Raw genomic sequence first — 57,671 nt, 5'->3', positions numbered from 1 at the left:
ACTTTTCTTATGTATAGAAAGGCATAAATGAACCTAATAATTCTAAATAAAAAACTTAAATTTATAAATAATGATAAACAAAGTATAGTTTACAAAATAAAGAAAAATGACGATCTTTTTGAGCTAAAAAATATTATAGATAATAAAAAACCTAAGAATATAATTTCAATAGATTTTGCCGTTCAGACAAATGAAGAAATAACTAATAATGAAATAATAGTTGCAAAAGAAACTTTAGTTATTAATTCTAAACCCGTAGACTGGTCAATTCCTCGTGCAGATAGATGGATAGAGACATCCCATGATCTAAATAAATCAATTTGTGATGTCTTGGAATTAGAAAATATCAAGCACAGAATAGGATCAGGATTGGAATTAGAATTCAATAAAGATATTTCAAAAAGAAGAAATGCCAAAAAATGGATAAATGAGAATATAAAAGCTAATTTTATAGATAATAATTCTAATAAAATATCAAAATTAGTTAATCCTGAAAATCACAATTTTTCTATCATAAGAATTATAAATAACGGATTCCCATTGGAAAATTCTCATAAATTAGAAGGTATTGAAAAAGTTAAGGAGTTTTTCAAGCTTTTTTTATTCTATAGATTGCATATCAGAAAATTTTTAGGAGAGCTTCAACAAAAAAAAATTTTATCTAAAATATCAAAACTATAGTCAAATGAATAATTTACTTTTCCCAATAAAAAAAGAAAGAGTTTCGTATAGTGAATCATTAAAAATTTGCCATAAAATTGCTAAAGATAACTATGAAAACTTTCCTGTTCTAATGTTTTTTATAGGTAAAGAAAAAATGAATGATTTTTTGAGTTTGTATGCATTTTCCAGAGGTGTTGATTTTATCGGTGATGATTCAAATGGAAACAAAGAACTAGAGCTAAACATTTGGGAAAAAGAATTAAAAAAAGCATTTGAAAATAAAGCAACTTTGCCAACCTTCATAGCATTACAAAAAACAATTAAAAAACATAATTTAGAGATCAATCCTTTTCTGAGATTAATTAAAGCCAATAAAATTGATCAAGAAAAAAAAGAATATAAAAACATTAAGGAATTATTAGAGTATTGTGAATTTTCTGCAAATCCAGTAGGTGAAATTGTTTTAGCTATTTTAGGCTATAAAGATAAAAAACTAGTCAAGCTTTCAAACTACATTTGTAGTGGACTACAAATAACAAATTTTTTACAAGATATTATTAAGGATAAAAAAATTGGAAGAGTATATATGCCAATTGAAATAATGACCAAAAATAATATTTCTAAGGATATATTTGAAAATAAATTTGAATTTGATGAAATATCAAAAAGAAAGTTTAACAGATTTTTAGATGAGATGATAAATATAAATAAAAATCTTTATAATTCTGGAAAGTGTTTACCTAGATTATTAAGAAAAAAAGATGCAATATTAATACAAATTTTCCTAGATTCTGGTGAAAAAGTTCTCAAAAAAATAAAAACCTATTCATATAAATCTTTACATAATAAACCAAAAACAAATAGATTAGATAAAATTTATATAATTATAAATTCAATTATCAAGACATTTTTACTAAAATGAAGAACCAAAAAGAAAAGATTTCAATAATCGGTTGCGGAATTTCAACTATTTACTGTGCTATTAAGCTAATTGAAAAAGGCTACGAGGTGCAGATTTTTGAACAAAAAAAAAATCTAGGTGGTAGAGCTGGCTATATATCAAATAAATATGGTGAAATTGATATTGGACAACATATTTTTTTAGAAACATACCAAAATTTCTATAAAATTATTAAGAAATTTAAATTAGAAAATCATTTTGAAAATAAGAGAAATTTAGAAATTCCAGTCATTGATAATAATAAAAAATTTTATATTAAATCAAAAATTAGTATATATCCCCTATCTTTAATATCAAGTGTTTTAAGTTATAAAAGTTTAAGCTTCAAAAATAGACTTTCTGTCTTATATGGACTAATAAAACTGAAATCACTCAATACCAAAAATGAAAAAAAAATTCCATTTTCATTTTGGTTAAAACAAAATAAACAGAATGAAGAAACTATAAAAAAATTTTGGGAAATAATTTGTAAACCAGCATTCAATATTAGTTTAGAAAAATTTGATAATCATGATGCTTATAACTTATTCAAGTATATGATTTTTGATCCAAAAAAAAATATTTCTATTAGATATTCAAAAAAACCAATTTTAAAAATTATTGAAAAGCCTTTTAAGGAATTTATTTCAAAAAATAATTCGAAAATAATTTTTGAAAAAGTAGAAAAAATCAATAAAAAAAATGAAAATATAATAATTGAAACTAAAAAGAATAAATTTAAATCAAAGAAAGTAATAATAGGAACAAATCTTGAAAGCACAATTAATCTTATGGAGATTCGAAAAGAAAATATAAAAATTATTAACTCTTCCATAATTAATATTGTTTATTGGTTCAATAAAAAAGTTATGGATGAGGATTATGTTGCTTTTTCAAACTCAGATTTAGAGTGGGTATTTTCACAAGATAGTAACGAATTTAATACTTTTTCACAAAAAATAATCATATCTCTAAGTGATACAGATGATCTTTTGAAAGTTAAAAACTCTGATCTTACAAGAAATTTTGAAAAAAAAATAAGAGAACAACTATGTATAAATAATGATGTTAGAACTATCTCAAGTTTAGTAATAAGATCTCCAAAAGCTACTCAAAGAACAAATGACGCTAAAAAACTATTAAGAATAAAAAACATTCATTTTGTTGGAGATTGGATCATTGATAAATTACCTAATACTATGGAATCAGCTTGCTTATCTTCGGACATATTGGTGCGGAACGAATTTTAGGTAACTATAATTCCTATTATCTTATCATTTGAAATATTTCCATTTTTCAAAGAATCACAATTTAAACCCACATAATAAGAGTTATCAGATATACAAAAAAATGAGTTTTTTGATACTAAATTATTAAGACTAAAATTATAAATGTCATCAGAAATTTTTTTATTATCAACATAAATATTTCTATTGATTATCTGAACTCTTTCACCAGGAAATGCCACTAGTCGTTTGAGGTGATATAAATTGTGTATATCACAAAAAAAAACAATAGGTTGATATCTATTTAATTTTGAAACCCTAAAATTCTTATCAACAATATAGGTTTGATTTTCTACAAACTTAGGAGCCATACTAGACCCTTTAATTTTTATTTTTATGTATCTATTTCTAAAAATTATTTTATTTATAGATTTTTTAAGCATAGACAACATGAAATTAAAAAAAATTAGCATATTATATTTTATAAATATAGAAATAATAATAACAAGGAGAAAAAATGTTAGCTAATCTACTAGATAAAATTTTACCTATAACCGAAGTTACCTGTCATTGTGATATTCCATGTGGAATATATGATCCTAAGGATGCCATTCAAGCTGCACAGACAGTAGTAAGAATGACAGAATTACTTGAAGAATTAGATTTTTCAAGCGGACCTTCCGCTTCACTAGGCAACTCAATGGCCAGATATGTAGCTGCAAAAGAAGAACATGCAAAAAAAGCTAAAGATGATATTTTAGTTATATGGACAGACTATTTTAAACCTGAGCATTTAGAAAAATATCCTGATCTTCATGAAAAAGTTTGGAATGCATGTAAGCTAGGATCTTATGTAAAAGTCAATGTTGATCTTGATAAAGCAAAAGAGTTTAAGGCTGCTTTAGAAGAGATTGGGGATATTTTTTGGGAAACTAAAAAATAAATTACTCAGATTTCTATAGATGGTAACAGAAATCCATCTATAGAAGTCTTAAAGTCATAAATAAAGATAATAAAATCAAAATTACTCCCAATAATATTCTAAGCTGTTCCTGGTTAGCAATTTGTACAAACTTAGATCCGAAATACATCCCTATAATAGTTGGACAAACCACACAAAATACTAATATATAATCAAATTTCCCAGAAAAAGAATGTCCTAAATAGGCAGAAACTCCAACTAAAACTGATAAAAAAAGGTTTATTCCACCTGCTGTCTTAATATTCATTCTTAGGAAATATACTAATGCTGGAACTCTCAAGACTCCTAAAGCCAAACCCACAATACCTCCAAAATAAGATACTAATACTCCAACTAATAATTCCTTAAATCTACTCTTTTTATCGTTCGTGATTGCCTTAGCTTCAGCTTTATAAAAAATCATTACTGTACCAGAAATTATCAGACAAATTATTATTATTAATAGTAGAAAAAACTCAGACAAGTTTACAGCAAAGTATCCTCCCAAAAAAGCGGCTATCATAGAAGGGATAGCAATATTAATACTAGATTTTATTGGAACTCTTTTTTGCTTTATTGCAGGGAATAAACCTGCGGTTGAGCCAAAAATAACAGCCAAAAGATTAGTTGATGCGGCAATTATTGGTTCAACTCCAAGAAAAATAATAATAGGTAATCTTACAGCTCCTAAAGCAATTCCCAAAAGCCCACCGAAGAATCCAATTAAGGAACATAAAATAAAAAGAGTTATATAAATATAGATAGATAGTTCCATTAAAGAATCAACTCACTAATTGTGGAACTACGGCTAACAATACACCTGCTACGGTGGCTGTACCAATTACTCCAGCTATATTTGGTCCCATTGCATGCATAAGTAAATAATTATCAGGGTCTTCTCTAGAAGCTTCATTTTGAACAACTCTAGCAGCCATAGGTACTGCAGACACACCTGCTGCTCCTATCATCGGATTGATAGGCTTATTGAGAAATAAATTCATTAATTTTGCTAATAAAATTCCTGAAATAGTAGCAATTATAAAAGATGCTAGTCCTAGAATAAAAATTGAAATAGTTTCAACTCTTAAGAAAACTTTTGCGGGCATAGTTGCTCCAACAGAGAGACCTAATAATATAATTACAACATTCATCAATTCATTTTGAGCAGTTTTAGCTAGTCTATCTACAACTCCTGACTCTCTAAGTAAATTACCAAACATCATTATAGAAATCAAAGGAGATGCATCAGGTACTAAAATACTTACAATAATAATTGTAGTAATTGGAAAAATTATCTTAGTTTTCTTAGTAATATTTTTAGAAGAATATTCCATGCGAATTAGTCTTTCTTTTTTTGTAGTAAAAAGCCTAATTATTGGTGGTTGAATTATTGGAACTAAGGCCATATAGGAATAGGCTGCTACTGCAGTAGCTCCAACAATATCTTTAATATCATAATTTACAATACTTTCGCCTATTTCTCTCATTCTAGTTGATATAAATATGGTAGTAGGACCATCAGCTCCACCAATTATTCCGATTGATGCTGCTTCTAAAAGTCCAAAATCAAAAATGGGAGTCAAACTAATTAATAGCGCCCCCACTAAGGCAATAAAAACTCCAAACTGTGCAGCTGCACCTAACAACAGAGTTTTGGGATTAGATAAAACTGGTTCAAAATCAGTCAAAGCACCCATACCAAGAAAAATAAGTAGAGGGAGTACATCTGTTGACATTCCTATATTTTGAAAAATCCTAATAAATCCTTCGGGCTCTCCATTTCCTCCTGTTCTCAAAAGTTCACCCATAGGTAGGTTTGCTAACAATATTCCAGTTGATATTGGAATTAGTAAAAGAGGTTCCTTCTTTTTATAAATTCCAAAATAATAAAGTAATCCAGAAATTAACCACATTATAACCATTCCAGGATTTGATATTAGATCTTCTATTCCTTCGAGTAATGGTTCAATATATTCAATCATAAAATTTCTTTCGTTAGATTATTATTCAATTTCAATCATGATTTGATCATATTGAACACTGTCATCAATTGATATAAATATATTGCTTACTTTACCTGACATAGTAGAGCTAATCGTATTCTCCATTTTCATTGATTCAACAATCATAAGTGGAGTACCTAATGATACTTCATCACCTATTTCTACTAAAATCTCTAATACTTTTCCTGGCATCATTGCCTTAATTTGACCAGAATTTCTTTTATCATTTGATTGATTGGGAGAAATATTTTCTTTTTCAGTATCTAGTTGTATTTGAGAGTTATTTTCTTGATCTGAGTAATTATTTTTTATTGGTACATCTGAAGATATTGAAGTATCCATTACCTCAACAATAGTACCATTTACATTGACTTTAAATATCCCTTCATACTCACTCAATATTTCAACTAAAAAGCTCTGATTATTTATCTTTAGATTATATTTTCTAGACAAAATTTTATATCCTTCTATTTTTTCTTGATAACATTCTTGATCTGTTAATTGTTACCCATGAAGATTCCACCAAATATGGTTCAACCAATTTAGATTCTGAAAGGTTATCTTTCTTATATAAACTAACTGCTACCGCAGCCGCAACATCATTTAAGTTAGTTTTCTCTTTTTTATATAAACCTACAGCCATGGCCGCAGCAATATTTATCAATCCTTTTGTTTTATTTTGCTTCACAGAATTTTGAGAAATTTCCAATTCATCTAAATTATTTTTATTTTCAAAGAATGTAATAATCTTAATTGAAATCAGTAACAAGATCAGAACTAAAAAAACAACTAAAGTACCTATACCCGACAAGTAAAAGCCATCTATCAAAACATTATCCACAAATCATTCCTTATTAATATTTATTAGTTGTTCATTGGATATGGCTATTATACTACCATTTTCAGAAATTTGAACTGAAACAAAAGAGTCTTTTATTTTGTGAATAGATAAAAAATAATCAGAAAATTTTATCGAATTAAATTCTGAATCCATAGATTTCATAACTTCACTAGATTGATAAATATCAGTCTTTTTGAATTTTATTTTACTAAAAGTTTTACTTTGTACAATTCTCGATATTTCAAAATCAGGAATCCTTCCAAGTTTAGTATATCCTCCAGTTGTTTGAGAATCATTTAGTAAAATAATAGGTTCTCCGTTTGGAGGTAATTGTACAGTTCCTAGGGATACTCCTGAAGAAATCTCATTTCCAATTCTATGAACCAATTTTTCCTTACAATTGAGCTTGATTCCCTGTCTTGATAATTGATCAGAAATAGTAAATTCATTTGAAAGTAATTTATTAACTATTTTTTTATTTTTTTCTTCTATTTTTTTATCAAAAATTATACTTATATCATTTACTGGTTTAAGATATTTTTGATAAAAGGACGGACTTATCATTTTTTGGAATTCAGAATTTGGTTTTTTCATAAGATAATTTTGGCCAGAAGATATCTTGAGTTTGTCAGTAATATTAGAAGGTTGGTGATATGAATATGAACCTATAATTTCTTCAATATCAAAGCCTCCAGCAATAGAAAAATAAAAAACGTTACCATTTTCATTTGAAGGAATCATTAAAACATCATTTTTATTTACCTTAATTGAAGAATTAATAGGTACACACTTATTATTAATTAGATAATAACCAATTGGACCTGAAACTGAAATTGAAACAGAATTCAAAAATTCACATAAAAATCCACCACCAATAATCTCAATTGCTCCTTCATTAATCTTATTTCCACACAAAATATTAGATATCATAAAAGAATATTTGTCTAAGCTACCTGATTGAGAAACTCCCAAAGACTTTTTACCAAATCTACCTAAATCTTGAAAACTTGAAAATAATCCAGAGTTAATAATATTAATCATTGTCTATTGTAAACTTGATATAGCTTCCTGTTGAAATTAAGTTTGGAGGATCATTAGATCTATCAAATAATTTCAATTTAGTTTTACCTATAATATTCCAACCTCCAGGTGACTTAAAAGGGTAAACACCTGTTTGGTCACCTGCAATTCCAACTGAACCACTAGGTACAGATAATCTTGGTTTATTTAGCCTGGGGAATGATATTTTTTTATCCAATCCTCCCAAATATGGAAAACCAGGCATAAACCCTAACATATAAACTCTATAATTTATAGAACTATGAATTTTTATTATTTCATCCTCTGAAATCTTAAGAGATTGGGACATTCTTTTAAGATCAGGTCCATTATCACCTCCATATTTTACTGGAATATTTATAATCTTTGGAGTAATAATTTCATCATTAGATATATCTATTTCTGATAATAATATTTCTATTTCTTTTTTTATATCTTCATAAAATATTTTTTGGGGGTCATAATCAATTACTATAGAATTATAAGTAGGATATATATCAATAACATAAGAACAATTAAGTATTTTACTATTAAGAAAATCAGTACATTTATGTACTTCAATATTCAATTTTTCATCAATAATTTCACCAAAACTAAGTATTAATGTTGAGTCCCCGTGAAAATTAATGCTAATTTTTTTCATGCCAAAATGTTAGACATTGATTTGATGCCTATATTATTCTTTTTAAGAGATTCACTTATTTCTTTGGCAATTTGCACAGACCCTTTAGTGTCACCATGAAGACATATTGAGTCAAATTTTATTGATATTTCATCGCCTTGAAATGAGTCTACATTACCTGTTTTGATAAGTTTCAAAGTTCTTTCAATAATTCTAGTAGTATTTTCAATAACAGAGCCATGAATTGATCTTGGAGTCAAGGATCCATCAGACATAAATTCTCTGTCGGCATATGTTTCTCTGACATACTTAACATTAGCTTCATTTGCTAAATTCTCCCATAATGATCCTGCTAAAACAACGTGTATTAATTCTGTACTTACTGATTTAATTGATTCAATTATTGCTTTTGCAATATCTTTATCTTTGACTGCTTTATTGTATAAAGCTCCATGAGGTTTAACATGCTGTAATTTTTCTATATCTACAAAACCCAACATTGAACCAACCTGATACTTAATAATATTCTTGATTTCGTCAGGATTAAGATTCATATCTCTTCTACCAAATCCAGATAAATCTGGATAGGAAGGATGAGCCCCAATTGATACACCTTCTTTTAGAGACAAATTTATAGTATGATTCATCCAATTTGGATCACCTGCATGAAAGCCTGTAGCTATATTAGCAGAAGAAATATATTTAATTATTTCTTCGTCAAAACCAAGTTTATAACTGCCAAACGATTCTCCAATATCGGCATTTATGTCTATAAATTTTTTCATATAATTTAGATAACTATTTTTTGGCCTGTACTAAAGGAATCATAAATTGCATCTGTGAACTTCATATACTTAACTCCGTCAGTAAAAGATGTATGAGTAATAATTTCTTTACCTCTAATAGCATTTATGAATTCCTCTTCTACTCTCCATTCACCAATTTCATTTTTCGGGATAGAAATTACTTCTAATGATTTTTGACCTTTTTCTGCACCCATAAGTACTAATTTTGGAGCTCCAGCATCTGCTGTAGTTTCTGTTTTCAAAACCAAAGTACCTTTTGTTCCATGAATCCACATTTCAGATTCAGGAGCCATTCCCGAAACCATAGTAAATTGTAGATTAGCTGTTCCACCTGCAATCATTTCACAAATAACATCTAAGTGATCTGGAATATCAGTAAACACATAATTTCCTGATTCGTCTAATCTTGGATTATTAATGGTTTGAGCATTAGCTGAAACAGATTTTGCTGGTCCAAGCCATCTCATAATTGCTTCGTACCAAATTCCCATTTGCATAATATTATTACCAGATAAATCTCTATTATTTCTCCAATGATAATCTTCATTATCTTTTGGAAAATCATTTCCTGCAGTTACTATACCTCTTAAATTTACTAGATCTCCAATATAACCAGAGGAAATTAATCTCTTTATTGTCTTATCTACAGGCAATGTATGAGGAGCTGGTACAATCTGTGAGACAAGATTAGGATACATTTGAGATACATCTAACATTTCTTGAGCTTCTTGTGCATTCATACACATTCTAGCTTCACATAGGACATGTTTACCTGATTCAAGTGCTTCTATTGAAAGTCTTTTGTGGAGGTATGGCCAAGTACCGATAACTATAGCATCTAATGAATTATCATCAACAACATTTATCCAATTGTCAAAATAATTCTTTATTTCAAACTGAGAAGCGACTTCACTTGAAGACTTAATGGATCTATTTGCTACAGAAACAATCTCTACTCCTGGAATCTTTTGTAAAAGAGGGATATGTTTTAATGTTGTATTACCACCTGCTCCAATAACCCCAACTCTAATATTTTCACTCATTTTATCCCCTTTAATTTTTCAAGATTTTTCTGTAAGTTTTAATTACTTACTGGTAATATAATATTCATGCAGTGAATAAGATATCATTAGGATTATATTATTTATGGAACCAAAAAGTGTAAATAGATTAAGTGATGGGTTAGAAATAATTTGGGAAAATGAAGTCTCATGTAAATACCCATATAAATACTTAAGACTTCAATGCGCATGTGCAAATTGTGTTGAAGAGTTAACTGGAAGAAAGCTCATAAGCGTATCTGAAATTCCTGATGACATAATTATTGTTGAATATCTTACAGTTGGTAAATATGCTCTACAATTTTTATGGTCCGATGGACACGAAACAGGAATTTATCCTTATAATAGCCTGCTCAGTTACGCGCTTAATGATGAGGTGGTTTTATGCGCAGATAAAAATAAATTGCTATCAGACTTAAAGATTTAGAATATTCTGTACAGTCTTAACGACATCATTACTGTCTGGCATAAACTCATCCTCTAAACCCTTACTGTAGGGAACTGGAGTATGAGGTGCTGTAACTCTCTTTATAGGTGCATCTAAGTAATCAAAAGCTTTATCTGAAACAATTGCAGCTATTTCACTTGCCATACTTGCCCTAGGATTATCTTCATCTACAATCACAATCCTATTAGTTTTTTTGACTGAATCAATTATTATATCCTCATCTAATGGAGATAAAGACATCAAATCTATAACTTCAGCATCAATTCCTATTTTTTCTAGTTTTTCTGATGCTTCTTTACAAACTACTGATGTATAACTCATACCAACCAGTGTAATATCATCTCCGGATCTAAGATATCGACCATTTCCTAGCTCAATCTGATAATCTTGATCTGGAACAAATCCGGTCATATTAATTAGCTTTTTATCATTCACAACAAAAACAGGATCATCATCTCTAATAGCAGCTGAAAGTAATCCTTTTACAGAATAAGGGTCTGAAGGAGTTACAACCTTCAATCCAGGTATATGAGCTAAAATAGAGTAGAATGCACTTGAATGTTGTGCAGCGTGACCAGTTCCACTTCCCGATCTTGCAAATAGGGTTAGAGGCACTTTTGTTTGACCTCCAAACATATATCTACTTTTTGCTGCATTAGATAATAGTTGATCGAATGCAACAGTTGTAAAATCAAAATACATTAGATCAACAACAGGCCTCAATCCAGTTAGAGCTGCACCTATTGCTGCACCAACAAATCCAGCTTCTGAAATAGGTGCATCCATAATTCTTTCAACACCAAAATCTTGAACCAGACCTTTAGTAGCCGCAAATGGTCCGCCCCATGCATCAAGTGGTTTCTTAGTATCTTTATCAAATCCACCAGATATATCTTCACCTATGATAAAAACATTCTCATCGAATTCTAGTTCTTTTCTTAATGTTTCATTAAAAGCATCTCTATATCTTAATTCTTTTCCTGCAACTTGGAATCCTGGCCCTATATTATTAGCGTTCACTTGCATTTCTTAATCTCCTAAAATTATCTTAGACCTCTGAGATCATTTGAATAGTTTACATATACATCTTCATATAATACTTCTTTAGGTGGAAGTGGGCTTGAAAGTGCAAAGTCAACAGCATTATCTATTTCTTGTTGAATTTGTTTTTTTATCTTATCGAGTTTTGCTTTTGTAAATATTTTTTGTGTAATAACTCTTTTCTCAAAATTCTTAATACAATCTTTCTTATGCCACTCTTTTTCTTCCAAAGAAGTTCTATATTTTTCCGGTTGATCAGCATGAAAATGACCATGATATCGATATGTTTTTAATTCAAGCAAAGTTGGACCATTACCTGACCTAGCTCTAATTACCGCTTCCTCCGCAGCTTCATAAACTTCAAATACATCCATTCCATCTACTACAACACCTGGAATATTATAGGAGCTAGCTCTATCGGCAATATCTTCAACTGAGACTGCATACCAAGACGGAGTAGCTTCAGCATATTGATTATTTTCACAAGCAAAAATTACTGGCAGCTTCCAAATTGAAGCAAGGTTCATTGATTCATGTAGCACTCCTTGAGAAGATGCACCGTCTCCAAAGAAAGCCACACCAATAGAATCTTTTTCCTTTCCCTGATATTTTGCTGTAAGAGCTGCCCCAACAGCTAAAGGTATTGAAGCACCTACAATAGCATTTGCTCCTAGCATCCCTTTAGAAAAGTCCGCTATATGCATTGAGCCACCTTTACCTTTACAATTTCCCGTATGTTTCCCCATTATTTCTGCCATCATTTTATCTGTTTCTAATCCTTTTGCTATGCAATGTCCATGCCCTCTGTGGGTAGAACCAATCCAATCTCTATTAGATAAATGAGCACATATTCCTGTAGGAACAGCTTCTTGTCCATCTGATGGATGAGTTACCCCCATTGAATTACCTTTATAAGTTTGTTCAAGCATAGATTCTTCAAAAAATCTTATACGACACATTGTTTCATATATCCAAATCAATTTATCTTCTTTAATCAAAATTTACTCCAAGACATTTTTTTATAGAATATTCTAATTTTTTATAGTTTAATCTAATTAACTATTTTTTGCTAAATTTTCTAAAAAAGAATAGTTCTTTTAAAGAAAAATTTTATACAATGATTTAAGATTGTATATACATTAATAAATTTTCTTAAAAATCAGGAGGAACTTAGAGATGGATCCGTATGCACCAACAGCAGCTGAGTGGAATTTAATTGGTAACAATATTACATTCTTAACTTTAGCTCTTTTGTCTGCTTTTATTACAGGGCCTAGTTTCTTAATTGCTCATGCTATTATTCCATCAGCAGTAGCAACTAAAACGATTCCAGAAAAATTTAATAAGCTGAGACCTATTTTTTATATAGTAGGTTTCTTGGGACTTGCTTCAATAATTACTTTTTTTACTTTAGCTTATTTCAATTTTTATGAAGTATTACAAAGGATTTATCCCAGTTTTTGGCAATAGAAATATAATTAAAATCAGGAGATAAAAATCTTAAAGAAGATTATAGAAAGAATTAGGGAACTTGATAGGACTACTCCTATTTGGGTTAAGGTTCTAGTGCCTCTTGTAGGAATAGGAGGTCTTACAACCTTAGCAATTGTTTCAATTCTTTTGGCTGGACTATTCAATGCTTGGCTTGGTCAGCCGTTACCTGTATTAGGATTTGAACAAACATTCGATCAACCTATAAATTTTCCTCATACTAAGCATGCAGCTCCAATAGAAGACGGTGGGTTAGGAATGGATTGTACTTACTGTCACAGAACTGTTGCAAAGGCTGCTTCTGCGCATATACCAGCTGTCGAGCTTTGTGCGAGCTGTCATAGAGCTGTAGGTAGTCCTGATAGTGAAGACTTACAAAAATTAAGAATGTATTCAGGTATTTATGAAGATGAACAAACCAGTCAGGTTGTGGTAGATTCAGAAATGGCCTCTCCAATTAATTGGAGAAGAGTTCATAGAATGCCTGATCATGTTAGGTTTGTTCATTCAGCTCATATCAACTACTTAACTAATAATCCGTCTGCAATAGGAAATGTTCCAGATTATTTAGACATTTCAGGAGAAGAAAAAGTTCCAGCTTCTCAAGTATGTTCTACATGTCATGGAGATGTTGCGAATATGGAAAAAGTTTATCAGGTCGAACCCTTAAAAATGGGACAGTGTGTTAATTGTCATAGAAAAAATGGTGGTCCAACTGATTGTGCAGCATGCCATCATTGATATTAGAGGTATTTTATGAAACTAAATAGAAGAGAATTTCTATCCTTGAGTGGAAAATCAGCTGCTGGAGCAGTTATTTTTGCTGCGTGCTCAATTCCTGAACAAGAATTACTTGTTCAAAGTCCAGTTGATATGCCTGAGGATTTAGTTAGAGGAATAGATACATGGTATGCAACATCTTGGAATGATGGAGCTTCTGGGGATGGTATTTTAGTAAGAGTATTAGAAGGAAGAATAAAGAAAATTAAAGGTAACCCTGATCATCCTGTAAATAGAGGTGGAGCCAGGTCAAATCTTGATGCCGCAATTCAGCTTCATTATAATCCTGACAGATTGCATGATCATCAAGTAAGAAGATCAAAACAAGGTATACTTTCAAATGTTACAAAATCTCAAGCAGATAAGCTGATTAAAGATGCAACTTCAAAAGACAAAAAGATTGTAGTTGTAACGAATCCTACTAGAAGTACTCAAGGCTGGGTGTCTCAAAAATTTGCAGAGTCTAGAGGTGGTAGATATCTCACATTTGAACCACTTGAAGAATATAATTTTCATGAAGTTATTTCAGAACTTTTTGAATCAGAAGAAATACCTCATTTTGACATCTCCAATGCTGATAATGTACTTTCATTTGGTGCAGATTGGATTGAAAACTGGATTTCACCTGCAGGATATGGAAAGGCTTTTGGAAAACTTAGATCAGGAAATAGAGGATTTATAGCTCATGTAGAACCAAGGTTCTCATTAACTTCAGCTAACTCTGATTTGTGGATTTCTCCTAAGCCAGGAACTGAGGCTGATATCGCACTTTCTATTGCAAATGTAATAATTCAGAATAAGCTTGTTCCAGAGTCTCAAATAAATGATTACTTAAATAAATTTCCTGAGGGAAAAGTAGAATTTGGATTTACTCCAGCAGATGTCCAAAGTAGAACTGGTGTTTCTGCAAAGAAAATAATAGAAACAGCTGAAAGAATTTCTGAAGGTAATTCTATAGTTTTAGCAGGAGGGTCAACATCAGCATATACTAACGGTAAATTTAATACCTATAATGCTCTTGCGCTTAACATTCTTTTAGGTTCGGTTGGAAAACAAGGCGGAGTTATCCTAAATCCTGAAGTTCAGTCTGATTTCATAGGAGGCTCAAATAAACCAAATTCAATAGAAAATTGGGAGGAAGAATTAGCGCAGTGGCGAGCAGGATATGTTGATACAGTGATCATTAAAGGGGTAGATTTAGCTTATCTAATGCCTAACTCACTTGATGTAAAGGGAGCACTTTCAAATGTCGAAAATGTAATTTCTTTTGGAAACATAATGAATGAAACTCTTGATTTATCAGACATAATCATACCAGAAACATCATTTTTTGAAGAATGGGGATCTGAAATACCCAATCCATTGCCTGGCTTTAAGGCTATTTCATTACAACAGCCCGTAGTTGTCAAGGAAGGTCCTGGAGCTAGTGGCTCTGTTAGTTATGTTGATAAACTTATAGAACTTGAACCCTCAATAGGAAGTAGTAATAAATCAATTGTAAAAAAAGTTTTTGATAATGAATACGATAATTCAAATGGGACTGGATCTGTTCAAGCTGAAAATAAATCTTCTTTCATGAATGGAATTCAGCAGCGAGGTGGATTCTGGAACACAAAAGAAGTTGCTGACCAGAAAAAAATTAGACTAAAAAATCCATTTGAATTAAAAAATAATAGTAACTTTTCAGAGATCGACAATACTTATGGAGATGAGTTTCACTTAATACCTTTCACAAATGTTCTATCAGATGGAAGATTATCAAATTCTCCATGGGCACAACAGTCTGCTGATGGTATAACCTCAGCTGCTTGGCAAACTTGGGTTGAAATCAATTCAAAACAAGCAAGTGAACTAAATATAAAAGAAGGAGATATTATTTACTTGAAGTCTGACTCTGGTGAAATCAAATGTTTAGCATATCCTCATCCAGCAGTGCAACCAGGTACATTATGTGTTCCAACAGGACAAGGAACTCTCAAAGGTGGTAGATACGCTTCTGATAGAGGTTCAAATGTTCTCAAAATATTATCAGGATTAAAAGATGAGGATTCTGGTGCACATGCTTGGGCTTCAACAAAAGTTTCAATGAAAAGAGCTGGTGGAAACGAAAAATTACCAAAATTTGAAGGAACTGTTGAAGCTTTCCCTGCTGAGCCAGGTGTTCCTGTATTGGTTGTTGCTCCTGGGCAAACTGCTCATGAAGCTGAAGAAGAAAACCATCATAAGTATCAAGAAATGCTTAATTTCAGAGAGCATCACGATGAAGGGCATGATGATGAAAGTCATTGAAAATGAAAAATTATATTTGATCTAGATAATAAGGAAAAAATTTATGGTAACTGAAGAAAAAAGAAGTTGGGGAATGGTAATCGATACAGATAAATGTAATGGATGCAGTGGTTGTGTCACTGCTTGTCAAGTAGAAAATAATATCCCCTTAAATGATCAAAATAAATTTGAAAGAGCTAGAGTAATGTCTTGGTTAAGAATTGAAAGGTATTGGGAAGGAGAATTCCCTGATGTCAAAGCTCGATTTATACCCGTATTATGTCAACATTGTGCTAATGCCCCTTGTGAACCTGTATGTCCTGTCTATGCGACTTACCATAACAATGAGGGAATGAATATACAAGTTTATAATAGATGTGTTGGAACAAGATACTGTGCAAACGGCTGTCCTTATACTGTAAGGTTTTTTAACTATTGGGAACCAGCTTGGCCTGAAGATTTAAGAAATCACTTAAACCCAGATGTAACTATTCGAAGTAGAGGAATTATGGAGAAGTGTAGTTTCTGCGTCCAAAGAATCAGAAGAGGGACAAGAAAGGCTAAGGAAGAAAATAGAGATTTACAAGATGGCGAAATACAGACAGCCTGCCAAGAAGCTTGTTCAACAAATGCAATAGTATTTGGAGATCTCAATGATCCTAACAGTGAAGTCTCAAAGCTAGCAAAGAGTGAAAGTGATAGAAAATACACACTTATGCCTCAATTGAATACTGATCCAAACGTAATATATTTGGCTACTGTAGATCCACTTAAGTATAAAGATTTAGGAGAAAAGGCTACAAAAGATGAGCACTAATGAACATCATATGGATTGGCCTCCTAGCGAACCTAAAATTGTCAAGGATGAGCTAATTCAGACAACTGTAAAAGGAAGTTCTTTTTTCAAGAAATTGGCTTCTATTACAGCTATACTTGGTATTCTTGGTTTGATTGGCCTGCTAGGTAAATTCTTCTTAGATGGTAACGACCAAACTCAATGGGGATACGTAGCAGCAAGTTTAGCTTTTATTTTTAGTGTTACTGGCGGAGCTCCAATGGTCGCTATTGCTCCTTTTATAGCCAAGGCTAATTGGGCAAGACCTGTATCAAGGATTGCTCATGTAATTGGTGCATCAGGAGTTCTCATTAATATCATAATCATGATCCCTTTATTATGGATGCTCCCACCATTAGTTGTTGAGGGAGCAAGAAGAAGATCTATTTGGTTCGAAGCGCCCGTTTATAGCCCACATTTTTGGGATTTCTTGAGCCTGATAATGCTCGCAATTGCAGGTATTGGATTATTATACGTTTCAGCTCTACCCGACTTTGCTCTAATGAGAGATAATTCATCTGGATTTAGAAAAAAATTAGGAAATTTCTTAGCAGGAGGATTTATAGGTACAACTGTGCAATGGAGTACACTCCGTATGAGAGTCGGGATAATGAGTACTCTTTACTTTTTTATTTATATATTTGTTCATGTAGTGATTTCAATAGACTTTAGCTTGAGTATGGTCCCTGGTTGGAGAGATGCTATATATCCTATGTCACATGCAATGGGTGGTATTCAAGGTGGTGTTGCATTAGTAATAATTTTAGCTTGGATAGTTAGAAAATATGGAAATTATGATAACTACTTAAATATAAATGTATTTTGGGCATTAGGAAGACTTATGTTTGCTACTAGCCTCATGTGGATTTATTTTTTCTATTCAGCATTTATTGTTTTTTGGTACGGTAAATCTATGTCTGACATAGCATGGTTAGACCTACTAATTAGAGGTCCAATGATGTATGTATTCTTTCTTGGGATGCTTTTTAGTTTTATACTTCCTTGGTGGTGGTTGATATGGAATAAAGTGAGAAATTCAATAAATGGTCCTTTCATAGGAGCTTGTATAGCTTTATTAGGAGTATTTTTTGAAAGAATAAGATTATATGTGCCAGCTTGGTCAGTAGATCCAAAATTGATTCATGATAAATGGCTTTCAGTGATCCCTGAAACTCTTTATCCGGACATATGGGATATTCTAACCATATTGGGATCTGCAGGTGCTGTTGTTTTGGTTCTTATAGCTATTACAAGAATTGTGCCTATTATTGGTGTTTGGGAGGTACAACAGTTTAATTTATTAGCTACTCCTGTTAAGTATATAAAAGCAAATGGAATTAGAGTAGCTAAACCAGATTAATTAGAGGAAAAAATGCAACAAAGAGATAATGAAAATAGATTAAGTCAGGAATATACTAATAGAGTCCTCTTAAATGGTACCCTTCAAACTCCTAGATGGTGGTATCCAGTATTTTCTGTTTTACTTTTCTTTGTAGTAATTGGATTTATACTTTTTGGTATTCAGATAAAATATGGCCTTGGAGTCACTGGACTTAATCGACCTATTTACTGGGGGTTATATATTACAACTTTTGTTTTTTGGGTGGGTATATCTCATGCAGGAATTATGATTTCAGCAATTCTAAGAATAACTCAAGCAGAATGGAGAAGGCCTGTAACAAGAGCAGCTGAGATACTAACAATTTTTTCTCTTGCAACTGCTCTAGTTTTCCCACTAATTCATGCTGGAAGAACTTGGAGAATAGTATATTGGTTAATACCTTATGATGCAGCAAGAGGAATTTGGCCAAATATTCGTTCACCTTTGTTTATGGATCCTATTGCTATTTCTACATACTTGACTGGATCAACATTATTTTTATTTGTTGCTTTACTTCCGGATTTGGCTGTACTTAGAGATAAAACTACTGGTTTTAGAAAGGGATTTTACACAATCTTAGCCTTAGGGTGGAGAGGTAATCCTAGACAATGGAAAATGCAAGTTGTAGGAGGAATATTATTATCTGCGCTGATGCTACCCATATTTGTTTCTGTTCATTCTATAGTTTCATGGGATTTTGCAGTTACAACAGCCGTTGAAGGTTGGCATTCAACTATTTTTGCTCCATATTTTGTTATTGGAGCAGTACATTCAGGTGTTTCTGCAGTGGTCACTATGATGGCATTAATGAGATGGGGTTGGGGGTGGAATGATTTTATAAGGCCAGAACATTTTGATGCTCTTGCCAGATTGTTAACAGTAGTTGCAACAGCTTGGTTGGGGTTTACTTTCCTTGAATTATTGTTTGCTTTATATGGTTTAGATGCTCCAGAAATAGCTTTGAGAGAAATGCAGATATTTCAATATCCTTGGAATATATTATTCCTTACATTTTTACTAACGGGCTATATATTGCCTGTGCCTATGTGGTTATTCAAGAGAGTAAGAACTAATATTGCTCTTATGTTTTGGAGTTCTATTTTAGTAAATATTGGAATGTGGTTAGAGCGATTTCTAATAATAGTACCTGGGCTTGCAAGAAAAAGTCCTTTTGTATTTACTTGGGAAGCCTATAGTCCTAGTTGGTTTGAATGGTATGTTTTATTTTGGTCATTTTGCTGGGTTACTATGTTAATGTTATTATTTTCAAGGGTTTTTCCATTAGTTCCTTTGTTTGAACAAAAAGAAAGTGAAGTATTTAGCGATTCAATAAAAATTGGTCGTGCAACTGTTCCTACTATTTTTAGAGAGGAAGAGGAAGAAGAAGAGGATTAATTATGAGTAAGAGTATTCTAGGTTTATATGTAGATCCAAATAATGCAGCTGATGCGATGGATGGGCTTAAGGATTCTGGGTTCGAGAGAGGCACATTTGATGTTCTTACAGGAACACCATATCCTGAAGGTGCATTTGGTGAGTATGTCCCTCAGCATAGATTATTTAGATTCCCAGCTTTTGGTGCAATCATAGGATTTACATTGTCATTATTTCTTACAACAGCAACCCAATTGGCATACCCTCTGATTACAGGTGGAAAGCCAATATTATCGATTTTCGCAATGTTGATTATTATGTATGAAATGACTATGCTTGCAGCAGTAATCTTTAGTGTAATTGGAATTATTTTTGAGTCAAGATTACCTAATATCAATCCTGGAGTCTATGATGCAAGAATAACTGAAGGTTACATAGGTGTTGTAATAACAGTAGAAGATAAAGATTTAGACAAAGCTAGAAAAGTTCTAGAAAAAACAGGTTCAGAAGATATAAAAATGGCATAAGAGGAAAAAATATTGATCCTAATAAATAAAAAGTTAATAGCAATTTACATTTTATCTTTTTTTATATTTACTGGATGTATACAGCAATCTAATACTTATCCAGTAGAAATATTTAGTGAAATGCATTATAACCAAGCATACAGAGATCAAGAGCCTCCAAGAGTCCCTGCACATCCAGATAGTGTACCTTTCAAAAATATTGGAGAAAATTCAGAACTAAATATGAGTAAAAAAGTTCAATCTAATTACGATGGATATGAACTGTATTCTGTAAACTGTGCATTCTGTCACGGAGATAATGGTGGAGGATATGGACCTGCTGCAGATCAGATAACTTCAAAAGATAACTATTGGTATAGTGTCACAGGTGAATCTCATAAAAATCCAGCAAACTTGATATCATCAGAACTGAGTAAAGAAAATGCTGTTGTTTTCATAAAAGGTGGAGCAGGTTTAATGCCAGCTTACAAAAATATGTTAACTGAAGAAGAGATAAAATCTATTGTTGATTATGTTTGGGATGACTTACGTTAGTTATTTTATATCAATCAAAAAGATCTTATTCCTTTATACTCTTGTTTTCATTTCATGTATGGTCTCAGTAAATCAATCTGACGAAGACTTATATATAAAGCTAGAAAAAGAAATAATGTGTCCTATATGCGATGGTCAAACTTTAGACCAATCTCAATCATTAATTGCAGAAGATATGAAAAATTCTATCAAAGAAAAGATAGGTGAAGGATATAATGAAAGTGAGATAAAAAATTATTTTGTAGAAAGATATGGAGAAAATGTGCTTGCCTATCCTTCTGTTTCGGGATTCAATTTATTGGCATATATTGTTCCAATAATAGGATTGGTTTTTAGTATTCTAATTTTTTCATTCTATATCCGAAAACAAAAAGCGAGATAATCTTAATGAATAATTTCGGTTTCTATATTATGCTACTCGGCTTGGTACTTTCAATCCATGCAACATTATTTTTTTTTATAGGCGAAAAATTAAATAATCAAAATATTATCAAGAGTGCCAAGAGGAGTTTCTACTTAATAATATTGATGGTTTCATTAAGTGCATTTGCATTAATTTACTCTTTCTTGAGTAATGATTTTTCTAATATATATGTTGCTAATCATTCAAGTCTAGATATGAATAGAGCTCTCACTTTAGTAGCCTTTTATTCTGGAAATGAAGGGTCACTATTATATATTCTTCTAGTTCATGTTTTACTTAGCGGAATTATGTATAAGTTCGCAAAAAATATTATAAAAGAAAAATTAAATTACCCTTGCTCAATTCTTTCCTTCATTACCTTATTTTATCTAATGGTTTTAATATTTTTTGCGAATCCTTTTGAAGTTTCAGAATTTATTCCTGAAAATGGTAAAGGTATTAACCCTTTGCTACGGCATCCAGGCATGTACATTCATCCTCCTCTTTTAATGTCAGGGCTTGCCTCAATTTCTATACCTTTTGTATTATGTCAAGGATCTTTATTCGATAAATCTGGAAAAGCTCCATGGTATTCGATATTAAGAATATGGTGCTTAATTTCTTGGGCAGTTTTAGGTGCAGGATTATTAATTGGTGCCTGGTGGGCATACACAATTTTAGGATGGGGAGGATATTGGGCATGGGATCCAATAGAAAATGTTGGCTTGATGCCTTGGTTAGTTCTTACTGCCTTAATTCATTCACTCATGGTAGAAGAAAGAAGAGGTATGTTCAGACTTTGGAATATAATTTTAGTTTCGCTTACTTTTATTTTAGCCTTGCTCGGAACATTCATTAATAGAGGTGGTCCCGTGGTATCAGTTCATTCTTTTGCAGCATCAACTTTAGGCTTTTTATTCCTATCTTTTATGATAGTTTTGACTTTTTATAGTGTTATTTCAATTATTTATAATTATCAAAACTTAATCAAAAATGATAATAATATTGAATCCTATTTATCTAGAGAGTCTTCATTTTTATTAAATAATATTTTATTAGTCTTAACTTCATTAATAATTTTGTGGGGAGTAATTTTTCCAGTAGTTTCTATATTACTAAATGGAACAGAAATAAGTGTTTCTTCACCTTACTTTGATAAAACAGCTGGACCAATATTGCTACTAATAATTATTCTTATGGGTATTGGTCCAATTTTATCATGGAGAAAAACTACAAAAAAAGCAGTTTTTTTAAGACTTCTACCGTCTTTTGTAATAACTATTGCATCTAGTGTTTATCTATTTGCATCAGGTATAAAAGATTTTTTCCCTCTAATTTCATTTTTATCTATAATCTTTGTACTAACAATTATTATGCGAGAGTGGATTGGAGGTACAAAATCAAGAATGGGCAATTCATATAATCCACTACCATCTTTTCTTAGAATGATTATTTCAAATAGAGGAAGAAATGGTGGATATGTTGTTCATATAGCTATATTAGCTTTGGCTTTTGGAGTTGTAGGTACAAAGTTTTATGATGAAAGATTAGACCTAAATCTGTCTATAAATGATGAAATTAAATTTGATAAATACTTAATTTCATTTAATCAAATAGAACAGGAATTTATAGCTGAGAACTCTATTACTAAAGCAAAATTTACTATTTTTAATAATCAAACACAAGAAAAAATAGGTAATATTACAGCTATGCACTCTTATTATCCAAATTATAATCAAATAAGTGTCAGATCAGGAATACTAAGTAGTCCTATCGAGGATTTATATATTATTCCAAAGGATTTCATTGATGATAATAATATGACTATAAGAATTGCAATTAATCCATTAGCATGGTGGATTTGGTTATCAGGACCTATACTGATATTAGGTACATTAATAACTCTTTGGCCAACCAAAATTAAAAAGGATTAAAATGGAATTATTATTCTCAGTAATATTTCTTTTATTAGTTTTATTTTCAACATATCTAATTGTTAGCCCTTTTTATAAAAAGAAAGATAAAGATGAAAATGATGAATAGAATCAGGATCTCTAACTTTGTATTTTTATGGATTATATTAGCACTTAATTTTAATAATTATTCAAATTATATTTATGCAAATGAATCGTTGGACATTAATGAAATAAATATAAAAGAATACAATATGTCAATTTTATCTGTTAATCAAAATGATCAAGTATTATCAGTAATCACAGCAGTTAAGATTGAAAATCCTACAGATATGATATTTTCTCCTAATTTTACAGACGTTGCATCTACGGGTATGAATTTTCTAAGGTTTAGTTTACCTGAAGGTTTTTCTGATTTATACGTAGAAACAGACCTTCCGGACGGTAACTTGATAGAACTATCAAAAGGCTTTGCTATAACATCTGATATTCCTCCTGGAGAGTATAATCTAATATTTAATTTTAATATCAAATATAAATCATCGGAACTATTATTTCCTTTACATTTACCGCATGGAGCAAATAATTTTAAGATAATTATTCCTGAAGGAGCTGGAGTAATTTTGGGAAATAATATTGATTTCTCAAAACAAATAAATATTTCATCAAATATTTTTGATGAATATATAGGAGAAAATTACTCAAAGGGTGATTACTTGAATATTGAAATGAAAGATATTCCAAGCTCATTCATAAATAAAATAACAGGTAGTCTAAATTACGAAATATTAAATTTGGTAATAATCTTAATTATGATTAATTTCATAATATTTTTTTTTATTATTAGATTTTTTATAAATAGAAGAAAAAAAATTGAAAATAATTAATTCTAAAAATCTAATAATAATAATTTCTTTTCTCTTTCTAGTTTTATTTTTTTCATTAATGATTGCTGGAAGTGTTAGTGAAAAAACTCCAAAAATAAATTTGGGAGTAAATAGTATACTGGGAGAAGTTTCTATTTCTGCTCCAGAAGGTACTAAATTTAGTTTAGAAACTATTGATGGTAAAAGGATAAATTTATCTGATTATAAAGGTAAACCATTAGTGATTGATTTTTGGTCTTCTTGGTGCGGTCCATGCATCAAAGAGGCGTATATTTTATCTGATGCTCAAAAAGAATGGAGTTTTAGGGGAATAAATTTCGTTGGAATTGCGGTCTGGGATCAACCTAATGAAATCCAAGAATTTATAAATAAATACGATATTCAGTACGATATAATAATTGATAATAATGGTAGTACTGCAGTAGACTTTGGAGTAATAGCTGTACCTGAAAAATTTTTTGTTAAAAGCGATGGATCATTTGCATTTAAGATAAATGGTCCTAATAATAAAAAATCATTAGACGGTTACCTAGAGAGACTTTTGCAAGAGGATAAAGATAATGGCAATTAAGGAATTTGAAATTGGTCATAAATTTGGACCATATGAAATCACTTATGATGAAAAATCCTCAGATGCATATTCTAAAGCTATAAAAAATAGAGATATTAGAAATCATTCCCCTTTCTACTTAATTTCAACCAGTTTTGGAATTCTATTGGAAGATATAAATTTAGAAGAAGGCGCAGTTCATTTGAATCAAACAGTAAAATGGATTAAAAAGATCAATGAAAAAGAAACGGTTTTTGCCTATCCAGAAATAGTTTCAAAAACAGAAAGAAGAGGAAATTTCTTTATAAAAATTAAGATTCAATACAGAGATGGTTCTAAAATTAATTTAGGAGAATCAATTAGTACAATCTTAATAAGTGATTTAGGAGAAAAAAATTAAAGATTTTTTTGAAATAGTAGTTACTCAACAAATGATCAATGACTATGCCTCTGCATCAAAGGATTTTAACCCAATTCATTTGGATGAAGAATTTGCAGAAAAAAGTCAATTTAAGAAAAGAATAGCTCATGGAATGCTAACTCTTTCTATAATTATGGAGTATCTATATAAATACTATTCTGAAGATTGGTTCAATAATTCAAATTTTGAAGGAAGATTTAAGAATCCTGTATATTCAGAAGAAAAAATAAGAATATTCCATAAAGAAAATAGTATTGAAGGAATTGGGAAAAATATTAAAATTCTATGTATGAACGAAAGTGGTGAGGAAGTTGTTTCGGCTTCATTCACAACAGAATAAAAGAGGAATAAAATGGAAAAATTTAATGGAGTTATAGCTTTAGATGCCATGGGTGGAGATATAGGTCCCAGTGTTACGGTTCCAGCTGCTATTAGAGCAATTACAGAATTAGGAATTAATGTAGCTCTAGTGGGAGATCTAAAAAAAATTCAAAAAGAGCTTGAAAAATATCCTCAAGAAATATCTGAAAAAATGAAAATCATACCTTCTGAAGGAATTGTTATGGAAGGAGAAAGTCCTGTTCATGCTTTTCGGTCTAAGCCGAAAGCATCAGTTTTTGTATCTGCTGGATTAGTCAAGAAAGGGCATGCTGACGGATTTGTTAGTATGGGTTCTTCAGGAGCTAGCTTAGCTGCTGCAACAATCTTATTTGGGACAATTGATGGAATTGAAAGGGGTTCAATTGGTGGACCAGTCATAGGTTATTCTCCTGAAATGATCATTTTAGATTTGGGATCAAATGTTGATACCAAATCTACTCAACTAGTCGACTTTGCGGCAATTGGTAATCAAGTTTCTAAATTGATGTTTAATAAAGATAATCCTAAAGTAGCTTTATTATCTGTTGGCTCTGAAGAAGGTAAAGGAAATATGCTTATAAAAGATTCATTTGAATTACTATCTAAAAGCTCTCTAAATTTTGTAGGTAATATAGAGCCAGAAGACTTATTTGAAAGTAAAGTAGATGTGGTTATTTGTGATGGATTTGTAGGGAATATATTACTGAAAATAACTGAAGGATTAGGGAAAAAAATATCAAATGAAATTTTATATAAAAATGGTGACAAAGATTTAGCTAAAGAAATTTTTAATAAAACAAATATAGTCTCAGAGTCATATGGAGGAGGACCTATATTTGGTATTAAAGGGATAGGTATAATAGGTCATGGAGCATCAAAAATAGACACTATCGTTAGTGCTATTAATACAGCTAGAATTACAATTGAAAATGATTGGGTTAGTAAGCAAATTGAGGCTATTAATAAAATAAGATCTGAAACTAAAGGAAAATAATGGAAGAATTACCAAGAATAGTATTAATTACTGGAGCCTCAAGAGGGATAGGAAGAGCTATAGCTCTACGACTTGCAGAACAAGGACATAAAATAGCTATAAATTATAATTCTCATAAAGAAGATGCTGAAGAAGTTTTAAAAGAAATAAATAAAAGAGGCTCTTCGGGGATGATAGTAAAAGCTAATGTTTCAAAACTTGAAGAGGTACAAGAAATGATTAAACAAGTAGAAAATTCTTTAGGACCAGTAGAAATACTATATAATAACGCAGGTATTATTTCAGATTCATTACTAATGAGAATGAAGCCTGAAGATTTTGATAAAGTCATAGATACAAACCTCAAAGGGACTTTTTATTGTACCAAGCTTTGTATAAACAATATGATAAAAAATAGATGGGGAAGAGTCATAAATATTTCTTCTGTTGTAGGTATAAGAGGTAATATTGGTCAGTCAAATTATTCTGCTTCAAAAGCAGGAATTCATTCTTTTACAAAATCAGTTGCTAAAGAAGTGGCAACTAGAAATATAACTGTAAATGTTATAGCACCTGGATATATATCTACTGCTACTACAGATGTACTTTCAGATAAAGTAAAGAATGAAGTGATGTCATGGATTCCCATGCAAAGATTCGGGGAACCTGATGAAATTGCTCCAATAGCAGCTTTTTTGTCTAGAGAAGAAGCTAGATATATAACAGGAGAGATAATTAGAGTCGATGGTGGTATGGCTATATGATATTAAAAAATAAAACTGTATTAATTACAGGTGGAACTAGAGGTTTGGGTAAAGAGCTATGCTTAGAATTTGCAAGAAATGATTGTAACGTAATTTTTACTTATTCTAGAAGTATTAGTGAATCAAAAAAACTTAAGATAGAAATTGAAAAATTTGGAGTAACTGCAAAATATTTCAAACTAAATTTGTTGAGTACTAAAAATATTGAAGATTTTTCTGAAATTATAATTAAGGAGAAAATAAAGTTTGATTATTTAATTAATAATGCAGCTTCAGGAGTTATGAAAAACTCTATTGATACTACAGAAAAACACTGGGATTGGACTATGCAAGTCAATGTAAAAGGTCCTTGGATATTATCAAGAAATCTTTATTCTAATATTAATAAAAAAGGTAAAATTATAAATATTAGCTCTCCTGGTTCTACTAAAGTACTAAATAATTATTTTTCTATTGGTGTCTCAAAAGCAGCTCTAGAATCAGTTACAAGATATCTGGCATATGATTTAGCCTCTAGGGATATTAGTGTAAATTCTATTTCTGCCTCTCTTTTAGATACTGATGCAATAAAACATTTCCCTAATCAAGAGGAAATTAATAAAATTCTAAATAGGAAAAATCCTAAACAGAGAAAACTTCTAACAAATGATGTAGCAAAAGTTGTTATATATCTATGCTCGGAAGCAGGTGATATGATTGTAGGGCAAAATATCCTTGTTGACGGAGGAGACACGCTTCTTCTTCGTTAAATCAAAATATAATTTTCTGACACACTTTCTATATCTTTTTTTTTCACTAAACAAAGTCCAATATAGCTTTTATCTTCTTTAACTATACTTATAATTTTTCCGGAAATATTATTTTTAGTCTTAAAAATAGTATTAATAGATAATTTATGATTTGAGTAGAATTTAGTTATACTTCTTGATACTTTTTGGTAGTTATGAAGACGTGCTATAACTTCTTGACCAACATAACACCCTTTGTTGAAAGAAACATAATCATAAAGTCCTGTTTCTAAAGGGTTAATTTTTTCTAATTTAGGATCAAATTCAAATTTATTATTATGTATGTCAATTAATTGTTTCTTATTTTCATCTATAATCTGAAATTCAGATAACATTGATTCATGTAATTTTTTTTCTACATATATCTCATATACATATAAGGATTCTAAAACTTCTTGATAAAAAAAATCATATGAAGAAAAATTTAAATTATCAGATAATTTATCTTTAGAATAAATAGAAACCTTTGAAAGAATTCTATTCTTAACAATTTCTACATCTTCTAATATTATTAAGCTTTTTAAGTATTCAATAGTTTTGGAATTATTAGACTCGATTGTAAATAAAATATTTTTCTCATCTAAGACTTTATAGTTTAGTATGTCAATGATTGAACCTTTATTATTGGTTAGTATTGTTTTAGAAGAATTATTATTTAATTTATTTTCAATTTTATTTGTTGATATTCTATCCAAAAAAGAAATTGCATCTATTCCACTTAATTTATACGATTCAACTCCTGATAAAACATTACATAGTGGGTAATTAAACCGATAAATTAGGTTCTTAAGACTTTTCATTTTAGACAGAAAAAGAGTCTCCACATCCGCATGATGATTTAGCATTAGGATTTACAAACTCAAATCCTTTTCCATTGAGTCCATCAGTATAATCAAGGAAGGTTCCAGCTAAAAAAACATATGCTTTCTTAGGAATATAAACTTCTAGTCCATTTTGAGTTATTACTTTATCATTTTCATCAGGACCATCAACTATATCAAGAACATATTCAAGCCCTGAGCATCCACCTGCTCTAACAGCTACTTTCAAACCAAATTTATTCAATGAATCTCTAGCAGCAAACTCTTTAACCTTCTGAGAAGCCTTTTCAGAAATCTTTATTGTATTTAGTGGGATTTTACTAGTCATATTTATAGAGCTTTTTATGCTAATTCCTATACAGGATTAATGCCATGATTATAAAATCATTGTAGTATTTATTATATAAAAAAAAACATAAAAAAAAAGATTTGGCTAGACTATATACAAAAAACGGAGATAAAGGAGAAACTTTTTTATTATTCGGCAAAAAAGTTTCAAAACTTGATGCAAGAGTTGAATGCTATGGAGCAATTGATGAATGTATTTCTAACTTAGGTGCAGCTTATTCCTTATCATCAGAAAGTAAAGATAAAGAAATTTCAGAAATAATAATTAAGTTACAAAGAAAACTTTTTATAATATCTTCTGAAATTGCCTGTCCAACTGAAAAGTATGATGAATTAAAGAAAAAATATAATTATCTAACAGAAGAAATGATATTAGAAATTGAACAAATTATTGATAAATATCAATCGATAACCCCTAAAATAAATTATTTTGTACTTCCTGGAGGCAGCTTATTATCATCTTTTATAGATATAGCTAGAACTTCTTGTAGAAAATCAGAAAGACTTTGTGTCAAAGTTAAGGACTTAAAACTATTAAATAATAAAAATATACTTATTTACCTAAATAGATTAAGTGATTTACTTTTTATCATAGCTAGATATATTGATAGGGATAGTGAATATCTAAGAGCAACGGAATAAATAATGTCTGACATATCAATATTAGATACAAAATCTGCAAACTTTCATAGCGTTAAAAAAGCAGTCGATAAATTTAACCCTAATAATGAAATTACTTTTAATGAAAAAATAATCTCTGAAAGTAAAGGATTAATTATTCCAGGAGTTAGTACAACTGATACTGTACTAAATAATATAAAAGAGCTAAATTTAGAAAGGACTATTCGAGATTTTTATACTTCAGGAAAACCTATATTATGTATTTGTGTAGGAATGCAAATTTTATTTGAACATTCCGCTGAAGGAGTAATGCCTGGACTTGGAATACTAAAAGGTTCTGTAAAAAATATTCCTCAAAAAAACGAACAGAAAAACTTTAAGGTTCCTCATATGGGTTGGAATCAATTAGAAATAATCAAAAATACGGATATTTTTGAAGGAATAGCAAATAATTCTAATTTTTATTTCGTTCACTCATATTACTGTGATCCAAAGGAATCTAATATAGTAACAGGTAAAACTACATACTCAATAGAAATGTGTGTATCTTTAAAAAAAAATAACCTTTATGCGGTACAATTTCATCCTGAAAAAAGTTCACAAGATGGTCTAAAAATCTATGAAAATTTTATAAATATTGTAGATCGGAATTAATATGAAGATACTTCCAGCCTTAGATATTAGAGATGGGAAATGTGTAAGATTAATAAAAGGAAATTATGATAATGAAATTATATTTGATGAAGATCCTTTTAATGTAGCAAGAAAATTTGAAGAATTAGGTAGTAAATATATTCATATTATTGATCTAGATGGCGCTAAAGATGGTGAAACAAAAATTATGGATATAATTGCAAAAATATTAAGTAAGACTAATCTCATAATTCAAGTTGGTGGAGGAATAAGAACTTACGAAAAAGCATTTTCATACTTAAATTTAGGTGTTTCAAAAATTATTTTTGGAACAGCTGCATTTGAAAATAAAAAAGAAGTTATAAAATCCATTAACAGCTTTGGTAAATCTATTACTATAAGCATAGATGCTTTCAAGGGAGAAGTTAAAACAAAAGGATGGATGGGTAATTCAAACTTAAGTATAAAAAATATAGTGGAAGATTTTCAAAAAGAAGGATGTGAATCTTTTATTTATACTGATATTGAAAAAGATGGAACACTTTCTCATCCAAATTTTGATTACATATCTAAATTTAGAAATTTTTGCAGCACGGAATTAACTATAGCTGGAGGGATTTCATCATTAGAAGATTTAATTCAACTTAAGAATCTTAATATTGATGGAGCTATTTTGGGGATGTCTATTTATAAAAAAAATATAAACTTAAAAGAAGCATTAGAAAAGCTGTAATATATGTTAACTAAAAGAATAATTCCATGCCTTGATATTGATCAGGGTAGAGTCGTAAAAGGTATTAACTTTATAAATATCAGAGATGCTGGTGATCCTTCAGAGTTAGCAAAGTTTTATGACGTAGAAGGAGCTGATGAACTTATATTTTTAGATATTACTGCTACTTACGAAGGTCGAAAAACTATGATTGATGTAGTAAAGAAAGTTTCATCATTGGTATTTATACCGTTAACAGTAGGTGGTGGCATCCAAGGGGCTGATGATATGAAACAAATGCTCGAAGCTGGTGCTGATAAAGTTTCTATTAACACAACTGCTATAAATAATCCTTCAGTAATTAATAGCTGCTCAGATGAGTTCGGATCTCAGTGTGTTGTTAGTGCTATTGATGTAAAGAAAATTGATAATAATTGGATTGTTCATACTCATGGTGGACGAAATATGACAGAATTAAATGCTCTTGATTGGGTTAAAGAAGTAGAAGATAGAGGAGCTGGAGAAATTCTTCTTACAAGTATGGATAAAGATGGTTCAAACACCGGGTATGATAATGAATTACTCCAACAGGTGAATGAATTGGTAAGCATACCAGTAATTGCTTCAGGAGGTGCTGGCAATTTAGATCATTTATTAGAGGCTCTTATTCTAGGAAAATCAGATGCTGTTTTAGCTGCCAGTATCTTTCATTTTGGGAAATATTCAATTAGAGAAGCTAAAAATTTTCTTAAAGAAAAAGGGATATCTATAAGACTATGATTAAGAAGCTTACTTATCCAAAAGTATTATTATTTGATTGTTTTGAGACTATTATTGAAAATGATATATTAAGATGGAAACAATTATTTAAGAAAATTATATCTATAAACAATTGGGATCTTGATGCAAATGACTTCTGGAATTTATGGAAAAAATATGAGGTAAATTTTAGAAAAGTTAGGACTAATATGAAAAAAATTGAAGATAGTCCTGTTTTTAAGACTTATGAAAAAGCATGGAGTGACTGCTTCAATATTGTTTTTAATGAATTAAAAATAAATGGTAATTCAGAAGAATGTGCCAAACTTTGCATAGAAAGTATGGCTCAGAATGAACCTTATGAGGATTCTATAGAAATTCTTAATAAATTAAAAAGTAATCACAAAATTGGAGTTATTTCTAATGCTGATAACGACTTTTTATTACCTGTTTTAGACAAATTATGTGTATCTTTTGATTATATTCTATCTTCAGAAAATGCTAATTGTTATAAACCGAATCCTAATATTTTCAAAAAATTTATTCATCAAAACAAACTAGACCCTAAAGAATGTTGGTACATTGGAGATAAAGAATTTGATGATGTTCAAGGATCAAGTTCTGTAGGGATGCAACCTTTTTTGATAAATAGAAGGGTATATAATGAGATTAAAGAATTTGATAACCACATTCAAATTTCTAATCTCAAACAACTATACTTAAAAATAAAGACTATATGAAACCAAATTTTGAAAAATCAGAATTATTACCCGTTATAGTACAAAATTTTAAGAATAAAAAAATTTTGATGCTTGGATATATGAATAACGAAGCATATGAAAAAACAACGCAGACTAATAATGTTTGGTTTTTTTCAAGGTCAAGAAATAGACTTTGGGAAAAAGGGGAGTCATCAAAAAACTACCTTAGAGTAAAAAAAATTCTAATAGATTGTGATGGTGATTCTATACTAATTCTAGCTAACCCTGAGGGGCCAACTTGCCATACTCTTGCTAATTCCTGTTTTGAAACTGAAAGTAATATTGATGAAAATTATGATTTTACCCTAGAACAATTACAAAGCCTTATAATGCAAAGAAAAGAAGAAATGCCTGAAAATTCTTACACGACTAAACTTTTTGCTCAAGGACTAAATCGAATTACTAAAAAAATAGGAGAAGAAGCTTCTGAAGTAATAATTGCTTCATTAGCTGAAAAAAAAGAAGATATAATTTATGAATCAGCTGATCTCTTGTATCACTTACTTGTACTTTTATCCAACGAAAATATAAAGTTAGAAGAAGTAATCAAAGAGCTTAGCAACAGACATAATAAACCATAATAATTTATTTAGCATCTAATCTAATAGATTCATTTATTGCAGCTAATGCAACTTCAACCATTTCATCTTCTGGTTCAGCAGTAGTTAACTTTTGCATCCAAATATTTGGTAAAGATAAAAGTTTAGACATAATATTATCTGAAGTTACACTTGAAAGTCTTATCAATTCATATGAAAGACCTGCAATTATGGGAAATAAAAAAATTCTTGAGAGGTATAACAATAAAAGCGGTTCTCTTGGAATAAAAACATGAAGTATTATAGAAACAAGAATAACAGTCATAATAAAGCTGGTTCCACATCTTGGATGCTCTTTATCATAAAGTTGAATCTTTTCAATATTATCTAAATTAGTGTCAATATTATCCTCATAAGCAGCAATTGTTTTATGTTCAGCTCCGTGATAAGCAAAGACCCTTTTGATATCCTTATTTAGACTTATAAGATAAATATAAAGTATAAAGAATATAAGTCTAATTATTCCTTCTAAAATATTATTTAAGACAAAGTTATCTTCTATAAAAACAAATCTATCAGATAAGAAAAGGGGTACTAAAAAGAAAAAAGATAATACGATTACCAAGAAAGCAGAACTGAATAGATAAGAAAATAATTTCTCAATAGTTGAAATGTTTAGATTTTGGTTTTCTTCAACAATCTCAGAAGACTTTGTTAGTGATCTATATCCAATAACCATCATTTCTAGAAGTATTATTACCCCTCTTATGAATGGGATCTTTTTATATAATGCTTTAGAAAATGAAGGAATTTTTATTTGCTTTATAACTATATTTTTTTCAGGATTTCTGACAGCTACTACACAATTTTTTTGACCACGAATCATAACTCCTTCAATAACTGCTTGACCACCATAGAAATGCTTTTTCATCCGATGGAGTTATTTTAAGTTATATCTTCTATTCATTCTTTCTACTCGACCCTCTGTGTCAACAATTCGTTGTTCTCCAGTCCAAGCAGGATGACATTGACTACAAATTTCAACTGAAATTCTTTCCTTAGTTGATATTGTTTTCCATACATTACCCGATCCACACATACAATGAACTTCAGCTTCAAATAATTTGGGATGTGTTTCTTTTTTCATTATTTTTCTACACTTTCGATCAATACATTTACTCTTCTTTTAACTTTGGAAGCCCAATCAAAAGAAACGACTCCATCAACTTTAGAAAAAAGTGTATGATCCCTACCTATTCCTACATTTTCTCCTGGAACAAATCTGGTTCCTCTTTGCCTCACAATTATAGATCCAGCAGTGACAAACTTTCCTCCGAAAGTTTTTACTCCAAGTCTTTTACCTGCACTATCTCTACCATTTCGACTTGTTCCTCCACCTTTTTTATGAGCCATTAGATTTACTCCTTGGTTTCTTTACTGAAATACTCTGAATGATCACATTAGTTAATTTTTGCCTATGACCAGTCTTTACTCTATGCCTTGTCTTATTTTTATATCGTAATGATATAACTTTTTGGCCCTTAATTTGATCCTCAATTTTAGCTTTTACTACTGCTCCTGAAACAATAGGTTCACCTACACTAAGTTCACCTTTAAGAGAAGTTAAAAGTACTTCATTGAATGACACTTCATCACCTGAATTACCTTCAAGCTTTTCAACTGTTAGAAAATCTCCTTTTCTAACTCGATACTGCTTACCACCTGTTTTTATAATTGCGTAATCCATGTAATTAATCTAAATTTGTTTATACAAGAATTAATTGTACACAATAAAGGAAAATTTTGCCTATAAATTAATAAGAAATTAATATTTTTTCTGAGATGGCTTTTTCAATATACTTATGATCTAGAATAATTCTTTTATTTTGCAATTTAAATTTATTTTCAAAATCTTTCATCCAACCTTTATAATCATGATAAATTTTATTATTTGAAATAAAGCACCAAGGAGACATAAAATATTTACCATCAACAGTATCAACTTTCATAGGAGAATCATTTATTTCTTCTTTTAATTTTGAATTAGGATTAGTAAAAGTTTCTATATATTCAGTAATCATATTATCTAAATTGTAGTTATTTATGACTCTTTCAGAACCATATTTTATTTCATTTATTTCTTCCAATAATTCTATGCCTTTATTTACAAATCCCTCAATATCTCCGTAAGGAATAATTCTGATTCCTTCAAAGTTAGAAAATTCTCTAAAAGCACCAACAGCACTACATATTACTGGTGTTCCGTTAGCTAATGATTCAAGAGGAACTAAACCAAATGATTCAATAAAATTTCCAGGGCATAGAGTTAAATCCCCAGATTTATAATATTGACTCATTTCATTAATTGGAATCCAATCATGAAAGTTGATTTCTCCTCCATTTCTATTAAATTTTTCAAGACTATCTAAATGAAGATTCGAAGAGTTTTTTTCATCTTTATTCAATAATTTATTAAATTTCGGAACATTTAATATAACTTTTTTCCATCTTTTCGTCTGAGCAAATCCTAATGAAATTTTTAGTGCATTATTTATACCTTTTCTTAAATCAGGTCTATGAGGAAATAACAAAACCAAAGTATCTTTATCTGGGTGCTTTTCAGTATGCTTTTCCTTAGAAAAATTATCTATTGAATTCTTTATAACTGATATATTTTTTGATCTGAATCTTTCTTTACTTAATGATGCTTTGATAGTTTGTTTTAGATAATTTGAAGGAACTATTATTTTATTTGATTTTGAAAAGATTACTGAAGTTAATGATTCTTGATAAACAAGATCATGAATTCCGCTAATTATATTTGAACCAAAAAATTCTTCTCTCATAAACCAACCATCTCCATGTAAATAGATTCTATCTGCCCAAGTTTTTATTTCATCTATTGTATTAGATAGATTTTGTAATTCGTATAAAGGGATTTCAAAGGGACTAGGAAATGATCCTCTTAGATTTAATATATTCTCTATTTCTACATCATTAATAAATGACTTTGGTTGATCATTTATTGGTGAGAATAATCTAACTCTAATACCATTATTTCTTAAGCCTATTATTATTTTTCTTAGTATATTTTGAGAGCCACCCAAAACGTAATCTGGAAAAATTTCAACTAATGACAAACATGCAATTTTCATAAAATTTTATTACTAAAGTTGCCTTGATACCAAATAAGAGGAGACCTATTTTCACCTATGTTCATTTTTTCTACAAGTAATGAAAAAACTGTATGATCACCAACTACATAAAAATTTATAATTTTACAAAAAAAATAACAGAGACAATCTTCAATATAATAAATTTCATTTTTTTCTAAAAAATAATTTTCTTTTAAGCTTTGATTTGAGTTTGAAAAATAATCAGCAATATTAGATTGTCCTTTAGTTAAAATTGAAATGCTAACATTATCTTTTATACCTAAATACTCTAATATAGATCGATTATTACCAACAGAAATCATTATAATCTTTGGTTCTAGAGAAATGCTCATAAGAGAATTAGCTGTCATTCCAACTAAATTCTTATTATTGTCCCTAGTTGCTAATACAGAAACCCCTGTAGGAAAATTACTCCAGGATTTTCTATATTCAGAATCATTAATCATCTAACTTTCAGTATTTGATTCCTCAATTTTAACCTCTGAATTTGACTCCTGCAAATCTGAATTCACAAATTCTTCATTTTTTTCTATTTCTTTGATATCGACAATCTTTCTAGCTTTTCTTTTGTCTTGAACGAAGTTTATAAATACACCACTGATAGCATCTCCTGCATTTGGTTTAACTATAGTAACCCCTTGAGTAACTCTTCCAGCTCTTCTGATTTGATTTATATGCGTTCTAATAATTTGAGCATTATCTGTAAGTATGAATAGGAAACCATCTCCTTGATACTTTTTATCCTTAGATTTATTTTCTTCTTTTATATCCTTAGCTGCATTAAATACTTCATCAGTTACCACTGCACCACCGGCTATTTTACCAGTTTTATCAGTAACCTTGAGAGTTAATACACCAGATCCTCCTCTATTTTGAACCCTATAGTTCCTAAATTCGCTCAATTTACCAATTCCTCTACGTCCAATTATCAATAGTGAGCCTTCATCATTTACAACACCACTATAAACTACAACATCCTGAGATGTTTTCATCTTAATACCTCTTATTCCTCCAGCACCTCTTTGAGTAGGTCTAACTTGAGATGAAGGAAACCTAATAGACATACCTTCACGAGTGATTATTGTTAGGTCTTCATCAGCATCAGCTAATGAAACAGAAATCAATTCATCATCTTTTGATAGTTTGAAGGTATTTAATCCTCCTCTATTTATATTTCTTAATAGCGGCAAATGCATTCTCTTAACTTTACCTGCTTTTGTAACCATTAATAGATAGGTATCTTCAAGTAAACTTGTAACAGTTAGCATAGCTGTCACTTTTTCATTTGGTGCTAGATTAATTATGTTAGAAACTGGCGTACCTCTAGAAGTTCTAGATTGGTCTGCTGAAAGCTCAAAAACTCTTAATGAAAAAACCCTTCCTTTGTCAGTAAAAAAAAGCAAAGTATCATGAGTATTTGCTACTTGAATATAAGGCACAACATCGCCATCTTTAGTCATTTTTTGACCTACTTTACCTTTTCCACCTCTATGTTGAGCTCGATATGTAGTTTCTAATATTCTCTTGACATAACCACCTTTTGATAAAGTAATAACAACATCAAGACTAGGTTCCATGTCTTCTCTTTTCCATTCCTTAAGATCCATTTCATTAACTTTAGTTCGCCTATCTTCACCATACTTTCTTTTTAATTGCAATGTTTCAGTCTTAATAACACTGAAAATTCTTTTTTGATTAGATAGCAAATCTTCTAAATCTTCTACCAATTCAGATAATTCTTTAAACTCATTTTCAATTTTTTCTATTTCAAGAGCTGCCAATCTTCTTAATTGCATATCTAATATAGCTTGAGACTGAATCTCACTTAGATCAAACTCTGTCATCAATGCATTTCTTGCAGTTTCAACATCTTCAGAAGCTCTAATCAATTCAATAACTTTGTCTAAATTCTTTATAGCAATTCTTAGACCTTCTAAAACATGTAGCCTAGCTTTAGCTCTTTTAAGATCATATTCAGCTCTTCTTCTGATAACTTCTTCTCTAAAAGAAATATAGTGATTGATACTTTGTTTTAAATTTAATATTTGAGGAGTACCGTCTACTAAAGCAATCATATTTACAGAAAACGAGGATCTTAATTGTGTTTGTTTATATAAGTTATTAAGAATCAAACTAGATGAGGCTCCTTTTCTCAATTCCAAGACAACTCTCATACCTTTTCTATCAGACTCATCTCTTACCTCTGAAACTCCTTCAAGTTTTTTAGCTTTAATCAACTCAGCAATTTTCATTACTAAGGAGGCTTTATTTACTTGGTAAGGAATTTCTGTAAATATCAATCTTTGTCTATCTAGTTTTTTCACATCTTCGATAATATGCTTAGCCTGAACCATTACCCTGCCTCTTCCATTAGCAAATGCATCTCTGATTCCATTAAGCCCCCATATTTCAGCACCAGTAGGAAAATCAGGCCCTTTCACAACTTTCATCAAATCATCTACGTTTGCTTCTGGATTTTCAATAACCATTGTTACACCATCACAAATTTCACTCAAGTTATGTGGAGGTATATTAGTAGCCATTCCTACAGCAATTCCTGAAGCACCATTAACTAATAGGTTAGGTAAAATAGCAGGTAACACAGAAGGTTCTTTAAGTGATTGATCAAAATTATCTACCCAATCAATAGTTTCCTTTTCAATATCCCCCAAAAGACTTTCAGTTATAGGTGAGAGCTTACATTCTGTATATCTCATAGCAGCAGCAGGATCGCCATCAACACTACCATAGTTTCCTTGGCCATCAACTAATGTGTATCTCATAGAAAATGGTTGGGCCATTCTAACTTGAGCAGCATAAACAGAGGAATCACCATGAGGGTGATATTTACCTAACACTTCACCAACAAGTCTAGCACTTTTCTTATAGGACGAATTAGGTCTCATCCCCTGATCATGCATGGCGTACAAAACTCTTCTTTGAACAGGCTTTAAGCCATCTCGAACATCAGGCAGAGCTCTTGAAACAATTACACTCATTGCATAATCAAGATAAGAGCTTTTCATTTCATCTTGAATATCTACTTTTTTAATTTCACCTAGATTATCTGTTACCATCACGACCTCTGAATATTATATTTATATGTAACTTATATATTTTCCCACGCGCGCGCGCAAGCGCGCGAGGGAGATACAATAACCTTTTTATATGTGAGTATGATATTAATAATTTAACTTACTCAATGCATTTATGTAAAAAAACTTCCAAAATGTTATCAAAACCTTTTGGTAATTCAGAATTTATCAGATCGAAATTTAATCCAAACACCCAATGATCACCCGGTTTTTCGAATGCTAAAATTTGTCCATTTTCAGATATTATAGAGGCGAAAAAAAAATCTGACAGTTGACTTTGGATTATGTTTTTTGACTGTAAAAAATTTGACTTTACCCAACCTGAACCTCCAATGATATGAGAAAGTTTAGAACCTGGACTCAAAAATAATTGATTTAATGGTATGACTTCCTTTTTTGAAAATAATTTTTTCCCTCCAAAAAGATCATTTAGACCTTCAAAACCTTTATCAATTCCAATTATAGGAATTTGATCTCTTAATAATTCAGTAATAAGTTTTTTTTGTTCTTTATTTATTTTGTTTGATAATAAAATTAATCCAGATATTTCTTTATTTGAATGATAATCTAGAGAATAATCAATATTATTAGTCACTAGCAAACTTTTTAATTCGCTTCCTAAGTCATCATTTTCTAAAATAACCAATATATTCAAACCGGAATCCCCCACAATCCTAACCAGTTTCTTTTATTATTTTCTAGTTTAATTCTATTAGATCTAAGAAAATCAAAAAATAAATTTTCAATTTCATCATTTCTATCGCCTAATTTATTTGATGTAGGAGCAAATGGATAAAAAGATCTTAAGTCCATTCTACATATCAAAAAAATAATTTTTTCTTTGTTATCAATATTTATTGAAAATTTTAATGCTATTGCAATAAGATTATTTATATTTGAGTTAATATTGATTGCATTCACTGCTGTATAGACTGAAGAAAGTAAATCAAATAAATTTTTATCTGATAGTAATACCCACTCCATATCATCACTATCTTCAACAATTTTGATTCTTGTTTTTGTAGCTCCTTCACCTTGATTTAAAATAATTTTCAAATTTGATTTTATATCAACTAAAAAATCATTATCAGAAACTTTTGATAATAATAATCCCGTGGAAGGCAAGAGCTTGAATTCATTATTCTGATTTGTAATTTCTAATAATTTTTCAAAATTTAACCAGAGTTGATTCAAAAAATCTTTCTTAAAAAAACTTAGCAAAACTGATTCCTACCTTTTTTAATTTTTAAATCCATTATCATTATAGACTCATAATAAAAATTAAATGGATAACTCAAATAATAAAAAAATAAATAAAATTCTTCACGAATCCTTAGAAGAAGCACTTGATTTAATTAGAAATTCTATTGATAAGAATTATGACATTTCGGATAAAAATAATATCAAAGGAGATAATCCTGTTACAGATATTGATTTGGCGACTCAAAATCTAATTTTAAACAAAATAAAAAAAAATTTCCCTAATCATGGAATATTAGGTGAAGAAGGTGACACAAAACAAAATATTGAATCAGATTATCTTTGGATAATTGACCCTATAGATGGAACGAAAAACTTTATAAATCAAATACCTTTATATTGTGTTTCAATAGCTATATTTTATAAAGGAGATCCAATTATAAGCGGAGTTGGTATCCCTTGGAATGAAAATTGCATCATAACAGCACATAAAGATAAAGGCATAAAATCAAATTTCCATAGAAAAAGATCAGACTCAAAAAAATCAAAGCCAGCTGCAGGGCTATTATCTTTTGCACCATCGCATTTTACAATTGGAAATATTGTAAAAAAGAATTTCTTTTCAAACTCTGGAGAATTAAGAAATCTTGGATCAACTGCTGCAGAATTAGCATTAGTAGCAAATGGCAACGCTCAATTTGCTATTTCTGGATATGCTTTTACGTGGGATTTTGCTGCTTCATGGTTATTAATCAACGAGTCTAGGAAAAAGATTTATTTTGGAGATATGAATGAAAATAAATGGGTAGAAATTAATCCTTGGAAATCTTATTATCAAAATGGTATTTATGATCTGAAAGGACTGAAAGACTGGAGAGGCAAATTCTTGGGTTGTGATAAAAATATTTCAGAATTTTTAATTAAGAATTTATCACCTAACGGAAGAAAAAATAAAAATATTCTTAGAAAAATTAGACGATTTTTTTATATTAACGGATAAGGAACATTGTAATTAGGATCTAGAATAGGTAATTTCTTATTTTTTATCAATTCTTCACATCTAGTAATAAGATAATCCATTTCTTCGTATGAAATCAACTTCTCAAGATCTTTAAATATCTTTGCTTTATTCTTTAGTTCGTTGGATAATTGTTTTACTTTTTGAATAATTTTTTCCTCAATTTGTTGATTACTAAATTCAAACATTACTGTTCTAAATCTAGTGTATGGATTAAATGTTAATGCCTGATCTATTGACCAAATGTTTTCATTTTCATCTAAAATTATAGAGCCAGCTTTTCTATCAGTGTTTAAAATAATAAAATCAAAAACTATTACCTTTAATAAATTTTCCTTATGAGATTCAAATAATGTAAAATAATTTTCTTTTGGATCATGAATAATATATTTTTGAAAACTGCCAATACCATATGGGCCCTCTCTGATAACAAGAGGGGGAAGATTTGGCCAATCTAAAAATTTTGAGATTTCATAAGCAGCTTTTTCTCTTGAGTAGAGATTACCAGAAAAAAAATCAACTAATGGTTTTTCTCCTTTAAGAGGTTTATAGACTGATAAAATTTTTTCTTCGTCGTTAACTAATTCACAAAGAAAGACCCTATTGGATCCTTGATAAATTTCACCTATACCTTTTACTTCAAATTTTTGTAACTTATTTTCTAAAGATTTTAGACTAGACAATTTTTACATTCTCAATATGGCCATTCAACTTTATACAAAAATGACCTTCTAGGTTTATTGGATTAAAACATAATCCACAAGTTGGTCTACCCTTAGAAACTATTGACAAAGCTTCTTGAGAGGTTTTTTGAGCCTGAATATTTTTATACATAAAAGTTGCAGCTAGTGTTTTATCATCATTATCAACTGCAATAAAATAAAAATCTATATAATCTTCATCAGATTGGTATTCTATGGCAAAATCAATTAATTTATACTCAAGTTGAGTTTTAGATTTTGATAAATTTATATTTTCTATAAATTTATTTTTATTAAATTCTTCAAATTTCTTAACGTCTTGAAACATTAATGCTAGTTGTTGTTTTTCAAGCCATAACTTGATGTAATGATTATTACAAAATATCTCAATAATAAAAGTTCTATTACCTGGTTTACCATATGAGTTAGGAATAATCTTAAAGCATTCTCCTAGGTTGAGATATTTTTCTCTATCTTTCAAATTTAAAATCCATAAAAATTAAAAATATACTTTAATGAGATTATATTAGATTATTGTTATAAAATAGATATTGTTACATTGCACCTTAACTATTTCTAATCAACTTTTATATGAAAACTAAAAATAAAATAGAAATTTATGACACAACACTAAGAGATGGAACTCAACAAAGTGGTATAAATCTTTCTTTGGAAGAAAAGATCCTAATTACTCAAAAATTAGATGAATTAGGTGTAGATTTCATAGAAGGTGGCTTCGCTGGTTCTAATCCAAAAGATGAAGAATATTTTAAAAGAATAAAAAAACTAAACCTAAAAAACTCCAAAATAGTATCTTTTGGGCAAACAAGAAAAGCAAATAATGATGTCAATAATGATATCTTTATCAATGCTTTAATTTCATCTGAGACTAAATATGTAAATATTGTGGGTAAAGCGAGTGCTTATCAAACAGAAAAAATTCTTAAGACGACTTTGGAAGAAAATATCAATATGATCTCAGATTCTATAAATTATTTAAGATCTAAGGATAGAGAAGTTTTCTTCGATGCAGAACATTTTTTTGATGGATACAAGGATAATCCAGAATATTCTATACAATGCTTAAAAGCTGCATATCAAGCAGGTGCAACTAGAATAATATTATGTGACACAAATGGAGGAACTCTACCAAGTGAAATCTATGAAATAACGAAAAAAATAGTCAGCGAATTTAATGAAGATAAAATAATAGGTATCCATACACATAATGATACTGATACTGCGGTAGCATCTTCTATAAGTGCTGTGGAAGCAGGGGCATATCAAGTTCAAGGATGTATAAATGGATATGGTGAAAGAACAGGTAATGCCAACCTTGTAAGTGTAATTGCTAACTTAAGTATAAAGATGGGAAAAGAAACTTTAAGTAACCCCAAAAACTTAAAACAGCTTACTTCTATTTCTCATTACGTATCTGAAGTAGCAAACAAAAGACCTTTTCCTTTCCAACCATTTGTTGGTAAAAATGCTTTTACTCATAAAGGAGGAATGCATGCAGCAGCATACTTAATTGACCCAAATTCATTTCAACATATAGAACCTGATTCAGTAGGTAACGATTCTTCAATAAGTATTTCAGAATTGTCTGGCAAAAAAAGCATACTTACAAGAATAAATAACTTGGGTCTTGATCATATCTTAGATAGTAATGATGCTGGAAAAATTACGCAGCTAATAAAAGAAAAAGAGGCTAAGGGATATGCTTATGAATTGGCAGATTCTTCTCTAGATTTATTGATATTTAGGTCTCTACCTAATTATGAGCAAAAATTTGAATTGATAGATTTCATGGTAATAGTAGAAAACAAAAGAAGATCATCATTGGGTGCAGGTTGGAGAAGTGATGGATCTGAGCATCCTATTTTATCCGAGGCGACAATAAAAATTAAGACTAATGATGAAATTTTTCATACTGCAGCTGAAGGTAATGGACCAGTTGGTGCACTAGATAATGCAATAAGAAAAGCTCTTATTGGAACTTTCCCTGAAATAAATAAAATAAGACTAACTGACTATGCAGTTAGAGTTGTTGAAGAAGGTACAGGAACCGGAGCAGTTGTCAGGGTCATCATAGAATCTTCAGACGAAAAAGAAGTTTGGACAACAGTTGGAGCTTCTTCGAATATTATTGAAGCTACATGGATTGCACTTTCAGATTCTATTGAATGGTTTCTAATTAATAATTCTAGCTAGGACTTATATAAGACTGTCCATCATGATCTATTATTACTTCTTCTACTTCATCAGAACCTATTTTGTAGGCTCTAATTATTGGTCTAGTTTTTTCAGTCAAAGAAATCAAAATATAATATGGATCAGTCCACATTGACTGAACAGCATTATTAATATCAGTTATGGATGGATAAGCTTGAGAGTGAGTATGAGAATGATATATTGCTACGATTTCTAATTTTCTTTCATCACAATAATTTTCTGCTTCTAAAATTTCCAAAGGATTGATTGTATACCTAGTTAAGGGTGTATCGTGAATATTTTTGCACTTAAAAATTTCTGTAACTTTATTTTCATTTCCTAAAAGCATCCCACAACATTCATTAGGATCTTCTGATAAGGAATGCTCAAATAACTTTGAAATAATTGATCTAGGTATTATTATTTTCATAATTACAGTATAACTTATATTTTTTTATGAATACTATTTCAAAAATTATCATTAATTGTATAGAAAATAATAAAAAAATTATTATTCCAGAATATTTAAAAAATAATTTATCAATATCAGATGGATATTTTTTACAAAAAGAAATAAATGATTTCTTTTCTACAAAAAATGAATTTAAAGCTTGGAAAATTGGATGCACAACCCCTGTAATGCAAAAATACTTAGGAATTTCTAATCCATGCTTAGGAAAAGTTATGAGTAAAAATTTACATAAAGGAAATACAAATATAAATTTTGAATCTTTTTCTAGACCAGGAGTAGAATGCGAAATAGCGGTAATTTTGAGTGAAGATTATTTACATGATAAGGCGTTTATGAATTTAGAGGATGTTATTTCAAAAGTAGTACCAGCAATTGAAATAGTTGATGACAGATGGGAAAACTATAAAGAAGAAAATACCCCTCTACTAATTTCTGATAATTTTTTTTCTTCTTCTATAGTTTTTGGTAGAGGGACTGACAAAATTGACATTAAGAACCTAAAAAATTTAAAAGGTTTTATGGAAGTTAATAATCAACTAATTGGTAAAGGAATTGGAAAAGACATATTAGAAGATCCCTTAAATGCTCTGAAGTGGTTTCTAGATTTTGAATTTGATAAAAACAATCTCCCAAAAGCTGGAGATATTATTTCTTTAGGATCAATAGTTGAAACATATTGGGTATCAAAAAATGATAAAGTATCAATGAATATAGATGAATTGGGGAGTGTAGAAGTAAGTTTTATCTGAAAAAGAAGGAAATTATGAAAATAATAAACATCAAGACATATATAACAAATCCAGGAAAGAATGAAATTAAGAATAGTGCTTTTGGTAAAAATCTTATTTTTATAAAATTAGAGACTGATAATGGAATTATAGGCTGGGGAGAATGTTATTCACAAACTGATAGAGATATACAGATAACATCTCATGTTCAAAAATTAGAACCATATATTATAGGATATGACCCAATAAATATAAGAAATTTTATCTTAGGAACATATAGGGATTTTTCTAACAAGAGACCATCTATGGACTTATGGTGTGCTATAAGTGGTATAGAAATTGCAATGTGGGACATACTAGGGAAGTATTATGATCAACCTGTTTATAATTTATTAGGAGGAAAATTAAGGGACAGAATAAAGGTTTATGCAAATGGTTGGGCAAAAAAACTAGATCATGAATCTTTATCTAAAAACTCAATTGAAATGGTAAAAGATAGAGGATTTAAGGCATTAAAATTTGATCCTTTTTCAGGTCCTTGGGAAGAATGGCCAGAAGATGAAATTATTGAAGAAGCTGTAGAAAGAATTAAAGTAGTAAGAGAATCAGTAGGAATAAAAGTTGATCTTTTGATTGAAATTCATAGAAGATTATCAATATCAAAGGCTCAAATATTTGCAAAAAAAATTGAGAAATTTGATCCATTTTGGATTGAAGAACCATGTATTTCAGAGAATCTAGATGCTATCAAAGAAGTAAAAAACTCGACTTCTATACCAGTTGTAACAGGTGAAGCATTATATTCAAGAAATATGTTCAGAGAGGTAATGACATCAGGATGTGCTGATATTATAAATCCTGATATTTGTAATACGGGTGGAATCTTAGAACTTAGCATGATAGCCTCTATGGCTGAAACTTTTTCTATAGGTGTCTCACCTCATGGTTGGAATTCTACAGGAGTGGGTGCTGCAGCTGCATTATCAGTCTCTTCAACTATTCCAAATTTTATTATTTATGAATATATGGTTCATGTTGAGGAATACTCTAAAAAAATCACTAAAAATCATCCTATTGTTGAAGATAGCTTTATTAAATTATCCAATAAACCAGGTTTATCTACTGAAATAATTGAACAAAATCTAACATATTTTGAAAATGACAAAATAAATAAAAGGAACTTTGGGAACCTAAGCTAATTTCTTAATAATTTTTGAGAAATTGATTCTTTTTCTATATCACTCCAATTCCACATCTGTGGAATAGTTTCCCCATTTGACCATAAATCTAATTGATCGTAATAGTGTTCAGAACCAGGATTGCCTGATGATCCTAATGGTACAATCCATCTACTATTTTCCCAATTATTTGGGTCGTGAGCGTATCTGTTAACTGAAGCTGCTGTAACATTAAAATTTTTATCGTAACTTCCTGCTAATGGAGTATCCCCATCTCCACTTGCTTGAACTTTCTTTGGGTTTAATATTTCAGCATATTCGACAAATTCAGAACTAAGTGGATGTTTATGATTTGTAGTATGTAATTTTCCCCATTTCCAATCAGATAATGTTGAACCAAATTTTTTCACCAAAAAAGAAACTGCTTCTCTAAAAGAATTGATAAATAGGTCTTCCCATGATGAATCATTTATAAGAAAACTCTTGGGGTCACCTATATTTTCATTTAATAGAGGAACTAAAAACCTTCTTACATGAGATACACCACCAATATTTTTCCAATTAATAATTTCATCTGCTAGTGAACCATAATTTATAGATATTATTTTTTCTAATAATTTTTCTCTAGTCACTGAATAAATACTTGCTTCAAAACTTTCTTTGTCCATTTTTCGGTCCCAATTGTTTAGATAATGAAAGGATGAATTTTCAATTTCTGAAAATTTTATATCTTTTATATTAATATTTTTTGAAAAAGAAATAATTTTTTTTGCAGGAATAGAAAGAGTTTGGTTATGCATTTGAAGCATATTATTTATCCTCATTTTTTCTTTAGACTTCTCTATATATTCAACTAATACCTTAGCTCGGTATTCGGGAGCAAAAGCAATTGATAAAAAATGAGGATAATCTGAATCAACAACTTTTTGATTACAGGTTACAACCCATCCTTTTTCAGGATTTCTTAGTTTTGGTAAAGATTCTCTAGGAACCTCTTGATTCACTATATTATTAGAATCCCAACCTTTAGCAATACCCCAATGATGTTGAGGGTTTCTTATTGGAACTGCTCCAGCAAACTTATAGCCAAAGTTTTTATTAGTATCAGCGTAAGGATAATTATTAGTTCTATCTGTCCATTTATCAAATGCTTTTTCAAGATCATCAGCAGATTCAGATATCATAGCTTCATAAGCTGAGTCTATCCAAAAAGTTCCTTCAGATTTTCCTCCAGGATCAGATAAAGAGATTCCCATACCTTTTTCTGGATCTCCATAAATCAAATTACCATTAACTGTTTCTATAATTTCTAAAGATATTTCTTCTGAATTTCTTGGCTTTATTTTCTTAATTGATGTCTTAGCATCAAGCCATATACCATCATATAAAAACTGAATCTTATTTTCTGAAATTCTTAATTTTTCTAAAAAAAGATCTTGAGTATCTGCTCCACCATGAGTCATACCCCAAGCAACATATTTATTATGTGCAAAATGCATAAAACCTGGGTAACCTGGGATGGTATGCCCCATCCCTTCAAATTCATCACATTTTAAGTGAATCTGATAATAAACATTTGGAGTATCAAGGGTTCTATGAGAATCACCAGCTATTAGAGGCATTTTAGAGTATGTTTTATCTCCTGAAATAGCCCAGCCATTAGATTCTCCATCAATAGCTCCTATAGATTGAAAGTTTTCAGCAGCTTCTGATAATTCTTTTATTGCATTTTCAATTTCTCCACTATATATTTCTCCAGGCGGCAATGTTAATAGTGCTCCAGGAAAATATCCAGGAATAAGTTTAGCTGCTCTTTCGGGACCAATTGCACTAGCTAATTGAGAATAAAAAAGTTTGCCATTAAATGAACCTTCTGCAGCATTTCTGATTTTATAAACCAATATAGAATGCCAATCCTCCCAAGGTTCTGGTTCTTTATCTAATAGTTGATATTCTAAAGGCAATTTACTTAATGAATTTATATAAAAATTAACTCCTTTAGTAAAACACTGAATCATTTCTCTAGCTTTACTAGAGGCTTTCTCTAAATCAGACTTAGCAACTAATTCAAAGTTCCTTTTAATATTTAACTTATCGTTTGAAATTGCCTTGCTACCTAAGTATTCTGAAGATCTACCAAGACATCTTAATCTATCGAGATCCATCTGAAAGAGTCTATCTTGAGAAACAGTTAACCCTTGGGCAAAAAAAAGATCTTTTGAATTTTTAGCATTTATATGTGGTATACCCCATTTGTCCCTAAAGATTTCAATTTCATTATCAATTAAGTCAGATGAAATTTGTAGATCAGTTTCATAATTAGGTAAAAAATCTTTAGGGTCTAGCATTTTTACTTTGGGCCACTAGAAATTATTCCTGCTACCAAGTCTCCCATTTGGCTTGTTGATAACTTGTGATCCTGTTCGCCTGCAATATCTATTGTTCTATAACCCTCAGTAATAATTTTGTTTATTGCATTCTCTATTTCATCTGCTTCTTCATGTAAACCAAATGACCATCTTAGCATTAATGAAGCTGACAAAAAAGAAGCCACAGGATTTGCTATATTATGACCCGCAATATCAGGAGCAGAACCATGTATTGGTTCATATAATGCAGGCCTACCTCTTCTTCCCCTTCTTTTACCTGGGGGTGGAGGGGAGGATGCTAAACTTGCAGAGGGAAGCATACCCATAGATCCAGTGATAACCGATGCTTCATCGGATAGAATATCACCTAGACTATTTTCTGTGACAATTACATCGAATTCAGAAGGATTTGTTATTATTTTCATTGCAGCATTATCAGCTAGCATATGTATCAGTTCAACCTCAGGATAATCTCTAGAAACTTCATTTGCAATTTCTCTCCATAATCTTCCGGTTTCTAATACATTCATCTTATCTAAAGAATGTAATCTGTTTCTTCGAGATTTAGCTAATTCAAAAGCAACTCTTACAACTCTAGCAATTTCTTTCTCAGAATATGCTAATGTATCGACAGCTCTTCTACCTCTGGTGCTTGCACTTCGTCTTTTTGGCCTACCGAAATAAAGTCCTCCTGTAAGTTCTCTAACAATTACAAAATCTACTCCATCCAAATATTCTGGTCGTAAAGGACTTGAGTGAATTAATTCAGGATAAACTTTCACTGGTCTCATATTTGCGTATAAACCTAATCTTTTTCTCAAGGCTAAAATTGCATCTTCAGGCCTCACATCAGCACTCGGGTTATCCCACTTTGGACCACCTACTGCACCAAATAAAATTGCATCTGAACCTAAAGCTAAATTCATAGATTCAGAAGGTATTGGATTATTATACTTATCGATGGCAGCACCACCAACTAAAGCATGTATAAACTCAAAATTATGATCAAATTTTCTACAAATAGCTTCAAGAACCTTCATAGACTCTGTAGTTACTTCTTTTCCAACTCCATCACCAGCCAAAACGCATACTCGTGCTTCCATGTTTCCTCCAAAAAATATCCTAACCTCTATTCTATCAATAAATAATAGAATTTTGAATTAATTGATTAATTTTGTAAATTTGTCTCAAACTTTTCTATATCATCTTCGAATTGAAGAGTAATTCCAATATCATCTAAACCTTTTAATATAGAGTCTTTTCTAAACTGATCAAAATCAAAAGGTTCTTCAAATCCATATTCATCTGTAACTTTTTGATTTTCTAGATCAACAGTTAATTTATATTTTTCAAGCTTTATAGAATTAGTCATAAGTGTATCTATTTTATTACTTGATAATTGAACTGTAATAAGACCATTTTGCATACAATTATTCCTAAAGATATCAGCAAAACTAGTTGAAATAATTACCTTAAATCCATACTCATATAGTGCCCAAGGAGCATGTTCTCTACTTGATCCCGAACCAAAATTTGGTCCAGCAACAAGAATTGATGCCCCACTATATTTTGGATGATTCAATATAAAATCAGGATTTGGTACACCGTCTTCAAGATATCTCCAATCGTAGAATGCAAACTTTCCAAATCCTGTTCGTTCAATTCTTTTTAAGAATTGTTTTGGTATTATTTGATCCGTATCTACATTAACTCGATCTAAAGGAGCAACAATTCCTTCATGCTTGATAAATTTTTCCATATTATATAGCCTTTCTAATCATCATTAAGTGGGTCGATTTCTATTGAGCCCTTCTTAATTTTTTTTATTTCTTGCATTTTATAAATTTCTACTACTAACAATAATGTAACTACACACAAAATTCCTAACAATGCTGAAGATATATACATTAATCTTGTAACATCTATAAATTCACTTAAATTTTGAGCATTATAACCCCAAAGTCTTGTAATTGTAGAGGGGTTAAACATGCAACAGCTAAAAAATATTAAAAACCAAATTTTAAGTTTATTTGAAAATATGCTTAATAAAGATTTATTACTAATTTCTAAAATAGAGCTACCTAAATAAATTTCTTTTAGTACTCTATAAATTCTAAAGCTTAAAAATGAACTTGGCAAAAAAATTATTATAAAAATAATCGTATCATTACTAGTTAACCATCTAGAAATAAAAGTAAATAAAAAGTACAAAAAGATACCAAAATAAATCCAAATAATTGATTTTTCTGCGGAAATATTTGTTTGATATTTAAGAGTCTTAATATTTCTGATTGCTCTGTGAAAAAAAGTTCCTAAGGGGAAAAATAATAAAAAGAGTATTATGAATTGAATTATAAATATTATCTGAGAGTTCGATTGTGTTGAATTCATTTCATTTATATAAAATAAACTTTGATCACAAATACCTTCAAGTAATTTTATAGGATCTTTAGAGTTACATGTCAGAAAATTTTCATTTTTAGAAAATTCAATTACAGATTCAAAATTTAAGGTATCTAATGGAGGTATACTTTCAATCCCATCATAAACCCATTCTCTATATGTATTTTCATTATTCCTTTCAACTAAAAATATAAAAATACATAAAATAAAAGATAAAAAGAGTAAAAAAGTAATGATTCTAAGTGGATTAATATTAGTTTCAAAAGAATACTTCTTAAAGAAATTTTCTCTTGCATTTTCAAGTTCTTTTTTTGAACCAAAAATTCTCGTAATCAAGCTAACTTGATTATTTTCATTTTTTACAGACAGCTTTTTTAAGCTAGATGGTTTTTGAAACTTTTTATTATTTTTCAAATTAAAAAAATTCCTACCAATCTCTTACATCAACAAAATGTCCTTCTATCGCAGCTGCTGCTGCCATTTCAGGACTAACAAGATGAGTTCTTCCTCCTTTACCTTGTCTTCCTTCAAAATTTCTATTTGAAGTTGATGCACATCTTTCACCTGGAGCAATAATATCAGGATTCATGCCTAAGCACATAGAACAACCAGATTCTCTCCATTCAAAACCTGAATCTTTAAAAATTTTATCTAGTCCTTCTTTTTCTGCTTGTAATTTAGTTATTGTTGAACCAGGCATTATTTGTGCTCTTACTTTAGGGTGAACTTTTTTACCTTCTACAATTTTTGCAGCATTTCTTAGATCAGTTATTCTGGCATTAGTACATGATCCTATAAAAACTCTATCTAAACTTATATCTTCAATTTTAGTTCCTGGCTTTAGCCCCATATATTCTAAGGCGTTATTACAGGATTGCGATTCTAGAACTTCATCATATTCATCTGGAGATGGAATCGAAGATGATATTGGTAAGACTTGAGAAGGATTAGTCCCCCATGAAACATGAGGTTCAAGATTATCACAATCTACCTCAATATAGGAATCAAATATTGCTCCATCATCAGTACGCAACTGTTCCCATTCCTTTACAGCATTTTCCCATTCTTGACCTTTAGGGACTTGATTTCTTCCTTTCATCCAATCATAAGTTATTTGATCAGGAGCTATCATTCCTGCTCTTGCTCCTGCTTCAATTGACATATTACAAATAGTCATTCTTCCTTCCATTGAAAGATTTTTTATTGCATCGCCAGTGTATTCCATTACATATCCAGTTCCACCAGCTGTACCTATTTGTCCAATAAGCTTAAGAATCATATCCTTAGCAGTCACACCTTGATTTAGGGATCCCTTAAATTCAACTTTCATAGTTTTTGGTTTTCTTTGTCTTAAGGTTTGTGTTGCTAGTACATGTTCTACCTCTGAAGTTCCTATTCCAAAAGCTAGTGAACCAAAAGCTCCGTGAGTTGATGTATGGGAATCACCACAAACTATTGTCATCCCAGGTTGAGTATATCCTTGCTCGGGTCCAATTACATGAACAATACCCTGTTCCTTGTCCCAAACATCAAATAATGCAATATCATTTGTTTTACAATTTTGTCTGATTGTTTCAACTTGTTTTCTTGCAACTTCATCTTTTATTTCTAGAGTTCTTGTATCATCAGTTGTTATATTATGATCAACAGTAGCGATGGTAAGCTCAGGTCTTCTTACTTTTCTATTACTTATTTTCAAGCCTTCAAAAGCTTGAGGCGATGTTACTTCATGTACTAGATGAAGATCTATATACAAAATTACTGGCTGATCTTTGGGTTCTGCAACCAAATGTTTTTGCCATATTTTTTCAAACATAGTAATTTTTGCCATATTTATAATCTCCTTTAATTTAAAGAATTAATAATTAGATATCTATTTATTGCGTTTACATAGGCCTTAGCACTAGCTAAAATAATATCTGTATCAGACCCTTGTCCAGAATAAATAGTTCCATCTTTTTCAATTCTGATTGTCACCTCTCCAAGTGCATCAATACCTTCAGTGACTGAAGAAACAGAAAATTCTGTAAGATTTACGTTTTGTTTAGTAATAGAATCTATAGAGTTACAAACTGCATCAACTGGACCTGTGCCTGATTTTGAAACACTTTCCAATTTCCCATTTGGTAATTCGAGAGTAATTGAAGCAACAGGATCTCTCTTGTTTCCACAAACAACATCAAGATCTAAAACCTTAAATTTTTCTGTTGTATCTAATTCCCTGTGAAATTCACTCATTAGAGACTCTAAGTCTTTATCAGTAATTTCTTTTTTCTGATCAGCTAGATTCTTGAAGCTATTAAAGATTTCTAAAAGCTCATTATCATCGACTTTATATCCTAAATGTTCAAGCCTAGATTTTAATCCAGCTCTACCAGAAACTTTAGTCAAAACAATAGCATCACCTTTCCATCCTACTTCTTCGGGAAGCATTATTTCAAATGTTGTTCTTTCCTTAAGAAATGCGTCTTGATGAATTCCAGATGAATGTCTAAAAGCATTTTGACCTGTGATAGCTTTATTAAATTGAATAGGAAAACCAAATATATTAGAAATCAATCTACTCGAAGGTCCTATTTCTTTGGTATTAATTTGTGTTTCAACTCCATAATGATCTGGTCTTGTTTTAACTGCCATGATTACTTCTTCTAGGGCAGCATTTCCTGCTCTTTCACCCAAACCATTAATGCAACCTTCTATTTGCCTTGCACCATTTTCTAATGCAGACAAGCTATTCGCTACAGCCATACCTAAGTCATTATGACAGTGAACGCTAACAACAGCCTTATTTATATTTGAAACATTATTAAATACACCTGCTATCAAATCTCCAAATTCTTGAGGATTAGTATAGCCTACAGTATCTGGAATATTAACAGTTGTAGCTCCTGCAGAAATAGCATTTTCTAACATCATATATAAATAATCTGGATCTGATCTAGAAGCATCCATCGGAGAGAATTCTACATCTGCAACAGAGTCTCTAGCTCTCTTGACAGCATCTATTGCCATAGACATTATAGATTCTCTGTCTTTCTTCATTTGATGAAGCATATGAATATCAGAAACAGACAAAAATGTATGAATCCTAGGCTTCATAGCACCTTTAAGACAATTGATTGCTGAATCTATATCAGAAGGTACAGCTCTTGCAAGAGTAGCAATAGTTGGACCCTCAATTTCTAGAGCAATTTTTCGCACAGCTGCAAAGTCACCTGGTGAACTAGCAGCAAATCCAGCTTCTATAATATCAACATTTAATTTTTTCAGTTGAGAAGCTATTCTAAATTTATCCTGAGAGGTTAAAGATGCTCCTGCAGACTGTTCACCATCTCGAAGCGTCGTATCAAAAACTAAAAGCTTATCATTCCTATTATTTTCAACCATTTATATACTTTCATTAATTATGTTGTTGATTCTAACCAAGGCATCATAGCTCTGAGTTCCTTACCTATTTTTTCTACAGGGTGGCTTAAATCAGCTTCTCTTAACTCATTATATTTATGTAATCCTTCATCATTTTCAGCAATCCATTCTTTTGCAAATCTTCCACTTTGAATATCATCTAATACATTTTTCATTGATTGCTTAACTGAATCATCGATTATTTTTGGACCTACTGTGTAATCTCCATATTCTGCAGTTGTTGAAACGGAATATCTCATACCTTCTAATCCGCCTTGATAGATAAGATCAACTATTAATTTTAATTCATGTAAAACTTCAAAGTATGCTGATTCAGGCTGATATCCAGCTTCTGTAAGTACTTCAAAACCTGCTTTAATCAATGCGGTTACTCCTCCACAAAGAACAGCTTGTTCACCGAAAAGATCTGTCTCAGTTTCTTCCTTAAATGTAGTTTCTAAAATTCCAGCTCTACCTCCACCTATACCTTTTCCATATGCTAATGCTATTTCATAAGCATTACCTGAATGATCTTTATCGACGGCAATTAGACAAGGTACACCTAAATCTCTTTCAAAAACTGCTCGTACTCTATGACCAGGAGCCTTTGGTGCGATCATTACAACATCTACATCTTCAGGAGGTTTTATTTCTTCGTAAAGAATTGCAAAACCATGTGCAAAAAGTAATATATCACCCTCAGATAAATTATCTTTTATATCTTCATTAAAAACTTTTTTCATAGAAGGATCAGGAATACACAAACTTATTAATTGAGAATTTTTTACAGCTTCTGAAATGTTGAAAACCTTAAAACCATCATTTTCAGCTTTTTCTTTAGACTTAGATCCTTCATATAGACCTATAATGACATCAAAACCAGAGTCTTTAAGATTTTGCGCATGAGCATGACCTTGCGAGCCATAGCCTATAACAGAAATCTTCTTATCTCTTAAAATTTGATCGTTTATATCATTGTCATAAAATAATTTTGCCATTTTTTCTCCTTTAGTTATACTGATCCTGATTCATTATCATCAGAAATATATACGTCTGATTCATCCTGAGTACTAAACTCTCCATCTTCAAAGCCTACTTTTGTAGTTCCTCTAAGTGTAGCAATTCTGCCTGTTCTCATGATTTCCATTATTCCAAATTGATCCAATAGTTCTACAAAAGAATCAATTTTTGATTTACCTCCTGCTATCTCAAAGGTCATATTATTTATTCCTACATCAACTACATTGACTCGAAATATTTTTGATAATTCTAATATTTCAACTCTTTGAGAGGGTTTGCAAGATACTTTTATTAGCGCAAGTTCTCTCCAAACAATATTTTTTTCACTTATATCTGAAGCATCAACAATATCAATTAACTTATTTAGCTGAGACGAAATTTTCATTACTGAATTTTCAGAACCAGCAACTACAAACGTCATTCTAGAAAAACCATTTTTTTCTGAATGACCCACAGCTAAGCTTTCAATATTAACCCCTCTTCTTCTAAACAAACCTGATATTCTGGCAAGTACACCTGGCTTATCATGAACTAGAGCAATAATTGTTCTTCTATGAAGTCCATCATTTTTCATTTATCTTGCTCCTCTTCAATTAGCTGATCAACACTACCTCCTGCAGGTATCATTGGATATACATAATCTACTTTTTCTATTACAAAATCCAGAATCACGGGACCTTGATGATTATTTGCTTCATTTATTGCAGATTGAACATCATCTTGATTTTCAACTCTTATAGCTTTAATACCATAAGCCTCTGCTAGTTTTACAAAATCAGGATTACCAGTATATGTTTCTGCATTTCTTTGGCCTTGATAAAACATATCTTGCCATTGAGTAATCATACCTAAATGATTATTATTTAGAATTGCATACTTTATGGGAAGTTTATTTTCAGCTACTGTTGCTAATTCACCTATAGTCATTTGAAAACCTCCATCTCCACATATAGACCAAACTGTCTGCTGAGGAGATCCAACTTGAGCACCAATTGCACTTGGTATTTCATATCCCATAGTTCCTAAGCCACCGGAAGACAACCAAGTATTGGGTTTTGTAAACTGATAATGTTGAGCAGCCCACATTTGGTGCTGACCAACACCAGTACAAATAATTGCATTTCCTTTGGTTATATCTGATAGAGTCTTAATTACTTGTTGTCCTAGTAAACTCTTTGATTCTGGAATCATAAGGGAGGGATGCTCAGCTTTAATGTGTTCAACTTCTTTTAGCCATTTAGTATGATTTTGAGTATTAAGTTTGGGATTCAATATTTCTAATACCTGATTAATATCTCCAACTATAGGAGCATCTATCTTCACAGTTTTATTTATTTCTGCTGGATCTATATCTATATGAATTTTTTTTGAATTTTTACCAAACCTTTTAGCATTACCAACAATACGGTCATCAAATCTTGATCCAATACCAATTATTAAGTCTGCTTCATCAAGGGCAATTGATGCATAAGCCATACCATGCATACCAGGGAACCCTGCAGATAAAATATGATTTTCCGGAAATGAGGATATACCCAACAAAGTTGTTACGACAGGAATTTGACATTTTTCTGCCAA

67 protein-coding genes (2 of these 67 cut by a window edge) are annotated in these 57,671 nt (G+C 30.5%); 33 read left to right on the top strand and 34 right to left on the bottom strand.

Going from position 1 to position 57,671, the window contains the following annotated elements; translation table 11 throughout:
• The 4 genes in view from MK083_03640 to MK083_03625 are tightly spaced (at most 4 nt apart) and all read left to right on the top strand, a layout consistent with a single transcriptional unit that may run on beyond the window.
• Positions 1-27, top strand: partial view of a polyprenyl synthetase family protein gene (locus tag MK083_03640; protein MCH2673545.1) — the end only. The gene continues 996 nt to the left of window position 1, outside the view; only the last 27 of its 1,023 coding nucleotides appear in the window; the start codon falls outside the window, past its left edge; its stop codon occupies positions 25-27.
• Complete coding sequence (locus tag MK083_03635; protein ID MCH2673544.1) at positions 28-681, top strand: hypothetical protein; 654 nt, start codon at positions 28-30, stop codon at positions 679-681. It abuts the gene before it with no gap.
• Between the two features lie 4 nt (positions 682-685).
• Entirely contained in the window at positions 686-1,585 is a 900-nt protein-coding gene (locus MK083_03630; GenBank protein ID MCH2673543.1) for a squalene/phytoene synthase family protein, read from the top strand.
• Positions 1,582-2,853: an FAD-dependent oxidoreductase gene (locus MK083_03625; GenBank protein ID MCH2673542.1), complete on the top strand. Its 1,272-nt coding sequence runs from the start codon at positions 1,582-1,584 to the stop codon at positions 2,851-2,853. The genes MK083_03630 and MK083_03625 overlap by 4 nt, the downstream gene beginning before the upstream one ends.
• On the opposite strand, the gene MK083_03620 is transcribed toward MK083_03625, so the two are convergent.
• A complete protein-coding gene (locus MK083_03620; GenBank protein ID MCH2673541.1) occupies positions 2,850-3,200 on the bottom strand; it encodes a S26 family signal peptidase in 351 nt (116 codons plus the stop codon). The two genes, MK083_03625 and MK083_03620, sit on opposite strands and share 4 nt — an antisense overlap.
• Before the next feature lie 146 nt (positions 3,201-3,346).
• Here MK083_03620 and sodN point away from each other — a divergent pair, with 146 nt between their 5' ends.
• Positions 3,347-3,772: a superoxide dismutase, Ni gene (gene sodN, locus MK083_03615; GenBank protein MCH2673540.1), complete on the top strand. Its 426-nt coding sequence runs from the start codon at positions 3,347-3,349 to the stop codon at positions 3,770-3,772.
• 37 nt (positions 3,773-3,809) lie between these two features.
• On the opposite strand, the gene MK083_03610 is transcribed toward sodN, so the two are convergent.
• The 8 genes from MK083_03610 to MK083_03575 are packed head-to-tail and all read right to left on the bottom strand — an operon-like array spanning position 3,810 to position 10,164.
• Positions 3,810-4,565: a sulfite exporter TauE/SafE family protein gene (locus MK083_03610; protein MCH2673539.1), complete on the bottom strand. Its 756-nt coding sequence runs from the start codon at positions 4,563-4,565 to the stop codon at positions 3,810-3,812.
• A 7-nt stretch (positions 4,566-4,572) separates the two neighbouring features.
• On the bottom strand, positions 4,573-5,772 hold the full coding sequence (locus MK083_03605; protein ID MCH2673538.1) for a sodium ion-translocating decarboxylase subunit beta: 1,200 nt from the start codon (positions 5,770-5,772) through the stop codon (positions 4,573-4,575).
• A gap of 21 nt (positions 5,773-5,793) precedes the next feature.
• Entirely contained in the window at positions 5,794-6,246 is a 453-nt protein-coding gene (locus MK083_03600) for a hypothetical protein (protein ID MCH2673537.1), read from the bottom strand.
• A 4-nt stretch (positions 6,247-6,250) separates the two neighbouring features.
• Complete coding sequence (locus MK083_03595; protein ID MCH2673536.1) at positions 6,251-6,634, bottom strand: hypothetical protein; 384 nt, start codon at positions 6,632-6,634, stop codon at positions 6,251-6,253.
• A gap of 3 nt (positions 6,635-6,637) precedes the next feature.
• Complete coding sequence (locus tag MK083_03590; GenBank protein MCH2673535.1) at positions 6,638-7,675, bottom strand: hypothetical protein; 1,038 nt, start codon at positions 7,673-7,675, stop codon at positions 6,638-6,640.
• A complete protein-coding gene (gene pxpB / locus MK083_03585) occupies positions 7,668-8,336 on the bottom strand; it encodes a 5-oxoprolinase subunit PxpB (GenBank protein MCH2673534.1) in 669 nt (222 codons plus the stop codon). The genes MK083_03590 and pxpB overlap by 8 nt, the downstream gene beginning before the upstream one ends.
• Complete coding sequence (locus MK083_03580; protein MCH2673533.1) at positions 8,333-9,100, bottom strand: LamB/YcsF family protein; 768 nt, start codon at positions 9,098-9,100, stop codon at positions 8,333-8,335. Before MK083_03580 ends, pxpB begins: the two co-directional genes overlap by 4 nt.
• A gap of 5 nt (positions 9,101-9,105) precedes the next feature.
• Positions 9,106-10,164, bottom strand: a complete 1,059-nt coding sequence (locus MK083_03575; protein MCH2673532.1) for a Gfo/Idh/MocA family oxidoreductase — start codon at positions 10,162-10,164, stop codon at positions 9,106-9,108.
• Positions 10,165-10,267: 103 nt separating this feature from the next.
• On the opposite strand from MK083_03575, the gene MK083_03570 reads away from it, so the two are divergent.
• Positions 10,268-10,609 carry a DUF971 domain-containing protein gene (locus MK083_03570; GenBank protein MCH2673531.1) on the top strand — a complete coding sequence of 114 codons (342 nt, stop codon included), beginning with the start codon at positions 10,268-10,270 and terminating at the stop codon, positions 10,607-10,609.
• Here the strand turns inward: MK083_03570 and MK083_03565 are convergent.
• Positions 10,598-11,656: an alpha-ketoacid dehydrogenase subunit beta gene (locus MK083_03565; GenBank protein ID MCH2673530.1), complete on the bottom strand. Its 1,059-nt coding sequence runs from the start codon at positions 11,654-11,656 to the stop codon at positions 10,598-10,600. The two genes, MK083_03570 and MK083_03565, sit on opposite strands and share 12 nt — an antisense overlap.
• Before the next feature lie 17 nt (positions 11,657-11,673).
• A complete protein-coding gene (locus MK083_03560) occupies positions 11,674-12,630 on the bottom strand; it encodes a thiamine pyrophosphate-dependent dehydrogenase E1 component subunit alpha (protein MCH2673529.1) in 957 nt (318 codons plus the stop codon).
• 217 nt (positions 12,631-12,847) lie between these two features.
• On the opposite strand from MK083_03560, the gene MK083_03555 reads away from it, so the two are divergent.
• The 17 genes from MK083_03555 (at position 12,848) to MK083_03475 (ending at position 27,881) form a co-directional block, all read left to right on the top strand.
• Entirely contained in the window at positions 12,848-13,141 is a 294-nt protein-coding gene (locus MK083_03555) for a hypothetical protein (protein MCH2673528.1), read from the top strand.
• A 96-nt stretch (positions 13,142-13,237) separates the two neighbouring features.
• Entirely contained in the window at positions 13,238-13,903 is a 666-nt protein-coding gene (locus MK083_03550; GenBank protein ID MCH2673527.1) for a cytochrome c family protein, read from the top strand.
• Between the two features lie 15 nt (positions 13,904-13,918).
• Entirely contained in the window at positions 13,919-16,231 is a 2,313-nt protein-coding gene (locus tag MK083_03545) for a molybdopterin-dependent oxidoreductase (GenBank protein MCH2673526.1), read from the top strand.
• 43 nt (positions 16,232-16,274) lie between these two features.
• Positions 16,275-17,027, top strand: a complete 753-nt coding sequence (locus tag MK083_03540) for a 4Fe-4S dicluster domain-containing protein (GenBank protein MCH2673525.1) — start codon at positions 16,275-16,277, stop codon at positions 17,025-17,027.
• On the top strand, positions 17,017-18,405 hold the full coding sequence (locus MK083_03535) for a hypothetical protein (GenBank protein MCH2673524.1): 1,389 nt from the start codon (positions 17,017-17,019) through the stop codon (positions 18,403-18,405). The genes MK083_03540 and MK083_03535 overlap by 11 nt, the downstream gene beginning before the upstream one ends.
• Positions 18,406-18,417: 12 nt before the next feature.
• Positions 18,418-19,821: a polysulfide reductase NrfD gene (nrfD, locus tag MK083_03530; protein MCH2673523.1), complete on the top strand. Its 1,404-nt coding sequence runs from the start codon at positions 18,418-18,420 to the stop codon at positions 19,819-19,821.
• A gap of 2 nt (positions 19,822-19,823) precedes the next feature.
• Complete coding sequence (locus MK083_03525) at positions 19,824-20,327, top strand: DUF3341 domain-containing protein (GenBank protein MCH2673522.1); 504 nt, start codon at positions 19,824-19,826, stop codon at positions 20,325-20,327.
• 12 nt (positions 20,328-20,339) lie between these two features.
• Positions 20,340-20,861 carry a cytochrome c gene (locus MK083_03520; GenBank protein MCH2673521.1) on the top strand — a complete coding sequence of 174 codons (522 nt, stop codon included), beginning with the start codon at positions 20,340-20,342 and terminating at the stop codon, positions 20,859-20,861.
• A gap of 58 nt (positions 20,862-20,919) precedes the next feature.
• Positions 20,920-21,243: a cytochrome c-type biogenesis protein CcmH gene (locus MK083_03515; protein ID MCH2673520.1), complete on the top strand. Its 324-nt coding sequence runs from the start codon at positions 20,920-20,922 to the stop codon at positions 21,241-21,243.
• Positions 21,244-21,248: 5 nt separating this feature from the next.
• Positions 21,249-23,198 carry a cytochrome c biogenesis protein CcsA gene (ccsA, locus tag MK083_03510; protein ID MCH2673519.1) on the top strand — a complete coding sequence of 650 codons (1,950 nt, stop codon included), beginning with the start codon at positions 21,249-21,251 and terminating at the stop codon, positions 23,196-23,198.
• A gap of 92 nt (positions 23,199-23,290) precedes the next feature.
• Entirely contained in the window at positions 23,291-24,064 is a 774-nt protein-coding gene (locus MK083_03505; protein ID MCH2673518.1) for a hypothetical protein, read from the top strand.
• On the top strand, positions 24,051-24,635 hold the full coding sequence (locus tag MK083_03500) for a TlpA family protein disulfide reductase (protein MCH2673517.1): 585 nt from the start codon (positions 24,051-24,053) through the stop codon (positions 24,633-24,635). Before MK083_03505 ends, MK083_03500 begins: the two co-directional genes overlap by 14 nt.
• The gene (locus tag MK083_03495; protein ID MCH2673516.1) at positions 24,625-25,014 is read left to right on the top strand and encodes a hypothetical protein; all 390 of its coding nucleotides are present in this window, start codon (positions 24,625-24,627) and stop codon (positions 25,012-25,014) included. The genes MK083_03500 and MK083_03495 overlap by 11 nt, the downstream gene beginning before the upstream one ends.
• Positions 25,015-25,045: 31 nt before the next feature.
• The gene (locus MK083_03490) at positions 25,046-25,375 is read left to right on the top strand and encodes a MaoC family dehydratase (GenBank protein MCH2673515.1); all 330 of its coding nucleotides are present in this window, start codon (positions 25,046-25,048) and stop codon (positions 25,373-25,375) included.
• Between the two features lie 12 nt (positions 25,376-25,387).
• Positions 25,388-26,389, top strand: a complete 1,002-nt coding sequence (plsX, locus tag MK083_03485) for a phosphate acyltransferase PlsX (GenBank protein MCH2673514.1) — start codon at positions 25,388-25,390, stop codon at positions 26,387-26,389.
• Positions 26,389-27,132: a 3-oxoacyl-[acyl-carrier-protein] reductase gene (gene fabG, locus MK083_03480; GenBank protein MCH2673513.1), complete on the top strand. Its 744-nt coding sequence runs from the start codon at positions 26,389-26,391 to the stop codon at positions 27,130-27,132. The genes plsX and fabG overlap by 1 nt, the downstream gene beginning before the upstream one ends.
• Positions 27,129-27,881: an SDR family oxidoreductase gene (locus tag MK083_03475; protein ID MCH2673512.1), complete on the top strand. Its 753-nt coding sequence runs from the start codon at positions 27,129-27,131 to the stop codon at positions 27,879-27,881. The genes fabG and MK083_03475 overlap by 4 nt, the downstream gene beginning before the upstream one ends.
• Here the strand turns inward: MK083_03475 and MK083_03470 are convergent.
• Both MK083_03470 and MK083_03465 read right to left on the bottom strand, forming a co-directional pair.
• Positions 27,878-28,765, bottom strand: a complete 888-nt coding sequence (locus tag MK083_03470) for a hypothetical protein (protein ID MCH2673511.1) — start codon at positions 28,763-28,765, stop codon at positions 27,878-27,880. The two genes, MK083_03475 and MK083_03470, sit on opposite strands and share 4 nt — an antisense overlap.
• The gene (locus tag MK083_03465) at positions 28,722-29,069 is read right to left on the bottom strand and encodes an iron-sulfur cluster assembly accessory protein (protein ID MCH2673510.1); all 348 of its coding nucleotides are present in this window, start codon (positions 29,067-29,069) and stop codon (positions 28,722-28,724) included. The genes MK083_03470 and MK083_03465 overlap by 44 nt, the downstream gene beginning before the upstream one ends.
• 101 nt (positions 29,070-29,170) lie before the next feature.
• Between MK083_03465 and MK083_03460 the strand changes: the two genes are divergently transcribed.
• Genes MK083_03460 through hisIE form a run of 6 tightly spaced genes read left to right on the top strand, consistent with a single transcriptional unit; the run spans position 29,171 to position 33,156 of the window.
• Positions 29,171-29,731, top strand: a complete 561-nt coding sequence (locus MK083_03460; GenBank protein MCH2673509.1) for a cob(I)yrinic acid a,c-diamide adenosyltransferase — start codon at positions 29,171-29,173, stop codon at positions 29,729-29,731.
• Between the two features lie 3 nt (positions 29,732-29,734).
• Positions 29,735-30,364, top strand: coding sequence for an imidazole glycerol phosphate synthase subunit HisH (hisH, locus tag MK083_03455; GenBank protein ID MCH2673508.1), 630 nt, complete (start codon positions 29,735-29,737; stop codon positions 30,362-30,364).
• 1 nt (position 30,365) lies between these two features.
• Complete coding sequence (hisA, locus tag MK083_03450) at positions 30,366-31,076, top strand: 1-(5-phosphoribosyl)-5-[(5-phosphoribosylamino)methylideneamino]imidazole-4-carboxamide isomerase (GenBank protein MCH2673507.1); 711 nt, start codon at positions 30,366-30,368, stop codon at positions 31,074-31,076.
• 3 nt (positions 31,077-31,079) lie between these two features.
• Positions 31,080-31,835, top strand: a complete 756-nt coding sequence (hisF, locus tag MK083_03445) for an imidazole glycerol phosphate synthase subunit HisF (GenBank protein MCH2673506.1) — start codon at positions 31,080-31,082, stop codon at positions 31,833-31,835.
• Positions 31,832-32,554: an HAD family hydrolase gene (locus tag MK083_03440; GenBank protein ID MCH2673505.1), complete on the top strand. Its 723-nt coding sequence runs from the start codon at positions 31,832-31,834 to the stop codon at positions 32,552-32,554. The genes hisF and MK083_03440 overlap by 4 nt, the downstream gene beginning before the upstream one ends.
• Positions 32,551-33,156, top strand: a complete 606-nt coding sequence (gene hisIE / locus MK083_03435) for a bifunctional phosphoribosyl-AMP cyclohydrolase/phosphoribosyl-ATP diphosphatase HisIE (protein MCH2673504.1) — start codon at positions 32,551-32,553, stop codon at positions 33,154-33,156. The genes MK083_03440 and hisIE overlap by 4 nt, the downstream gene beginning before the upstream one ends.
• Positions 33,157-33,160: 4 nt before the next feature.
• On the opposite strand, the gene MK083_03430 is transcribed toward hisIE, so the two are convergent.
• The 9 genes from MK083_03430 to MK083_03390 all read right to left on the bottom strand — a co-directional run bounded on the left by MK083_03430 (position 33,161) and on the right by MK083_03390 (position 40,579).
• Positions 33,161-34,045, bottom strand: coding sequence for a DUF1385 domain-containing protein (locus MK083_03430; GenBank protein MCH2673503.1), 885 nt, complete (start codon positions 34,043-34,045; stop codon positions 33,161-33,163).
• 9 nt (positions 34,046-34,054) lie between these two features.
• Positions 34,055-34,261 carry a 50S ribosomal protein L31 gene (rpmE, locus tag MK083_03425; GenBank protein MCH2673502.1) on the bottom strand — a complete coding sequence of 69 codons (207 nt, stop codon included), beginning with the start codon at positions 34,259-34,261 and terminating at the stop codon, positions 34,055-34,057.
• Complete coding sequence (gene rpmA / locus MK083_03420) at positions 34,261-34,527, bottom strand: 50S ribosomal protein L27 (protein ID MCH2673501.1); 267 nt, start codon at positions 34,525-34,527, stop codon at positions 34,261-34,263. The genes rpmE and rpmA overlap by 1 nt, the downstream gene beginning before the upstream one ends.
• Positions 34,517-34,861, bottom strand: coding sequence for a 50S ribosomal protein L21 (rplU, locus tag MK083_03415; protein MCH2673500.1), 345 nt, complete (start codon positions 34,859-34,861; stop codon positions 34,517-34,519). Before rplU ends, rpmA begins: the two co-directional genes overlap by 11 nt.
• Positions 34,862-34,928: 67 nt before the next feature.
• The gene (locus MK083_03410) at positions 34,929-36,254 is read right to left on the bottom strand and encodes a glycosyltransferase family 4 protein (protein ID MCH2673499.1); all 1,326 of its coding nucleotides are present in this window, start codon (positions 36,252-36,254) and stop codon (positions 34,929-34,931) included.
• An 11-nt stretch (positions 36,255-36,265) separates the two neighbouring features.
• The gene (locus MK083_03405) at positions 36,266-36,736 is read right to left on the bottom strand and encodes a flavin reductase family protein (protein MCH2673498.1); all 471 of its coding nucleotides are present in this window, start codon (positions 36,734-36,736) and stop codon (positions 36,266-36,268) included.
• Positions 36,737-39,367 carry a DNA gyrase subunit A gene (gyrA, locus tag MK083_03400; protein MCH2673497.1) on the bottom strand — a complete coding sequence of 877 codons (2,631 nt, stop codon included), beginning with the start codon at positions 39,365-39,367 and terminating at the stop codon, positions 36,737-36,739.
• 118 nt (positions 39,368-39,485) lie between these two features.
• On the bottom strand, positions 39,486-40,040 hold the full coding sequence (locus tag MK083_03395) for a hypothetical protein (protein ID MCH2673496.1): 555 nt from the start codon (positions 40,038-40,040) through the stop codon (positions 39,486-39,488).
• The gene (locus tag MK083_03390) at positions 40,037-40,579 is read right to left on the bottom strand and encodes a hypothetical protein (protein MCH2673495.1); all 543 of its coding nucleotides are present in this window, start codon (positions 40,577-40,579) and stop codon (positions 40,037-40,039) included. The genes MK083_03395 and MK083_03390 overlap by 4 nt, the downstream gene beginning before the upstream one ends.
• Positions 40,580-40,670: 91 nt before the next feature.
• On the opposite strand from MK083_03390, the gene MK083_03385 reads away from it, so the two are divergent.
• The gene (locus MK083_03385) at positions 40,671-41,585 is read left to right on the top strand and encodes an inositol monophosphatase (protein MCH2673494.1); all 915 of its coding nucleotides are present in this window, start codon (positions 40,671-40,673) and stop codon (positions 41,583-41,585) included.
• Here MK083_03385 and MK083_03380 read toward each other — a convergent pair.
• Both MK083_03380 and MK083_03375 read right to left on the bottom strand, forming a co-directional pair.
• Entirely contained in the window at positions 41,570-42,286 is a 717-nt protein-coding gene (locus MK083_03380; protein MCH2673493.1) for a hypothetical protein, read from the bottom strand. The two genes, MK083_03385 and MK083_03380, sit on opposite strands and share 16 nt — an antisense overlap.
• A complete protein-coding gene (locus MK083_03375) occupies positions 42,279-42,785 on the bottom strand; it encodes a DUF3090 family protein (GenBank protein ID MCH2673492.1) in 507 nt (168 codons plus the stop codon). Before MK083_03375 ends, MK083_03380 begins: the two co-directional genes overlap by 8 nt.
• Before the next feature lie 110 nt (positions 42,786-42,895).
• On the opposite strand from MK083_03375, the gene cimA reads away from it, so the two are divergent.
• Positions 42,896-44,518, top strand: coding sequence for a citramalate synthase (cimA, locus tag MK083_03370; GenBank protein MCH2673491.1), 1,623 nt, complete (start codon positions 42,896-42,898; stop codon positions 44,516-44,518).
• On the opposite strand, the gene MK083_03365 is transcribed toward cimA, so the two are convergent.
• Entirely contained in the window at positions 44,511-44,948 is a 438-nt protein-coding gene (locus tag MK083_03365; GenBank protein MCH2673490.1) for a M67 family metallopeptidase, read from the bottom strand. The two genes, cimA and MK083_03365, sit on opposite strands and share 8 nt — an antisense overlap.
• Before the next feature lie 26 nt (positions 44,949-44,974).
• On the opposite strand from MK083_03365, the gene MK083_03360 reads away from it, so the two are divergent.
• Positions 44,975-45,739, top strand: a complete 765-nt coding sequence (locus MK083_03360) for a fumarylacetoacetate hydrolase family protein (GenBank protein MCH2673489.1) — start codon at positions 44,975-44,977, stop codon at positions 45,737-45,739.
• 14 nt (positions 45,740-45,753) lie between these two features.
• The gene (locus MK083_03355; protein MCH2673488.1) at positions 45,754-46,917 is read left to right on the top strand and encodes a mandelate racemase/muconate lactonizing enzyme family protein; all 1,164 of its coding nucleotides are present in this window, start codon (positions 45,754-45,756) and stop codon (positions 46,915-46,917) included.
• Here the strand turns inward: MK083_03355 and MK083_03350 are convergent.
• The 9 genes from MK083_03350 to ilvB all read right to left on the bottom strand — a co-directional run.
• On the bottom strand, positions 46,914-49,244 hold the full coding sequence (locus tag MK083_03350) for a penicillin acylase family protein (protein ID MCH2673487.1): 2,331 nt from the start codon (positions 49,242-49,244) through the stop codon (positions 46,914-46,916). The genes MK083_03355 and MK083_03350 overlap by 4 nt on opposite strands.
• A gap of 2 nt (positions 49,245-49,246) precedes the next feature.
• Positions 49,247-50,368 (bottom strand): 3-isopropylmalate dehydrogenase, encoded by a 1,122-nt coding sequence (leuB, locus tag MK083_03345; GenBank protein MCH2673486.1) that lies wholly within the window; start codon positions 50,366-50,368, stop codon positions 49,247-49,249.
• A gap of 65 nt (positions 50,369-50,433) precedes the next feature.
• Positions 50,434-51,024: a 3-isopropylmalate dehydratase small subunit gene (leuD, locus tag MK083_03340; protein ID MCH2673485.1), complete on the bottom strand. Its 591-nt coding sequence runs from the start codon at positions 51,022-51,024 to the stop codon at positions 50,434-50,436.
• Between the two features lie 14 nt (positions 51,025-51,038).
• Positions 51,039-52,082 (bottom strand): hypothetical protein, encoded by a 1,044-nt coding sequence (locus tag MK083_03335; protein ID MCH2673484.1) that lies wholly within the window; start codon positions 52,080-52,082, stop codon positions 51,039-51,041.
• A 13-nt stretch (positions 52,083-52,095) separates the two neighbouring features.
• A complete protein-coding gene (gene leuC, locus MK083_03330; GenBank protein ID MCH2673483.1) occupies positions 52,096-53,499 on the bottom strand; it encodes a 3-isopropylmalate dehydratase large subunit in 1,404 nt (467 codons plus the stop codon).
• 14 nt (positions 53,500-53,513) lie between these two features.
• The gene (locus tag MK083_03325) at positions 53,514-55,055 is read right to left on the bottom strand and encodes a 2-isopropylmalate synthase (protein MCH2673482.1); all 1,542 of its coding nucleotides are present in this window, start codon (positions 55,053-55,055) and stop codon (positions 53,514-53,516) included.
• 17 nt (positions 55,056-55,072) lie between these two features.
• Positions 55,073-56,071 carry a ketol-acid reductoisomerase gene (ilvC, locus tag MK083_03320; protein MCH2673481.1) on the bottom strand — a complete coding sequence of 333 codons (999 nt, stop codon included), beginning with the start codon at positions 56,069-56,071 and terminating at the stop codon, positions 55,073-55,075.
• Positions 56,072-56,085: 14 nt separating this feature from the next.
• On the bottom strand, positions 56,086-56,667 hold the full coding sequence (ilvN, locus tag MK083_03315) for an acetolactate synthase small subunit (GenBank protein ID MCH2673480.1): 582 nt from the start codon (positions 56,665-56,667) through the stop codon (positions 56,086-56,088).
• Positions 56,664-57,671, bottom strand: partial view of a biosynthetic-type acetolactate synthase large subunit gene (ilvB, locus tag MK083_03310; GenBank protein MCH2673479.1) — the 3' portion only. Its footprint extends 690 nt past the window's final position; the window shows 1,008 of its 1,698 coding nt (coding positions 691-1,698); its start codon lies off the right edge, out of view; the stop codon is at positions 56,664-56,666. The genes ilvN and ilvB overlap by 4 nt, the downstream gene beginning before the upstream one ends.

The sequence above is a fragment of the Dehalococcoidia bacterium genome (assembly GCA_022451965.1).
Classification (GTDB): Bacteria; Chloroflexota; Dehalococcoidia; order Lucifugimonadales; family Lucifugimonadaceae; genus TMED-70.
This window is presented reverse-complemented; position numbering and strand designations above follow the sequence as displayed.

What these genes read in the sequence shown, in the direction of transcription:
- MK083_03635 (MCH2673544.1), top strand. Translation starts at nt 28, where the DNA reads ATGAACCTAATAATTCTAAATAAAAAACTTAAATTTATAAATAATGAT.
- MK083_03630 (MCH2673543.1), top strand. Translation starts at nt 686, where the DNA reads ATGAATAATTTACTTTTCCCAATAAAAAAAGAAAGAGTTTCGTATAGT.
- MK083_03625 (MCH2673542.1), top strand. Translation starts at nt 1,582, where the DNA reads ATGAAGAACCAAAAAGAAAAGATTTCAATAATCGGTTGCGGAATTTCA.
- MK083_03620 (MCH2673541.1), bottom strand. Translation starts at nt 3,200, where the DNA reads ATGGCTCCTAAGTTTGTAGAAAATCAAACCTATATTGTTGATAAGAAT.
- sodN (MCH2673540.1), top strand. Translation starts at nt 3,347, where the DNA reads ATGTTAGCTAATCTACTAGATAAAATTTTACCTATAACCGAAGTTACC.
- MK083_03610 (MCH2673539.1), bottom strand. Translation starts at nt 4,565, where the DNA reads ATGGAACTATCTATCTATATTTATATAACTCTTTTTATTTTATGTTCC.
- MK083_03605 (MCH2673538.1), bottom strand. Translation starts at nt 5,772, where the DNA reads ATGATTGAATATATTGAACCATTACTCGAAGGAATAGAAGATCTAATA.
- MK083_03590 (MCH2673535.1), bottom strand. Translation starts at nt 7,675, where the DNA reads ATGATTAATATTATTAACTCTGGATTATTTTCAAGTTTTCAAGATTTA.
- pxpB (MCH2673534.1), bottom strand. Translation starts at nt 8,336, where the DNA reads ATGAAAAAAATTAGCATTAATTTTCACGGGGACTCAACATTAATACTT.
- MK083_03580 (MCH2673533.1), bottom strand. Translation starts at nt 9,100, where the DNA reads ATGAAAAAATTTATAGACATAAATGCCGATATTGGAGAATCGTTTGGC.
- MK083_03575 (MCH2673532.1), bottom strand. Translation starts at nt 10,164, where the DNA reads ATGAGTGAAAATATTAGAGTTGGGGTTATTGGAGCAGGTGGTAATACA.
- MK083_03570 (MCH2673531.1), top strand. Translation starts at nt 10,268, where the DNA reads ATGGAACCAAAAAGTGTAAATAGATTAAGTGATGGGTTAGAAATAATT.
- MK083_03565 (MCH2673530.1), bottom strand. Translation starts at nt 11,656, where the DNA reads ATGCAAGTGAACGCTAATAATATAGGGCCAGGATTCCAAGTTGCAGGA.
- MK083_03560 (MCH2673529.1), bottom strand. Translation starts at nt 12,630, where the DNA reads ATGTGTCGTATAAGATTTTTTGAAGAATCTATGCTTGAACAAACTTAT.
- MK083_03555 (MCH2673528.1), top strand. Translation starts at nt 12,848, where the DNA reads ATGGATCCGTATGCACCAACAGCAGCTGAGTGGAATTTAATTGGTAAC.
- MK083_03545 (MCH2673526.1), top strand. Translation starts at nt 13,919, where the DNA reads ATGAAACTAAATAGAAGAGAATTTCTATCCTTGAGTGGAAAATCAGCT.
- MK083_03540 (MCH2673525.1), top strand. Translation starts at nt 16,275, where the DNA reads ATGGTAACTGAAGAAAAAAGAAGTTGGGGAATGGTAATCGATACAGAT.
- MK083_03535 (MCH2673524.1), top strand. Translation starts at nt 17,017, where the DNA reads ATGAGCACTAATGAACATCATATGGATTGGCCTCCTAGCGAACCTAAA.
- nrfD (MCH2673523.1), top strand. Translation starts at nt 18,418, where the DNA reads ATGCAACAAAGAGATAATGAAAATAGATTAAGTCAGGAATATACTAAT.
- MK083_03525 (MCH2673522.1), top strand. Translation starts at nt 19,824, where the DNA reads ATGAGTAAGAGTATTCTAGGTTTATATGTAGATCCAAATAATGCAGCT.
- MK083_03515 (MCH2673520.1), top strand. Translation starts at nt 20,920, where the DNA reads ATGGTCTCAGTAAATCAATCTGACGAAGACTTATATATAAAGCTAGAA.
- ccsA (MCH2673519.1), top strand. Translation starts at nt 21,249, where the DNA reads ATGAATAATTTCGGTTTCTATATTATGCTACTCGGCTTGGTACTTTCA.
- MK083_03505 (MCH2673518.1), top strand. Translation starts at nt 23,291, where the DNA reads ATGAAAATGATGAATAGAATCAGGATCTCTAACTTTGTATTTTTATGG.
- MK083_03495 (MCH2673516.1), top strand. Translation starts at nt 24,625, where the DNA reads ATGGCAATTAAGGAATTTGAAATTGGTCATAAATTTGGACCATATGAA.
- MK083_03490 (MCH2673515.1), top strand. Translation starts at nt 25,046, where the DNA reads ATGATCAATGACTATGCCTCTGCATCAAAGGATTTTAACCCAATTCAT.
- plsX (MCH2673514.1), top strand. Translation starts at nt 25,388, where the DNA reads ATGGAAAAATTTAATGGAGTTATAGCTTTAGATGCCATGGGTGGAGAT.
- fabG (MCH2673513.1), top strand. Translation starts at nt 26,389, where the DNA reads ATGGAAGAATTACCAAGAATAGTATTAATTACTGGAGCCTCAAGAGGG.
- MK083_03475 (MCH2673512.1), top strand. Translation starts at nt 27,129, where the DNA reads ATGATATTAAAAAATAAAACTGTATTAATTACAGGTGGAACTAGAGGT.
- MK083_03470 (MCH2673511.1), bottom strand. Translation starts at nt 28,765, where the DNA reads ATGCTAAATCATCATGCGGATGTGGAGACTCTTTTTCTGTCTAAAATG.
- MK083_03465 (MCH2673510.1), bottom strand. Translation starts at nt 29,069, where the DNA reads ATGACTAGTAAAATCCCACTAAATACAATAAAGATTTCTGAAAAGGCT.
- hisH (MCH2673508.1), top strand. Translation starts at nt 29,735, where the DNA reads ATGTCTGACATATCAATATTAGATACAAAATCTGCAAACTTTCATAGC.
- hisA (MCH2673507.1), top strand. Translation starts at nt 30,366, where the DNA reads ATGAAGATACTTCCAGCCTTAGATATTAGAGATGGGAAATGTGTAAGA.
- hisF (MCH2673506.1), top strand. Translation starts at nt 31,080, where the DNA reads ATGTTAACTAAAAGAATAATTCCATGCCTTGATATTGATCAGGGTAGA.
- MK083_03440 (MCH2673505.1), top strand. Translation starts at nt 31,832, where the DNA reads ATGATTAAGAAGCTTACTTATCCAAAAGTATTATTATTTGATTGTTTT.
- hisIE (MCH2673504.1), top strand. Translation starts at nt 32,551, where the DNA reads ATGAAACCAAATTTTGAAAAATCAGAATTATTACCCGTTATAGTACAA.
- MK083_03430 (MCH2673503.1), bottom strand. Translation starts at nt 34,045, where the DNA reads ATGAAAAAGCATTTCTATGGTGGTCAAGCAGTTATTGAAGGAGTTATG.
- rpmE (MCH2673502.1), bottom strand. Translation starts at nt 34,261, where the DNA reads ATGAAAAAAGAAACACATCCCAAATTATTTGAAGCTGAAGTTCATTGT.
- rpmA (MCH2673501.1), bottom strand. Translation starts at nt 34,527, where the DNA reads ATGGCTCATAAAAAAGGTGGAGGAACAAGTCGAAATGGTAGAGATAGT.
- rplU (MCH2673500.1), bottom strand. Translation starts at nt 34,861, where the DNA reads ATGGATTACGCAATTATAAAAACAGGTGGTAAGCAGTATCGAGTTAGA.
- MK083_03405 (MCH2673498.1), bottom strand. Translation starts at nt 36,736, where the DNA reads ATGATTAATGATTCTGAATATAGAAAATCCTGGAGTAATTTTCCTACA.
- gyrA (MCH2673497.1), bottom strand. Translation starts at nt 39,367, where the DNA reads ATGGTAACAGATAATCTAGGTGAAATTAAAAAAGTAGATATTCAAGAT.
- MK083_03385 (MCH2673494.1), top strand. Translation starts at nt 40,671, where the DNA reads ATGGATAACTCAAATAATAAAAAAATAAATAAAATTCTTCACGAATCC.
- cimA (MCH2673491.1), top strand. Translation starts at nt 42,896, where the DNA reads ATGAAAACTAAAAATAAAATAGAAATTTATGACACAACACTAAGAGAT.
- MK083_03365 (MCH2673490.1), bottom strand. Translation starts at nt 44,948, where the DNA reads ATGAAAATAATAATACCTAGATCAATTATTTCAAAGTTATTTGAGCAT.
- MK083_03360 (MCH2673489.1), top strand. Translation starts at nt 44,975, where the DNA reads ATGAATACTATTTCAAAAATTATCATTAATTGTATAGAAAATAATAAA.
- MK083_03355 (MCH2673488.1), top strand. Translation starts at nt 45,754, where the DNA reads ATGAAAATAATAAACATCAAGACATATATAACAAATCCAGGAAAGAAT.
- MK083_03350 (MCH2673487.1), bottom strand. Translation starts at nt 49,244, where the DNA reads ATGCTAGACCCTAAAGATTTTTTACCTAATTATGAAACTGATCTACAA.
- leuB (MCH2673486.1), bottom strand. Translation starts at nt 50,368, where the DNA reads ATGGAAGCACGAGTATGCGTTTTGGCTGGTGATGGAGTTGGAAAAGAA.
- leuD (MCH2673485.1), bottom strand. Translation starts at nt 51,024, where the DNA reads ATGGAAAAATTTATCAAGCATGAAGGAATTGTTGCTCCTTTAGATCGA.
- leuC (MCH2673483.1), bottom strand. Translation starts at nt 53,499, where the DNA reads ATGGCAAAAATTACTATGTTTGAAAAAATATGGCAAAAACATTTGGTT.
- MK083_03325 (MCH2673482.1), bottom strand. Translation starts at nt 55,055, where the DNA reads ATGGTTGAAAATAATAGGAATGATAAGCTTTTAGTTTTTGATACGACG.
- ilvC (MCH2673481.1), bottom strand. Translation starts at nt 56,071, where the DNA reads ATGGCAAAATTATTTTATGACAATGATATAAACGATCAAATTTTAAGA.
- ilvN (MCH2673480.1), bottom strand. Translation starts at nt 56,667, where the DNA reads ATGAAAAATGATGGACTTCATAGAAGAACAATTATTGCTCTAGTTCAT.